Source organism: Meiothermus rufus DSM 22234 (assembly GCF_000423425.1).
Classification (GTDB): Bacteria; Deinococcota; Deinococci; order Deinococcales; family Thermaceae; genus Meiothermus; species Meiothermus rufus.
Window position 1 is genome coordinate 1 of the sequence record NZ_KE384016.1, and the last position, 53,652, is coordinate 53,652.

Consider the following 53,652-nt stretch of genomic DNA (forward strand, 5'->3'; position numbering starts at 1 on the left):
GATGCAGGAGGAGTCGGTTCCCCAGTCTCACATGTGTTGACCGATTACAACACCTTGTCAAAACCAGGGTCATTTTGTACTATACCCATTGCCTGCTTTAGACAGGCGCAGCTCGCTGGGGCATCGTCTAACGGCAGGACTACGGATTCTGGCTCCGTCAATCGTGGTTCGAATCCACGTGCCCCAGCCAGTTTTTTATTGAAGAGGCTCAGGAACCTTCTGGCCCCATCGACTAGCGGTTAGGTCACCGCCCTTTCAAGGCGGCGGCAGGGGTTCGAATCCCCTTGGGGTCACCAGATCGCCCGGCGCAAGCCGGGGTTTTTTATCAAAACGGCGTCGGTAAATTGTGAAGAAACTTGCCAGGGGTTGTGCATGGAAACGAGTGTTCAGGCCCTGCGCCGGCGGCTAACGCTGGGGAGTGCCCTGGGGCTTTTCATGACCGGGGCCGTTGGGGCAGCGGTAGGGGCCGTTGTGTCTGCTTGGCAGGCTGAGTTGGGCCTGGGCCGAGGGTTGGCCTGGTACTTCAACCTGTTCTTCGTAGGGGTTTTGCTGGGCACTTTTTGGAGCAGCCGCATGCGCCGGCGCCACCCCTGGCTTTCCCTAGCTTTGCTGGCCGAGGGCCTGGGGCTACTGCTGGTAGCTGGGGCCGGGAGGGCAGAGGGGATTTACCTGGCGGCGCTCTTTCTAGGCTTTGGCGTTTCTACGGCTAACTTTCACTGCAACGCCCTGCCTTTAGAGCTGTATACCCGGGGGCAGATGCTGGTGCTGGGGCGAGTAAACGCCGCTTTTGGTCTGAGGGCGGTGCTTTCTCCTTTGCTAATGGTCTGGTTGCCCTGGCGCTGGGGGTATGCCATTCTGGCTTTTCTAGCCGTTTTGGCGGCGTTGTTGCTCTGGCAGGCCCCGGCCGTACAGCCCAAGGTTTCGGCCTCGAGCACCCCTTCAAGGCCCCAGCTTTTGCCCTGGGTACTGGCCTCCATCCTGGCCTATGTAGCGGTGGAGCTGGTGATCTCTAGCTTCTCTGGCCTGTATTTGCGCCACCTGGACTACGACGCTAAGGTGGTGGGGGTGTTGCTCTCCCTGTACTGGGTAGGGCTTACCCTAGGGCGCTGGTTGTTGGCGGGTCTGATGGCCGTGCACCCGCTGGCTCGGTTGGCCGGGCTTCACCTAGGGGCCGCCCTGGTGGCGCTGTGTTACCTGCTGCCCCCGGTAGCCTGGTTGTTTCCCCTGGTGGGGTTCTTGCTTGCCCCCACTTTTCCCACCCTCTACGCTTTTACCCAGCGGCACATCGGCTACCCGGCCCTGGCCTACCTGTTCTACGCAGCCGCCGTAGGGGGCAGCCTGGTTCCGGCGGCTTTTGCCCTGGTGCCCAAAGAAAGCCTGGCCCTGGGTATGCTCTGTGTGGTGGGCGGGATGGCGGGCACGACCTACCTGCTCTGGAGAAACAGTGAAGCTCAAAGCGCTGCTCTTCGACCTTGACGGCACCCTGGCCGACACCGACCGGCTGCACGAGCAGGCCTGGCTCGAGGGCCTTGCCCGCTACGGCATCCAGGCCGACCACCACTACTACCAGACCCAGATCAGCGGGGGTCTTAACCCGGAGATTGTGGCGCGGCTGCTGCCCCAGCTCTCGCCTGCCGAGGCTGCAGCCTTCATCGAGCAAAAAGAGGCCCGCTTCCGTGAGCTGGCCGCTGGAGTTACCCCCCTGCCAGGGTTGCAAGAGCTATGGGCCTGGGCCAACGGCCATAGGCTGCGCCTAGCCCTGGTCAGCAACGCCCCCAGGCAAAACGCAGAGCACATGCTGAAGCGGCTGGGCCTGCATTTTGACTGCACGGTGCTCTCCGAGGAACTCCCCGCCGGCAAACCCGACCCGCTGCCCTACCGCACCGCGCTGGCCCAACTGGGCCTGGGCCCCGAGGAGGCGCTGGCCTTCGAGGACTCGCCCTCGGGGGTGCGCTCGGCGGTGGGGGCTGGCCTGCGCACGGTGGCCCTGACCACCGGCCACCCGGCCCACCGGCTGGAGGAAGCCGGGGCCTTCCTCGCAGTGGCCGACTTCACCGATGAGCGCCTGTGGGCCTGGCTGGAGCAACAAAGCCCACCTAGTACACCCAGGGAATGAGCTTGCGCACCCGGCGCCGGTAGCCGGCGTACTCGGGGTAGCGCTCTGCCAGCCAGCGCTCCTCGAGGCTGGCCTTCCGGTCGAGCCACCCAAACAAAAGCCCCCACAACAAGAGGGTCCAAAGGTTTAGATGGGCCAGGCTGCTGCCCAGCGCCCACAGCAAGACCCCGGTATAGATGGGGTGCCGCACCACCCGGTAGAGCCCCTTTTGCACCAGGAACCCCTGGGGCCGGGGCCAAGGCAGCGCGGTCAGGCTGGGCCCTAGCTGCCAGGCTGCCAGCAGCAGCACCCCCAGGCCCACCCCAGCCAGCCCCCGCCCCAGCCAGGGGAGCCAGGGCGGGCTAAAGGAAGGCGTGAGCCACAGCGCCAGCACCAGCAGGCCCAGCAGGGCAAACTGCCCCACCACGTACCCCTCGCCCCGCTGGCCCAAGCGCATGGGTACAGGATACAGGGCTTTGAGGCTTAGGTATCCAGTGGAATAATGGGGCGAAGCGACATAGATACCTCAGCTAAGCATTTCGAGAAGGTGGTTTGTGGAAGAGCTGGATGTCCTGATGGATTTCCTGGAAATTCCGTTGGGAAGCGCGGATGGAGTGTTTGACCGATTCACCCGGCTGCCCGGTGCTCTTCTTTTGGGCACAGGGTTGGAGCGCTTTTTATTCATCGCGGGTGAGCGAGCCAGCAAAGTTTTGTTGGTCGCCCATGCTGACACCTACTGGGATGAGCAGTATGGCCGTCCACATGGGTTCGAACCAAAGGAACTCGAGTGCAAAGATGGTGTCATCCGAAATAAGAAAGGCGGTCTAGGCGCTGACGATCGGGCCGGCTGCGCCATGATCTGGCTGCTCAAGGACATGGGGCACTCCATCCTTATAACCAGCGGTGAGGAAGAAGGCAGCAAAGGTAGCCATTGGCTAAGGCAAGAGCATCCTGATCTCTTCCAACGCATTAACGCGGAGCACCAGTTTGTGATCCAGCTAGACAGATGCGGCGCCAAGGATTTTAAGTGCTACACAGTGGGCACCGAGGCCTTCAGGAGCTACGTTCAGGAGAAAACCGGCTATACCGAGCCAGACCGCAAGAGAAGTACCGATATTGTCACCCTTTGCCAGGACATCTGCGGGGTCAATCTGAGCATCGGGTACTACCACGAGCACACCCCAGAGGAGTATCTGGTAGTGAACGACTGGCTAAACACGCTAGAGCGGTGCCGCCGGTGGCTAGCGGAACCTGAGCTGCCGAAATTCCCCCTCAGCGCAAGTGAAGCCCATCCATAACTCAGTTGCGCCGCAACACCTCGGCATCGGCGGGCCGTTTGCGCAGGGCCTGAGGGGTCAGGTTGGCCCGGCGGAAGTTCTGGAAGCTGAGGTCGGCCAGCACCCGGTTCTGGCTATCGCGCAGGGTGAGGGCGATGGGGCGGGGGTCGGCCTTGAGCACCAGGATTTCCATGCTGGCAAAGCCCAGCGAGGCGTCCTTGGGGGTACCGCCGATGCGCCAGGCTGCGCCGGCAGGGGTGTTTTGTTCGCCCAGTAGCCGCAGGGTAACCCGCTCGGCGAGCTGGTTGAAGTCGCCCAGGTCGGTCAGGTTGACCCCCAGGCCCTCTACTCTGGCCTTGGCTCGAGGCTGAATAATCACCTGGTTGGTCAGGAACAGGTAGTTCCAGACTTCCTTATCGGAGATGACCACAAAGTTGCCTTCCAGGGCTGCGGGTTTTTTGAACTCTACCCGGGCCAGCGGCTCCCGGCCCGGAATGACCTGCAAGCGGAACTCGGCCTCCTGGGTGCTGCCGTCGGGCAGTTGAACCCGGCCGGTGAGGGTCGCTTCCCAGGGGGAGCGATCCAGGTTGGTCTGCACCTGGCGGGTGATCTCGGCGATGGACTGGGCCACGACCAGGCCAAGGGCGAGAACAGCAATGGCTAGTAGCTTCTTCATTCGTTGCCTCCAAGGTTGAGGGTGTAGCGCAGCCATAGGGAAAATCCACCATCGTAGCCGGCGTCGGCGCGGAAGCCATAGGCCTCTATGCCCAGGCTAGCAGCCCAGGGATAGGCCGCGGTTAGGCGCAGCTTAAGATTGTTGAGCGCTTCGTCGTCCAATGGAGCGGTCAGGGCTGCCTCCAGCCGGTTGAGCTGCCCGGCCCGCAGGGTGGCCTCGAGCAGGGTTCCCGCTTCATCTAGCTCCCCCCGCCAGCCCAGCAGGCCGTAGATGCGGGAGTCCTCTATTCCCAGACCAAAGGTGTAGGTCTGGGTCTGGCGCAGGGCATAGCTCAGCTCGGCCATGCCCCTAGCGATGCCGGCCAGGTCGTTTTTGAAGCCCACCTGCCCGCCCAAAGTCTGCCGAGGGTCGAGGCGGTAGCGCCCCAAGAGCCCCACCTTCAATCCACCCTCGGCTTCCTCGCCCACCCACAGATTGTTGCGCAGGGTATTGCTGTAAAGGGCTTCTACACGGGCTGCGACCGGCCCAAAGATTCCGCTGGCCCGTCCTCCCACGCCCCAGCCAGCCAAGCCCAGACTGGCCTCGAGCTGGTAGCTTACCCGCCCTAGGGCGCTAAACTCCAGGGCGCTCCCCAAACCGACCCCCAGGGCGTCTTGCTGAAACCGGGCCTGCAGGTCCAAACCGCCCAGCGGGAGGGTGGCCTCTATGGTAGGGGTCAGATGGTCGGGGGCCAGGCGGCCATAAAGCCCAAAGGTGAGGGACTGCCCCAGGCCAAAGGCCGAGAGCTTCAGGCCCAGCGCGACCATGACCAGGCGCAAAACTCGAGCGATGTAGTGGCAGTGTACCCGTCTGACCTGAAACACGCTAATCTCCATTGGCTTTTGCACCGTGTGCAGCGCTCCCAACCCCTCTAAGCCGCCAGCCGCTTGCCAAAGCGCAGGCTTGCCAAGCCTAGCACGGCCACACTGAAAATGATTAGGGCCAGCAGGTCTATCTAGAGGGTCTCGAGGCCAGCTCCCCGCAGCATCACCCCGCGTGTACCCTCGATCAGGTAGCGGGCCGGGATGATGGCCGACAACCACTTGAAAAAGAGGGGCATGCCCTCTACCGGAAACACAAACCCCGAAAGAAAGATGGTGGGCAGGATGTAGGCAAACGTGCCAAACACCGCCTGGATCTGGCTACGGGCCAGGGTGGAAATCAAAACCCCTACCCCCAGCGAACCCAGCACAAAGAGCACTATCAGCCCGACCAGCAGCAGCAGATGGCCGCGCACCGGAACGCCAAACACCCAGTGCCCAATCGAGAGCACCACCAGGCTGACCAGTGTGGCGATTACGAAATAGGGCAGCACCTTGCCCAGCACCACCTCATAAGACTTGATGGGGCTGGAAATCAGCGATTCCATGGTACGGCTTTCGTTTTCCCGCACAATGGAGAGGGCCGTAAGCAGCACGGTAAAAATGGTCATAATCAGGCCGATAATGCCGGGGATGGTGAACCAGGCGGTCTTACCCTCGGGGTTGTAGAGGGTGTGGAGGGTAGGGGTGAGAGGCGGGGTGGTGGCCGTTCCGGCCAGCACCTTGCCCGCCAGCAGGCGGCTATTGACATCGCCCAGCACTTTGCGCAGGGCGGCCTGGGCCTGAAAGGCAAAGTTGGGGTCGGAGCCGTCCACGTAGACCTCGAGCTGCACTGCTTTGTCCTGCCGCACGGTTTGCAGGGCTCCGGCCGGGATGACCAATCCCACCCGGGCCCGGTTTTCCTGAATGGCCTGTGTAACCTGTTCGGGGCTTTGGGCGGTGTGGGTCAGGGCAAAACGGTTTTCTTTTTGCAGCTCCTGTAGCAGGTACTGGCTGATGCGGTCTTGCGAGCCGTCGTAGACCGAAAGCCGGATGCCGGAGAGGGTGAAGTTGATGGCGTAGCCGAACAGCAGGGTCATGATGATGGGAAGCCCCACAATCAGCCTCGAGAGCACATGGTCGCGCCGAATCTGGGTGAACTCCTTTTGGGCCAGGGCTGCGATGCGGTTCACTCCGGGCCTCCTTTGCTGGCGGGATTATCGGCAGGGGAGGGTTGGCGGGTTAGCACGATGAACACGTCTTCCAGGTTGGGATAGACGGTCTGCAGGGGCAGGCTGGGGGTTGGGCCGTTGTTTTCCAGAATCAGCCGGATACCGTTGCCGCTGGGCCAGCCGTCGAGCACGCCGGGCATGGCCCGAATCTGTTCCAGGGGCAGGCTGGTCTGGCAGTAGACCACCCGGGCGCTTTGCAGCGCCTGCTGCTCGAGTTCGTGGGGGGTGCCCTGGGCAATCACCTTGCCGCCATAGAGCAGGGCCAGCCGGTGGCAGCGCTCGGCCTCGTCCATGTAGTGGGTGGTCACCACCACCGCCGCGCCTCTGGCCGCTTCCTGGTGAATCAGATCCCAGATGGTTCGGCGCGAAACCGGGTCGAGGCCGGTGGTGGGTTCGTCCAGAAACACCACTTTGGGCCCGTGTACCACCGCCTGAGCGATGGCCAGCCGTTGCCGCCACCCTCCCGATAGGGCTCCGGCGAGCTGGTGGGCAAAGTCCTGCAAACCAAAGCGCCGAATGGTCTCCTCGACTGCGTGGGGTACGGCTCTGGCGCCCAGGTAGAGCCGGGCACGAAATTCCAGGTTTTCGCGCACGGTGAGGTCGCGGTAGACGCTGGCTTCCTGGGTGGCATAACCAATGGCCGCCTTGACCCGATCGGGGTAGCGGCGCACATCCAGCCCGGCCACCAGAGCCCTGCCGGCGCTGGGCAGCAGAACCCCGGTCAGGACACGAATCAGGGTGGTTTTGCCCGAACCGTTGGGGCCCAGCAGGCCAAACACCTCACCTGACCGAACCTGCAAGCTCACCCTGTCCAGGGCCGCCAGCTTGCCAAACTGCCTCGAGACCTGTTCAACGCTGACCACGGCGTCTCCCTTCCAAAAAGCCCTTCACATGGGCTTTCAAATCGAACGGTGGGTGAACCCCCATCGCCCCAAAAAGCAGCACCCTGGCAAAGAGCGGTCCCAGCAGCGCAAGGGCGGCCTGAAAGGGGGACTCCTCGCGGAGCAGGCCGGCTTTTTGCAGCCCGGTGATGTACTCGAGCACGCTGGAGATGGCCTGATTGAAACCAGCAGGCCCTTCTGCCCCGCGCAACTCCGGATGACGGGCCAGCTCCGGCAAAAGCCGCACCAGAAGGCCCTGGTTGGCCTCGAGCATCTGCACGTAGCGCTCGGTCAGGTGCAGCAGGTCGGCCTCGAGGTTCCTCGTGCGCAGGGGCAGCACCTGTTCTACCGGAGGCGTAAGCTTCTGCACAGCCTCCTGCAACAGGGCTTCCTTGCTGCCAAAGTGGCGAAATAGCGTAATCTCGGAAACCCCTGCCCTGGCAGCAATTTCGCGGGTGGTGGCTCCTTTGTAGCCCTTTTCGGCCAGGAGTTCCAGCCCCGAGCGCATCAGAGCTGTCCGGGTCGTGTCCGGCTCCGCGAAGTTAGCAAGTAAGTACATACTAACAACCATGCTATCCCGGCCACTTTTCCCCTGCAACCCTGACCCTTCGTTTTTGCCGAAGCCTTTGCTGCTTTTGCGGGAGGATGTCAGAATAGGAGCGCTATGGCGAACCTCAAAAACCTCCCGGCTGGTAAAAAAGCCCCTGAGATCGTGCATATGGTCATTGAAGTACCGCGCGGATCGGCCAATAAGTACGAGTATGACCCCGACCTCGAGGCCATCAAGCTCGACCGGGTGCTGCCTACAGCCCAGTTTTATCCCGGCGATTACGGCTTTATCCCATCCTCCCTGGCCGAGGACGGCGACCCTTTGGATGGCATTATCCTTTCCACCTACCCCTTGTTGCCCGGGGTGGTGGTGGATGTGCGGGTGGTGGGCATGGTGGACATGCAAGACGAGAAGGGGGGCGATGCCAAGATCATCGGCGTGGTGGCCGAAGACCCCCGCTGGGATCACATCCAGGACCTGGCCGACTTGCCCAAGGCCTTCAAGGAGGAGATTCAAAACTTCTTCGAGACCTACAAGGCCCTCGAGGCCCACAAGGGCAAGTGGGTCAAGGTCTCGGGCTGGAAGGATAGGGCCGGGGCCGTGGCCGAGGTCAAGGCCTGCCTCGAGCGCTTCAAATCCCAAAAGGGCAGCTAATGAAACAGCAAATGGGCCCACCGACGGCTTGACCGCCGGGGGCCTTTGTGGTTATGTAGTCAAAACGAGCTTTGTATGGCCCTGCAGCAGCGAATCGAATCCTTACTGAAAGCCCTGGGGGTGCCCGATCTCAACGTGGAAGTACCCCAGGTAAGCGACGAGGAGGCTTTCCTCGAGGCGTTGGAGGCCGCCATCTGCAGCTTCATTGAGGATGGCGAGGACGACCAAAGCCCCCGGAGCCTGATCGAAGCCGACCCTTCGGCCTACGACCTTTCCGATGAGCCTGACAGCGAAGAGCTGCAAAACGCGGTCAAGGATTTCATGAATGCCGGGGATTCGCAGCTTTCCCTCATCACCCCCGAAAGCCCCATCCAGCCCGATGGAGGGGAAGACCCACGGAAGTGCTGGGTGTTTCTCTTGGAGATGCCCAGCCTTTCTGAGCACCGCTGGTGGGCCGTTGTGGACAAAAACGGTCGCAACGAGACCTACAACTACGGGGTTGTCTAGCCCCCAATCCCCACCATGACCCGCTGGCGCAGGGTGGGCAAGGTGTTGCCAAAGGCAGGTTTGCGCTGGGTGGCCAGCAGGATGGCATCTACCAGAGCCTCGACTGGGTTAGGGGCGGCAAAAGCCCAGGCGATGTCCATTTCCAGCTCGGTGAGCAAACAGGGGCGGATCTTCTTGTCGGCGGTCAGGCGCAGGCGGGAACACTTGGAGCAGAAAGGCTCGGCTACCGGGTTGATGAAGCCGATGCGACCAACCGCCCCAGGAATGCGGTAGACCCGGGCAGGGGCGGTGGGGTCGTGGGCTATTTGTTCCAGGGGGCCAAAGTGGGCCTCGATGCGGGCCTTGGTCTCGGCACCGGGGATGAAGCGCTGCTGGTAGAGTTCAGGGTTGGAGTTGTCGAGGTGCATGTACTCCAGAAAGCGCACCTCGAGGGGCTTGTCCAAGGAAAGCGCGGCCAGTGGGATTACCTCGCCATCGTTCATACCGCGGATCATCACCGCGTTGATCTTCACTGGGTGCAGCCCCAGCTCCCAGGCCGTCTCGATAGCCTCCCAGACCTTTTTGACCTCACCACCCCGGGTCATGGCCCGGAACACCTCAGGTGTCACCGCGTCCATCGAGAGGTTGATCCGCCTCAGGCCAGCATCCACCAGCGCCTTGGCCTTGCGCTTGAACAGCAGGCCGTTGGTGGTGATGGCGATGTCGGGGATGCCCAGCTCCTTGGCAGCCGCGATCATCTCGGGGAGTTCCTTGCGCACCAAAGGTTCGCCGCCGGTAAAGCGCACCGACTCGAGGCCCAGCATTTGCATGGCCTGCATGAAGCGGCGCACATCCTCCACCGAGAGCGTGCCGGGGGGCTCGCTTTGCTCCCAGCCCAGAGGGTGGCAGTATAGGCAATGTAGGTTGCAGCGCGGTGTGACCGAGATGCGCAAGTCCTTGATGAGGCGTCCGTAGTTGTCGATGAGTTTCACAGCACTGCCCCCCATGTTGCACATTCTAGCAACACGGGTAGGCCAGGCTCAAGCCGGCTTACAAAGGCCCCTTAATGCGGTAGCCTGGGGCCTATGGTAGTAGTGGGCAGCACCAATCCCGCCAAACTCGAGCCTGTGCGCCTGGTGTTCGCTGAGCTTTTCCCTGGGCTGGAGGTTCGGGGGGTAGCGGTAGCGAGCGGGGTGCGTGACCAGCCGGTGGGCTACGACGAGACCTTTTTGGGCGCGGAAAACCGGGCCAAAGCCGCGCTGGCCCAGCCGGGGGCCACCTGGGGGGTGGGCCTCGAGGCCGGGGTGGAGTTCAACGCCCATGGGAGCTGGCTTTTCAATGTGGCCGTGCTGCTGCGCGCCGATGGCCGTAGGGGTATAGCCCGGGGAGGCTCGGTACTGTTGCCGCCCGTGGTGGGCGAGCGGCTGCGCTTGGGCCAGGAGTTGGGGCTCGTCATGGATGAGCTGGTGGGCAAAAAAGACACCAAGAAGGGCCTTGGCGCAGTGGGTATCCTGACCCTTTCCCGCATCGAGCGCCTTGAGTTCTGGCGCCACACCATAGAGTTGGCCCTGCCCCCCTTTTTGCGCCCGGAACTCTATCCACTAGAGTAGAAAATGGAGTGGCAAAAAGGCCCCTACACCATTAGCACCGATTTTTCCCGCTTCGACCTGGCCCGGGTACACCATTACCTGGCCCACCAAGCCTACTAGTCGCCAGGGATTCCGTTTGAGGTGGTCGCGCGGGCTTTCCAGAACTCGCTGGCCTTTGGCCTTTACCAGGGCAAAGAACAAGTAGGCTGGGTCCGGGTCATCACCGACCGGGCCACCTTTGCCTACCTGGCCGATGTGTACGTGCTGGAGGCCCATCGGGGTGCTGGGCTGGGCCAGTGGCTGATGGAGGTTATCCTGTCCTACCCGGAGCTACAGGGCCTGCGCCGCTGGATGCTGGCTACCCGCGATGCGCACGAGTTCTATGCCCGCTACGGGTTCAGGCCCCTGGCCGCCCCTGAGCGCTTCATGGAACGGCATTTCCCCGACGCCTACAAAAAATCGGTATGATGACTGGCTAGAGGTTGGTCGATGATTGTTGTAAAGGTAGGCGGTTCGGAAGGCATCAACTACGAGGCGGTGGCCAAGGATGCGGCAGCTTTATGGAAAGCGGGCCAGAGACTTGTCCTGGTGCACGGCGGCAGCAGCGAGACCAACAAAATCGCCGAGGCCCTGGGCCACCCGCCGCAATTCCTGACCCACCCCGGCGGCCTGACCAGCCGCCTCACCGACCGCAAGACCCTGGAAATCTTCGAGATGGTCTACTGCGGCCTGGTCAATAAGCGCATCGTGGAGCTTTTGCAAAAGGAGGGTGTGAACGCGGTGGGCTTGAGCGGGCTGGATGGGCGCATCTTCGAGGGCAGGCGCAAAGAGGCGGTCAAGTACCTCGAGAACGGCAAAATCAAAATCCACCGCGGCGACTACACCGGCTCGGTGGAAAAGGTGAATACGGCTTTACTGAGCCTGCTTCTGGAGGCGGGGTATCTACCGGTGCTGACCCCCCCGGCGGTGTCCTACCAGGGCGAGGCCATCAATACCGATGGCGACACCGCTGCCGCCTTGCTAGCCCAGGCCATGCGGGCCGAGGCCTTGTTGCTCCTGTCCAACGTTCCCGGGCTTTTGGCCAACTTCCCCGATGAGTCGAGCCTAATCAAGGAGATTCCCGCTGCCCGGGTCAGCGACCCCCAGTACATGAGCGTGGCCCAGGGCCGGATGAAGAAAAAGGTACTGGGCGCGGTGGAAGCGGTGCAGGGTGGGGTAGGCCGGGTGGTGTTCGGCGACGCGCGGATAGAGCGGCCCATCTCAGCGGCGCTGGCCGGCGCGGGAACGGTGGTGCGCTGAAGCGGGAGTATCTCTATCGGAACCACCTTTTGCCCGATTATTAAGCCCTTTTCCCTAGACATTTGCTACGACATATAGTATTGTTTTACGCGGTGTCCACAATATGTGGACACACAAGCGGGTGACAGGGGAAGTGCGGTGCGAATCCGCGGCTGTCGCGCAACGGTGATGGGGCATTAGGCCCACAAGCCCGAATGCCTGCCCTGGCTTGAATCCCTAGCCCTCGCGTCAAGGGCGGAAAGGATGGTTTCGGTGAAGAAACATTCCCTACAACCAGGTGCCTCCTAAATAAAAGGGCTTTTTGCGAGAACCTGTGGGCCCATAGGGCCGCAGGTACAGAGGCTTTATGTTGATTGCCTACGCTTCCAAAACCGGTAATGTGGCCCGCTTCGTCGCAAAGCTGGGCTACCCTACCCTGCGCATTGAAAGTGGCCGGGAGAGGATCACACATCCTTGCGTCCTGGTGACCTACACCACCGGCTTCGGTCAGGTGCCCCCCGAGGTACGGGCCTTTGCCCAGGCCCACCGGAGGTTTATTCGTGGGGTGGCGGCCAGCGGCAACCGCAGCTGGGGGCCAAACTTTGCCCGCGCCGCCGATACCCTGAGCGAGCTGTTGGGCGTGCCGGTGCTGCTGAAGTTTGAGCTATCCGGCTGGCCCGAGGACACCGAGCGCTTCAGGCAAATTTTGTCGACCCTGGAGGAAAAATGACGACCACAATCCCCAACTATCTAGAACTGAACAGCCAGCTCATCCGGCGCACCCCGGAGGGGTTCTTCGATCTGGGCAAGGACCAGGAAGCCATACGGGCCTTTGCCCAGGAGGTCACGTGCAAAAAGCGGGTCTTTCAGGACCCTATCCAGCGTCTGCGTACCCTCATCGCCGAGGGCTACTACGAGGACTTCTTCCGGCTTTATCGGGAAGAAGACCTGGCCGAAATCGTGGCCCTGGCCCATAGCTACCCCTTCGCCTTCCAGAGCTTCATGGCCATCTCCAAGTTCTACAAGGACTACGCCCTGAAAAGCGACGACAAGAAACACTACCTGGAGGACTACCCCGACCGGGTCGTGGCCGTGGCCCTGTATCTGGCCCAGGGCAATGTGAACCAGGCCAAAGCCTACGTGCGGGCCATGATGGAGCAGCGCTACCAGCCGGCCACGCCCACCTTTCTCAATGCGGGTCGGGCCCGGCGGGGCGAGCTGGTCTCCTGCTTTTTGCTCGAGCTGGACGACTCGCTCAACAGTATCGGCTACGGCCTCAACACCGCCATGCAGCTTTCCAAGATCGGGGGCGGGGTGGCCCTCAACCTTTCCAAGCTGCGGGCCCGGGGCGAACCCATCAAGGGGGTGGCCCACGCCGCCAAGGGCGTGGTGCCGGTGATGAAGCTCTTTGAGGACGCCTTCAACTACGCCGACCAGATGGGCCAGCGCAAGGGAGCCGGGGCAGTCTACCTCAACATCTTCCACTGGGATGTGGAGGAGTTTTTAGACACCAAGAAGATCAACGCCGACGAGAAAAGCCGCATCCAGACCCTGGCTATAGGCCTTATCGTGCCGCAGAAGTTCTTCCAGCTGGCCGAGCGAGGGGAGGACTTCTATGTGTTTGCCCCCTACTCGGTGCGGATGGCCTTCGGCCAGCACTTAGACGATATGGACCTCGACCGGATGTACGAGGCCCTGGTGGCCCACCCCGAGGTCAAGAAGCGGCCCATTAGCGCCCGGGGGATGCTCACCCGGATCGCCCAGACCCAGTTCGAGTCGGGCTACCCTTACCTCATTTACAAGAGCAATGCCAACCGCAGCAATCCCCTCAAAGGGCTGGGCCAGATCAAGATGTCCAACCTGTGTACGGAGATCTTCCAGATTCAGACCACCTCGGTCATCAACGACCACGACGAACCCGACCAGATCGGCTACGACGTAAGCTGCAACCTGGGCTCGCTTAACATCGTCAACGTCATGGCGCAGAAGAACCTGGCGGAGAGTGTCTATACCGCCATGGACGCCCTTACCGCGGTGAGTGATCTCTCCGACATTCGAAACGCCCCTGGGGTTCGGCGGGCCAACCGAGCCTTTCACTCGGTGGGGTTGGGGGCCATGAACCTGCACGGGTATCTGGCCAAGCACTTCATCCGCTACGAGTCGGCGGAGGCCAGGGAGTTCGTCCGGGCTTTCTTCATGGCGGTGAACTACCACAGCCTCGAGCGCTCCATGCAGATCGCCCGCGAGCGGGGGCAGACTTTTGAGGGCTTCGAGAAAAGCGAGTACGCCGATGGGTGCTACTTCGAGAAGTACCTGGAAAACGACTACCGCCCCACCCGCCCTACGGTGCAAGCCCTGTTTGAGGGTATCCCCCTCCCCGGCCCCACCGAGTGGGCCCGGCTCAAGGAGGAGGTGGCCCGGTACGGTCTTTACCACGCCTACCGCCTGGCCATAGCCCCCACCCAGAGCATCAGCTATGTACAGAACGCCACGCCCTCGATAGGGCCCATCGTGGATCTGATCGAGACCCGCACCTACGCCAACAGCACCACGTACTACCCGATGCCCTATCTTTCCCCCGAGACGCTATTCTTCTACAAGTCGGCCTACCACATGGACATGTTCCGGGTCATCGACCTGGTGGCCGAGATTCAAGAACACGTAGACCAGGGCATCAGCACCGTGCTCTACGTGACCAGCGAGACCAGCACCCGCGAGCTGGCCCGGCTCTACGTCTACGCCGCCAAAAAGGGCCTGAAGTCGCTGTACTACACCCGCACCCGGAACCTGGGGGTGGAGGAGTGTCTGAGCTGCGCGGTTTAGGCGAAAGGAGTTAGCGATGCGGATGATCGAGCAAAGCGAGGTTTTGCCCGCAGTCAACTGGAACCAACCCGTCGATGCCTACACCAAGATGTTCTGGGATCAGAACGTGCGGCAGTTCTGGGTGGACGAGGAAATCCCCCTGGCCGACGACAAGCTGCCCTGGATGACCCTCTCGCCGGAGGAAAAGCGCACCTACGAGCACGTCCTGGGCGGGCTGACCCTGCTGGATACCCTGCAGGGTGGGGTGGGGATGCCCCTGCTGTCCCAGCACGTGGAGAACCCCCAGCGCAAAGCGGTGCTGGGCTTCATGGGGGCCATGGAGCATATGCACGCCAAGAGCTATAGCTCCATCTTCACCACGCTGTGCACGAAAGAGCGCATCCAGGAAATCTTTGACTGGGTGAACCGCCACCCCATTCTGCAACAAAAGTTGCGCGTGATTCGGCAGCATTACCTGGGGGTAAAGGACCCCCAAAGCCTCTACCTGGGTCTGGCGGCCAGCGTGCTGTTGGAGTCCTTTCTGTTCTACTCGGGATTTTTCTACCCCCTCCTGCTGGCCGGGGGTGGGCGGATGGTGAACGCAGGGGAGATCATCAACCTGATCATCCGCGATGAGGCCATCCACGGCGTATACGTGGGCCTTCTGGCCCAGGAGGTGGCCGCATCGTTGCCCGAGGGCGCGCAGCAAGCGGTCCGCCGGGAACTCCTCGCCCTGGTGGAAGCGCTGTACCGCCTCGAGGAGGCCTACACCCGGGAGTTATACCGGCCTTTGGGGCTGGAGGAAGCGGTGCTGGCCTTTGTGCGCTATAACGCGGATAAAGCCCTGATGAACCTGGGGGAGTCCCCCTACTTCCGCACCCGGGAAGAGGAGGTGAGCCCGGTGGTTCTGGCCGGGCTCTCCACCAAGACCAAAAACCACGACTTCTTCTCCACCAAGGGCAACGGTTACGTCAAGGCCATCCGGGTAGAACCCCTTTCCGACGAAGACTTCCGCTTCGAGGAAAGGCCCGATTGCCAGCCAGTTATCAAGCGGGAGGGGCGGATCGTACCCTTCGACGAGCTAAGGATCGTGCGGGCCATCGAAAAGGCCGAGGCTGCGGTGGGCCAGCCCATCCCCTATGAGGATATCCAGCGGGCCATCGTAGAACCCATCAAGGCCCTGGCCCGCACCCGCAGCCTGGCTATTGAAGAGATCCAGGATCGGGTAGAGGAGGGCCTGATGCGGCTAGCCCCGGCCGTGGCCAAAGCCTACATCCTTTACCGGGAGGAACGGCGCAAGGAACGGGGGGGCTTGTGAGTGGGCAAACCCATACGGTGCACCTGGTGCGGCCAGGCGACTGCAATCACTACGGCAGCCTGTTTGGTGGAACGGCTATGGCCTGGATGGACGAGGCGGCTTTTGTGGCAGCCACCCGGCACGCCCGGGCCAAGGTGGTGACGGTGCATAGCGACGCCATTGATTTTCGCCACCCGGTGCCGCAAGGCTCGATAGTGGAGCTGGTGGCCTGGGTTAAGCGAACGGGCCGCAGCTCGATGTACCTCGAGGTCGAGATGTGGGTTGAGCCCACCGACCGCGAGGAGCGTACCCTGGCCTGCCGGGCGGGCTTCGTGATGGTGGCTTTGGGGCCGGATGGCCGCCCCATGCCGGTGCCCCCAGTACAATCCGAATGATGGGCCGGTATGTCTTGGTCTGGTTTTGGCTTTTGGCCCTGGCCTGGGCTCAGCCGTGGGTGCCGGCCTCGAGGCTGGGGTTGCAGGTGGAGCGACAGGGGGAGGCCACCACCTTCCGTAAGGAGGGCCTCGAGTTCACCTATGTGGAGGGCCTGGGCTGGGCCCCGCCCCTGGAGGCTGGCCTACCCCCGCCCCAGAACGGACGGCTGCCGGTGGCGGTCATCCGCGCGGTGGGCCTGGTGACCGCGCCAGAGGCCGGGGTGCGCTTTTCTGCTGATGCGCAGCGATTGCGCCTGGTGCTGGACCTGCCCGAGGGAGATGCGGTTCGGCCCAGCCCCAGCGAGCTGGCCCCCTATCCGGGCCGCTTGGAGCTGAGCCTGCCCTACTTCCTGCCGGGCCTCGAGGGGGTGCGCCCACCGGGGGTAGAGGTGGCCGCGCGCTACGAACCCCAGAGCACACTGCTTGTCCTGCAGGCTCCCCCGGGCCGAACCTACCGCTACCGCGGCTTTCTGCTGACCGACCCCAGCCGCTACGTGCTGGACGTGTACTACCTCGAGCCCGAGCGCGAGGAGGAGGTGGCGCCGGGCTTCCGCTACCGCGAGGTGTGGGCCTGGACGCCCGAACCGCTGCGGATGTACTGGCTCGAGGCCCAGGCCGGTCGCTGGCGCATGGAGCCGGTGGGCCGCCCTGGCGAGCGCAGAGTGCTGCCGGAGATGGCCCCGGGGGCCCTGGCCCTGCTCAACGGGGGCTACTTTGATGGGCGCAGCGGCACCCCCATCGGCCTGTGGGTGCGCGGGGGGGTGGCCCTGAGCCTGCCCTACGGGCGCAGCACCTTGTTCTGGCAGGAGGGGAGTGTGTTTGCTGGGCGTCCCCGCTTTGCGGCCTGGGTAGAGACCCAGGAAGGGCGGCGTATCCGGGTGGGTCTCAACCTGGAGCGGGCCCGCTACACGGCACACACCCTGGCCGGCCCGGTGGGGCGAGCCGGGGAACAGGTGCACCTGGTGCAGGGCGACCGGATCGTGGCCACCTACCCAGCCCCCTACGCCCTGCCGGAAGGGCTGTGGGCCCTTAGCTTCCCTCCCCAGGAGCCCATTGCCCGCACCGGTGAAACCCTAAAGCTTTTGGTCAGCCTCGAGCCGCCGGTGGAGTACGCTTTAGAGGCGGGGCCTTTGCTGATTCAAGCTGGCCAGAACGTCTTCGACCCCAACGCGGAGCCTTTCCGCGACCGGGCCCCGGTCAGCGCCACCGCGGCCCAGTCGGTGGTGGCCTGGTCGCAGCAGGGAGACCTCTATTTCATCGTTACTGAGCCCACCCGCCCCGAGCGGCTAGCACAAGCCCTGCACGAGCGGGGTTTATGGGGGGCTATCCGCATGGACGGTGGGGGCTCGGCCCAGCTATGGGTTAGGGGCCAGCTCCGCAGCCCCGCACCTAACCCTTTGGGGATACGCCCGGTGGTGAGCGGGTTGGCCCTGTACCCTCGCTAGCGGGCCAGGGTAAGCAGCGCTTGTTGCACCCGTTTGCTTTGGGTGGCCACGAACAAAAACTCCCGGTTCTCGGTGTGGGAAACCCGCCCCACCTTTTGCCCCTGGGGGTTATAGATGCCAATGCGGGCCCCCACGTACCGCCGGTAGGGCCGCTCGAGGCAGATTACATAGCCCCAGTCCTTCAATAGGGCCTTTAGTTCCGCCATACTGAGGAAGCCCTCGTTGTTGAAGGAGAGGAGCAAGTGTTTGCTCCGTAGACTTCCCAGGAGCTTTTCCATCGCGCCTTTTGCCCTCCGCTTAGAGTTGAAAGGGCTTTTGTGCTCGCGCACATCGGCTCGTTTGCGGGCCACCCCGTAGGTGGCGGGCTTGTCCCAGCGCACCAGGGTCTCCCACAGGTGGTAGTTGCCCAGGTAGGAGTGTTGGTTGTAGGGCGGATCGAGGTAGAACAGGTCGGCCTCGAGTTGGGGGGCTATCTCCAGGGCATCCCCCTGGATCGCCCGCCCGGCCCCGGGCAGAAGCGGGGGATAGGTCAGGGTCAGCCTGTGGTAGGAGCGGGGAGCCCAGCGCTTGAGGTAGGCCATCTGGATGCCGGTGGTGGAGTCCACCCTGTCGGCAGCCAGCAAGAGGCTGCAAAGCAGAATGGCCCGCAAATGCTCGTCACCCGCGGACTCCAGCTCGATGGCCTCGCGGATGGCCTCTATTTTTGCTCCGTTGTGGGGCTGAAAGTAGCGCGACGCCTGGCAGTAGGTGCGGGTAAACCAGCCCGCTCTCCCTTCCAAGGCTTGCAGCCGGGCAAGAATGGGCTCGAGGCGCTCCTTGGGGTAGCTTAGCGCATCGGCCTCCACCAAGGCCCGGGCCAGGGTGACGGCATAGGCGTAGAGGTCGTTGGCGGTCACCCGGAGGCCCATTCTTTTCAAGGCATGCCCTACCCGAGCGCTGCCAGAAAATAAGTCCACCGCCTCGCGCAAGGGGTCTATGGCCGCGATTCGCCCCACTACGTCTTCAATCCAGGGCAGCAGAGCTCGCTTAGAGCCGATGTACTTGACCACTGCGCCCATTCTACCGGCCACAAAGAGAACCTCGCTCACGGTTGGCAAAGCAGCCCACCCCTATTTTCATGAAGGGGGCTTAGGGTTTCTTAGGGAGGTTCTCATCGCGAGGTTTTAGCCTATGAGGCGTTCCGAAGGGCAACCTGAAGCTGGCCTGACCGCTTAGCCCCAGGATGAGGCCAGGCAGGATGGGAAAGGAGGTTTGGATGAACATCGCCATTCTTTGTCATGCCAGTGCGGGGGGGTCGGGGGTGGTGGCCACCGAGCTGGCCCTGGCCCTGGCCGGGTTAGGCCACCAGGTACATGTGGTGGCCTCCGAGAAGCCCTTTCGTCTGACCGAGGAGCGGCTGAACCGGCTGGGCCTTAGCAGCAACCTGCTCGAGGCCGCTCCGGTCTCTACGGGCTCGACGCCTGTGGGGGGGTTGGGCCGTATCTTCCAGGCCTCCCGCAGGAGCGTGGCCCGCTGGCTGGGCCGGCTAAGCAAGCCCCTTGGCCGGGGGCAGCTCCACTTCCACCAGATTCTGAGTGCCGACTACCCCTTGTTCCAGGAGCCGCTTACCCCCCTAACGGCGGCCAACTCCCTGGCCGAGCTCATCGACCGCTACAAAATCGAGCTGGTGCATGCCCACTACGCCATTCCCCATGCCACCAGCGCCATCCTGGCCCGCGATATGGGCCACCCGGTGAAGGTGGTAACCACCCTGCACGGCACCGATGTCACCTTGGTGGGCCTCGAGCCGGCCTTCGCCAAGACCACCCGGCACGCCGTGCGCAGCTCCGATGCGGTAACGGCGGTCTCCCATTCCCTAGCCCAGGACGCCCGGGAAAAGCTAGGGGTGGAGCGCGCGATCGAGGTGATTTACAACTGGGTGGACGCGGAGCGCTTCAAACCCAACCACGACCCGGCTTTCCGCGCCCGTTTTGCCCAGCCGGAAGAGGCCATCGTGTTGCACGTTTCCAACTTCCGTTCGGTCAAGCGGCCTCAGGATGTGCTGCGGGTGTTCGCCGGTGTCTTGGAGCGGATGCCGGCCCGGCTGCTGATGATAGGGGATGGGCCCTTGCGCCAGGACTGCCTCGAGCTGGCCCACGAACTGGACATCGCCGGTCGGGTGCAGTTTTTGGACTCCACCCCCAGCCCGGAGAAGTTCATGAGCGTGGCCGACCTCTTTCTCCTACCCTCAGAGCAAGAATCCTTCGGCCTGGTGGCCCTGGAGGCGATGGCCAGCGGGGTGCCGGTGGTGGCCAGCCGGGTAGGCGGTCTGCCGGAGCTGGTGGAAGACGGAAAGACCGGGTTTTTGTGCCCGGTAGGGGATGTGGCGGGGATGCTCTCGGCGAGTTTGGAAATCCTCACCAGCCGCACCCGGCGGCGCCGCATGGGCCAGGCCGCCCGCGAGCGGGCCATCCGGCATTTTCGCCCCGAGGTGATTGTGCCGCGCTACCTCGAGGTCTATGAAAAGACCTTGGCCCTGGCCTCGGCCTAGGCCAGCTCAGCCTGCCAGGGCGGGTCGGCCCCAGGCCGGGTGCAGGTGAGGGCGGCTACCCGGGCGGCGAAGTGCAGCAGGGCCTCTAGGCTTTCGGCAGAGAGCTGTTCTAAAGCAGGGCGTGACCAAAGACCAGCCCGCCAGAGCCAGCTTAGGGCACCGGACATGAAGGCATCCCCTGCCCCCACGGTATCCACCACCGCCACCGCGGGGGCCGCCACCCGGGCCAGGCCCGCTGGGCCTAGGGCTAAAGCCCCTTGGCCGCCTAGGGTGACCACCACCAAGGCCGGCCCTTGCTTTTGCCACTCCAGGGCGATCTCCTCGGGGCTTTCCCCGGGGTAGAGCCAGGCCAGGTCGGCCTGGCTGACCTTGACCAGGTCGGCCAGCTCGAGCCAGCCCAGCAAGCGCTCGAGGTAAGCCTCCTTATCGGGAATCAAAAAGGGCCGCACATTAGGGTCGAGGGAGATTAGGCGGCGCCGGGCCTCGCGCCGCATCAGAAGCTCGAGGGTGGAGGCCGCCGGCTCCAGCACCAGCGAGTACGAGCCGAAGTGCAAAGCCGCCTCGGGGGGCAGGGTGGGGGGCAGGTCTTGGGGGTAGAGCATGCGGTCGGCGGTGTTTTCGCAGTAAAAGGAGAAAAACTCCCCCGAGGCCGAAGGGCTGACCAAGGCCAGGGTGGTGAGCTGGGGGCGCTCCTGCACATAGGCCAGCCCTACTCCGCTGGCCGCCAAATGCTGGCGCAAAAGCTGCCCGAAGGCGTCTTGGGAAAAGCAGCCCAGGAACTGGGTGGGGGTGCCTAGGCGGCCCGCGCCTATGGCCACGTTGTAGGGTGAACCGCCGGGATGGGGCGCATACACGGTGCGGCCCTGGTAGGTAAGGGGGGTCATGTCGATGAGGGCTTCTCCGGCCACGATGAGCATGCTCCCAGTTTATATCCCTGCGCGGGGGCCTTGAGGTAGACTTTGGCTGGGAGACAAGTATGGGACTGAGCAAGGGAAAGGTAGCGCGCATACAGGCTTGTGCCGACGATAAGGGTGTGATTGCGGCAGCGGCTATGGATCAGCGTGGCTCGCTGCGCAAGGCTATCGCCAAGGCCCGGGGGGGCGAGGTGAAGGACGCCGAGCTGACCGAGTTCAAAAGCGCGGTGGTCAAGGCCCTGACCCCCTACGCCTCGGCCATCCTGATGGATACCGAGTACGGCCTACCGGCGCTACAGCACAAAGCCCCACGCACCGGGGTGCTGCTGGCCTACGAGAAATCGGGCTACGACAATAGTGTGCCAGGCCGCCTACCCGATCTACTGCCCGAGCTGAGCGTGCGGCGCATCCGCGAGCTGGGGGGCGATGCGGTCAAGATTCTGCTGTACTACAACCCCGAGGACGACCCCAAAATCAACGCGGTTAAGCACGCCTTCATCGAGCGGGTAGGCGCGGAGTGCCAGGCTTTAGAGATGCCTTTTTTCCTCGAGCCCATCGCCTACGACGACCGGTTGGGCGAGGGGTTGGAGATGGCCAAGGCCAAACCCCGCTATGTGGCCAAATACATGGAGGAGTTTTCCAAAGAGCGCTATGGCGTAGACGTACTCAAGGTGGAGTTCCCCTTCAACGTGGCCTATACCAGGGGCACCCTGGGTTTCAAGGGGGAGGAGGCCTATACTCGGGCCCAGGCCCTAGAGTTCCTCAAGGACACCGCTAGCGCGGCGGGCAAACCGTTCATCTACCTTTCGGCAGGGGTCAGCGATGCTGTCTTCCGCGAGTCGCTGGAGATGGCCGCCGAGGCCGGGGTGCCCTTCAGCGGGGTGCTGTGTGGCCGGGCCACCTGGCAAGAGGGCATTCCGGTCTATGCCAAAGAGGGGCTGGCGGCCCTCGAGGCCTGGTTGGCCGACCAAGGGGTGAAGAATATCCAGCTCCTCAACCAGGTACTGGCCAAAGGGGCCAAGCCCTGGTGGACCCTCTACGGCAGCCTCGAGGCCGCGCTGGCCTAGGCCTCGCGCTGCACCAAACGCCTAAGCAGCTCCAGCACCATCTGGCCCAGCGCGCCCTCTGGGGCGGCTCCTAGCTCTGGCTCGAGCTGGGCCAGCCCCTCGGCCAGCATCTGCTCGGCCCGTTGCTGCGCATAGGCCACCGCTCCCGAGTGTAAAAGCTGCTGGTGCAGCCAGCGTACCTCGGCCTCTGGCTTCTGCGCCCGGGGGGTGGACAACAGCCGCTCGGCGCGGGCCCGTTGGGCGGGGTCGGCTTGCCGTAGAAAGCGCAAGAGGATCAGGGTGCGCTTGCCCTCCCACAAATCCCCCGCGATCTCCTTGCCGTACTTGGCGGGGTCGCCTTGCAAGTTGAGCACGTCGTCCACGATCTGGAAGCCGATGCCCAGCTTCAGGCCTGCCTCCTCCAGCACCGCTTTGGGTCTTTGCCCCGCGGCTAGCACCCCTAGGTGCAGTGGGGCTACCGCGGTGTAGTAGGCGGCTTTCTGGCCCACCATCTCCAGGTAGTCGCTCTCTTCCAGGTCGAAGCGCCCTTGCACCATCCAGCTGATCTCCAGGTGCTGCCCCTGGGCGGTGCGTTCTACCGTCCGGGCGAACTCCAACAGCACCTCCCGCGAGACCCCGGCCTGGATAAGCAGGGCCCACTGCCGGGCGTGCAGGGCATCGCCCGCGTTCAAGGCCAGGGGCATCCCGTAGAGCTTGTGCAGGGCGGGCCGGCCTCGCCGCTCGTCGGAGGCGTCCTCAATGTCGTCGTGGATCAGGGCCCAGTTTTGGAAGAGCTCGAGGGCCGCAGCAATGGGCAGTAGAGCCTCGAGGCGGGCCCCAAAGGCCAGCCCGGTGTAGACCAGCAAGGTGCCGCGCAGCATCTTGCCGCCTCGCTCGGGGTAGTCCCGCAGCAGCCGGGCGTACTCGGCCAGCTCGGGGCGAGAGGCGGCCTCGGGCTGGGGTAGGGCGTCTAACAGGTATTGCTGGATGGCCTGGCGCACCTGGCCAGGGGTGAGGCGGGTGGTCATGGCTAGATAGTGACGACTCCCCGGACTAAAGTCCAGGGCTTCTCGGGCATGGTATTGCTACCCCCGAAGGCTCCGTCCGAGCCCAGAAGACCTTGACTCCGTATCGGCAGGCGAGCGCCATGCTCAAGCTCTACCACGGGTTTGCGTTTGGAGTTTTACTCATCGGACTGCCCGATGAAACCCCCTACCCCAAGTTTCAAGGTGCACGGGGAGCGCTGTCCCCAGTGGGATTGTACCACACATGCGCCACTCGCTATGCTATGTCCGCCTCCGGTGAACCCAGGAGTCCGTGCATCCCGCGGACGGAAAGTCCGGGGGATTATAGCTCCCCCACGCCCCCTCTTTTCTCTAACCCGCTTTTCACGAGGGCTTAAGCTTCCGGGGTTTGGGGCCGTTTGCGGTTGTGACCCCCGCAGGGGTGCGCTAGACTGAGGTTCGACAGGAGGCAGCAAATATGGGTATTCTAGAACGGCTCTCCCGCCTGATTCGGGCCAACCTCAACGACCTGATCCGCCGGGCCGAGGACCCCGAGAAAATCATCGAGCAGGCCTTGGAAGATATGCGTGCCGCCCTGCGCGAAGCCCGCATGGAGGTGGCCGAGGCCATGGCCGAGCTGCGCAAGCTCGAGCGCGAACAGCAAAGCTACGCCCAGCAGGCCCAGGCCTGGGAAGAGAAGGCCCTCCAGGCCCTCAAGGGCGGGCGTGAAGACCTGGCCCGCGAGGCCCTAAAACGCAAGCAGCAGGCCCAGGCCCTAGCCGAGGGGTTTGCCCAGCAGGTCGCCCAACAGCAAAGCCTGGTGCAGCAACTCACCACCCAACTTAAGGCCCTGGAAGGCAAAATCCAGGAATCCGAGGCCAAAAAGGCTCTACTCATCGCTCGTAAGAAGGGAGTGGAGGCAGCCGAGACGGTGCGCCGTTTCGAGTCCAAAATAGACGCTCACAGCGCGGTGCAGGCCTTCGAGGAGATGGAACGGCGCATCGAGGCGCTGGAGGACAAGCACGCGGCCTTGAGCGAGCTAGACAAAAGCGACATCGAGAAGGAGCTTCAGAACCTAGGCAGTAACCAGGCCATAGAGGACGACCTGGCCCGTCTCAAACGCGAGCTGGGGCTGGCTTAGGAACCTCGAGGGTATAGCAAGCGGGATGGGGGGCATTGCCTTAGCGGAACTCATGCTGCTATTGCTGCTGGTGGGCCTGTTGCTATGGGCTTTTGGGGCGGGTGGCCGTTGGCCGCAAGGGCAAAGCGAGCAGGCCCAGCGCTTGCAAGCAGCCCTGGCCGAGCTCTGGCGGCAAGGGGAGGCGCTGCCCCACCTGCGCGAGTCGCTAAAGCAGGCGGGGCGGTATGGGCGGGCGCTGTACCGGCTTCTGCCTCGCCTAGCCGAGCTCGAGCGCTTCCTAGCTAAGCCGGGCCTGGAGGAGGATACCCGCATCCGCCTTTTGGCCCGCCACAACGACCTGAAGCGCACCTTCCAGCAGGGGGTAGAGTACCTCGAGCGCCTGGGGGCTGAGCTGCTGTTGGTTACGGAGCCCCAAGAGCCGCCGGCCCTGGCCGAGCTGCCCCAGCGGATTGTGGAGCTGCGCGAGGTATTGAACCTACCGCCGGGGTTAACATAGAAGGCGATGAAGCGAGTTTTTCTGTTGCTAGGGCTTTTGCTGTTGGCGGCCTGTGCCCCCCGCACCACCCCCCCCGCCAACACCGCCCTGATCGAGGGACCTGTGGGCTTTTACCCGGCCCAGCCTGGTCTGGACTGGGTCTATCTACCACCCCGAGCCCCTTTAGGCGACCCGCCTATCCGGCTTTCCATCCTAGGCCCGACCACCTTCGAGGGCCAGCCGGCCATCCGCTTTCGCCTTAGCGGACGGGGCCTCGAGCGCTCCTACTACCGCCAGATCGACGCCAGTGGGGTGCGGCTTTTAGGCATCGAGGACTTCGACCGCCTCCAGATAGCCCGCTATACTCCACCTATTCAGGAGTACCCCCCCCCGGCCAGCCTGACCGTGGGGGCCCGTTGGGGGGGGCAGACCCGCGAGGTGATCGAACTGCGTGTGGGTAATCAGGTAACCCGGGTGGTGGATCGTCTGCTGGACTATACCTATACCGTGCTAGGGCGTTCCAACGTCAGCGTGCCGGCGGGGAGCTTCGAGGTCTACCGCATTGGGCTAGAGTACCGCGACCCCCGCAACCCTAGCCTGCGGGAGAACTTCGAGGTATGGTTCTTCCCTGGGGTGGGGGAGGTCTTTACCTCGATGAACTTCACCGACCAAGGCGGGCTTTCGCTGGTGAACCGCAACTTCAGGTAGCTCTCTCGCCAGCCCAAAAGTGAACCCGTAGCACCGATTTGTTCTCTGGCGTACGGCATAGGGCGGGCAAAGCCTTACAGTTAGGGGCAGGTTTGGGAGGCGTCTGGTGATTCTATCTAAAATCAACCAACCGCAAGACCTCAAAGCCCTCTCGCAGGACGAACTTTTGCAGCTGGCCGAGGAGCTGCGCAGCGAGATTATCCGGGTTTGCGCGCAAAACGGCGGCCACCTGGCCTCCTCGCTGGGTGCGGTAGAGCTGATCGTGGCGCTGCACAGGGTTTTCGACTCCCCACGGGATCGCCTCATCTTCGATGTGGGGCACCAGGCCTACGCCCACAAAATCCTCACCGGGCGCAAGGAGGTCTTCCACACTATCCGCCAGGAAGGGGGTATCTCCGGCTTTACCAAAATTTCCGAGAGCGAGCACGACGCCACTACGGTAGGTCACGCCTCGACCTCTTTGGCCAGCGCCTTGGGCATGGCCATCGCCCGCGACACCCTAGGGCAGGACTACCATATCGTTGGCATCATCGGGGATGGGGCCCTTACGGGAGGGATGGCTCTGGCCGCCCTCAACGTTATCGGCGAGCGCAAACCCAAGCTGCTCATTGTGCTCAACGACAACGAGATGAGCATCTCGGAGAATGTGGGGGCCCTGAACCGCTACTTCAAGGAATACCAGGTCAAGAAGTGGGTGCAGGATACCCAGAAGTGGGGCAAACAGGTGCTGGAAGGCATCTCGCCTAGGCTGTTCAACCTGGTGGACCGGGCTAAGGAAGCAGCCAAGTTGATGCTGCATCAGGAAAACCCCTTCTATGCCTGGGGCATCCGCTACGTGGGGCCGGTAGACGGCCACGGTCTACCGGGCCTGATTCACATTCTGGAGCAGATCAAGGCCCTGGATGGCCCCACCATGCTGCACATTGTGACCAAGAAGGGCAAGGGCTATGGGGTGGCCGAGGAAGACCCTATCTACTGGCACGGCCCGCCGGGCTTCAACCCCCAGAACCCACAGAAGGTCAGCAAGGGCTACTCCTGGTCGAGTGCCTTCGGCGACGCGGTGACGGAGCTGGCCTTTCAGGAACCCCGGCTTTACGTGATCACCCCGGCCATGCGGGAGGGCTCGGGCCTGGTGCGCTACTCCCAGACCCACCCCGAGCGCTACCTGGATACCGGCATCTGTGAGGACGTGGCCGCTACGGTGGCGGCGGGCATGGCCTTGCGCGGCCTGAAGCCCGTGCTGGCCATCTACTCCACTTTCATGCAGCGGGCCTTTGACCAGATTGTTCACGACATTGCCATCGAGAACATCCCGGTGGTGTTTGCCGTGGACCGGGCGGGTATCGTCGGGGGGGATGGGGCCACCCACAATGGGGTTTTTGATATCGCTTACCTGCGCACCATCCCCAACGTGCAGATCGCTGCCCCTAAGGATGCCCTCGAGCTGCGGGCCATGCTCAAGTACGCGGTGAATGCCAAAGCCCCCATCGCCATCCGCTACCCCCGCGACAACGTGGAGAAAGCCCCCGAAGGGGCCTGGCCCGAGATCGAGTGGGGCCGCTGGGAGGTGTTGAAGGAGGGCCGCCGGGCCTACATCCTGGCCTTTGGTAAGACCCTGAAGTACGCCCTCGAGGCCGCCCAGAACGATCCTGAGGTAGGCGTCATCAACGCCCGCTTCATCAAGCCTTTAGACCGGAAGATGCTCCGCTGGCTGGCCCAGGAAGGTTACAAGCTGGTGACCAGCGAGGATCACCAGCGCATGGGTGGGTTTGGCAGTGCAGTCCTGGAAGCCCTCAACGAGATGGGCCTGAAACCCGATATCCGCGTGCTGGGCCTGCCCGATGTCTTTTTCGACCATGGCTCCATCCCCCGCATGCATCGCCAGGCTGGCATCGACGCCGAGGGCATCCGAAAAGCCCTGCAGGAGATGGGGGTAGGCGGGCCGGTGGCCCAGCGGTAGCCCTGTATGCGGGTTATTCCCCTGCTGGCCAACACCTATCTTCTGGATACCCTTCAGGGCCCCCTGCTGGTGGATGCGGGGATGCCGCAGGAGTACTCTAGGCTGCTGCGCTACCTAGGCCAGACCAGGCCGGTAGCCCTTTTTTTGACCCACCATCATCTCGACCATGTGGGCGGGGCTCGCCGGCTGTGGGAGCGGTGGGGCCTGCCCATTTACGCCCATCCGCTGGACATCCCCTACATCAGCGGGGTCCGCCGTCGCCCGCCTTTTCCACCCCTGCCCTGGCTGGGGGACTGGCTGGCCAATAGCCCTAGGCCGGTACCCCAGGAAGCTCTGGTTCCGGTGGAGGAGGGGGCCGAGGTGCTGGGCTGGCGGGTGGTGCACCTACCCGGTCACACCCCAGGCCAGGTGGGGTTGCTGCGAGAGGGTGTGCTGATCGCCGCGGACGCACTGCGGGTGGGGCGGCGCGGGCCCTTTGTGCCGCCGCCTTTGGTTAACCACGATACACCCCAGGCCTGGCGCACCCTGGGCCGGATAGCGGCCCTCGAGGTCATGACCATTTACGTAGGCCACGGCCCGCCCACCACCCTAGAGGCGGTGCGGGCCCTGTTGCGGCAAAGGCAGGCTTGGCTAGACTAGCGGGTATGTGGGGATGGTTGAAAAATCGGCTGGGCCTTGGGGTACGGGTACCCCGGATTAGCGCCCGGGAAGCCCAGGAAAAGCTCAAGGCCGGGGCCCTTATGATCGATGTGCGCACTCCCTTGGAGCGCAAGCTGGTCAAGGTGCCGGGTTCACAGGGGTTGCCTCTGGCCGAGCTGCCTAAGCGTTGGGAGAGCCTGCCCAAGGATAGGCCCATCATCTGTCTGTGTGAAAGCGGCAACCGCAGCCAGCAAGCCGCCGAGTTTTTAAAGAGCAAGGGCCTCGAGGTCTACAACCTGGCGGGTGGCATCTCGGCCTGGCAGGCCGCGGGTTTTCCGGTGAAGAAGGGCGATCTGCAGCGTTAGCCGCCCGCCGCCTTGCACAATATATCCCCAGGGGGTATACTGGGGCTAGCGGGTAGGGGTCTGTCCCTTGGCCCGGAGGAGAGGATCATGTTTCTAGACGAAAGAGTGCAAAACCAGGTGCGCGAGATGTTGGCCCCTATCCAAAAACCGGTGGAGATGGTGGTTTTTACCACGGCTGGCCTCGAGCTGCCCGGCCAGGAGGTGGGCCTGCAAGATGAAACCCTGGGCCTGCTCAAAGAGGTGGCGGCACTGAACCCCCACCTGAGCGTGGAGCAGCGCTCGCTTCACTCTGATCCCGAAGCCCAGGCCCTGGGCCTGAGCTATGCGCCCACCATCCTGTTGCGGGAAAAAGGTTCCCAGCGTAGCAACATCCGCTTTTTGGGTCTGCCCGCGGGCTACGAGTTCAGCACCCTGATCGAGACCCTGCGGATGCTGGGCACGGGTGAGAGCAAGCTGGGTGAGCAGTCGCAGGCCGAGCTGCAGAAACTGGCCTCGCCGGTGCGCTTGCAGACCTTTGTGACCCCCACCTGCCCCTACTGCCCCCAGGCTGTACTGGCTGGCTACCGCATGGCCTACCATAACCCCAAGGTGGTGGCCGAAGGGGTGGAGGCCAGCGAGTTTCCCTTGCTCTCGCGGCGCTACAACATCTCGGGGGTGCCCGATACCATCATCAGCGGAACCACCCAGCAGCGCGTGCTGGGCGGGCAGCCCGACCGGGTCTTTGTCGAAGCGGTGCTTAAGGCTGGGGCCGGGGTGGTGGCGTGAGGGGATGGCTCGGCCTAGGCCTCTTTTGGCTGGCCTCGCTGGGGCTGGCTCAGGGCTATACAATCGTGAGCGTGGACGACCTTAAACGGGCCCTGGCCAACCCCAAAAACTTCGTGATCGACGTGCGCACCCCCCAGGAGTTCGCTCAGGGGCATGTGCCAGGTGCGGTCAACTGGCCTCTACAGCAGATCGAGCACTGGTGGTCCCGGGTGCCCAAGGACCGGATGGTCTACGTGTACTGCAACACCCAGAACCGCAGCCGGGTGGCTGTACAGTACCTGCTGGCCAAAGGCTACCGAGACCTGCACCTGGTGACGGGGGGCATCCAGGCCTGGTACGCCCGTGGCTTCAGGGTTGCTCGCTAGGGCCTTTAGAGGGGTGAGTATGACCGCAGCGCTGCAGGACAAAACCAAAATTCTCCACCGTCTGCGGCGCCTGGAGGGGCAGGTGCGGGGCTTGCAGAAGATGGTGGAAGAGGATCGGGAGTGCAAGGAGATACTAACCTTACTGAGTGGCGTGCGCAGTGCGCTCGACTCGGTGGGGGAGGAAATCCTCGAGGCCTACCTAGCCCGCTGCCAGGCTAACCTGGAGCGAACCGACCCAGCCCAGCTGGTTGAGGTGGTGCGCTTGCTGAGGAGATAAAGGCGAGGGCCTGTCCTGCCTGCGCGGTATGTTCAAGGTGGTGCTCTACCAGCCGGAAATTCCCCAGAACGCAGGCAACATTGCCCGAACCTGCGCGGCTACCGGGGCCGAACTGCACCTGGTACGCCCGCTGGGCTTCCAATGGCACAGCGCCAAACTCAAGCGGGCTGGACTGGACTACTGGCCTGAGGTGCACTACTATTTGCACGATTCCTGGTCGGCCTTTTTGGCCCAACTACCCCCCCAAAGTCGGGTCTGGGCTTTTAGCAGCAAGGTTTCCCGGCTCTACACCGAGGTTCGCTACCAGCCCGGCGACTACCTGCTCTTTGGGCCGGAGAGCCGGGGCTTGCCCCAAGAGGTGCTCGAGCGCTTTCCCGCGGTGACCATCCCCATGCCCGGCAGGGGCGGGCGCTCCCTCAACCTGGCGGTGGCCGTAGGGGTGGGTCTTTACGAGGCCCTGCGACAGATGGATTGGGGCCGCATCCCTGGTTAAGGGCCTAGCCTTGCCGGGGTGCTATGGCCTGTTTCGCCAGGTGGGTTAGGGCGTGGCGTAAAGCCTCGATAGCCCTGAGAAACTCGGGGATTTCCAGGTGTTCGTTGGGGGTGTGGTCGAGGGTGGAATCCCCCGGCCCGTAGGCCACCATGGGCACGGGCCAGTGGGGGGCTACTACGTTCATGTCGGAGGTGCCGGTTTTGTACTTGAAGACCGGCTGGCCCCCCGCCTGGCGGATACCCAGGCGGAAAGCCCGGGTGAGAGGGGTGTCCTTGGGGCCCACATAGGGCACCTCCCGCCCGGAGAAGTCGAGGTCCAGGATGGGTGGGGCGTAGGCGGTCAGGTGGCGGATGGCCTCTTCCACCGGGAGGCGAGGAGGCAGGCGCAGGTCGAACTTCATCTCGGCAAACTGGCGGTTGTCGGGGTGTTCGACGCGGAAGTCGCGCAGGTTGTACTGCACCTGGTGAAAAGAGCCCTGGCCCTGGTTCATGGCCTCGGCCCAGGCCTTGATGCTAACAAAATAGCTAATCAGCTCCTCCGCCGCGTTGGGCTCGTGGTGGGCAGAGTGGAAGTTGTCCTTTTCCCGCCGTACCCGCACCAGCAGACGGCCCTTATAGCCCAAGGTGATGCCCTGCCAGCCAGAGGGTTCGCCAATCACTACAAAATCGGGCTTGAGTTTGTCCACTACATACCGGGCCCCTTTGGAGCTGGGCACTTCCTCCTCGGTGGCACCCACCACATGAAGGGTGAGTTTTTGCAGGACCTCCGGGGCCAGGCTGGCCGCGGCCAGCACGAAGGTGACAAAGGGGCCCTTGGCATCCACCGAGCCCCGGCCAAAAAGCCGGTCGCCCTCGAGCCGCACCGGCACCAGCCCGGGCACGGTGTCGATGTGGCCCAGCAGGGCCACCTGTATGGGCCCTGAGCCAATCTGGCCTCGAGCGTTGTCGGCTTCGTCGACCCAGGCCCGGGCATAGCCCAGCCGTTTCATGCCTTCGACCAGGTACTGCGCGACGGCCCGTTCCTGCCCCGAGATCGAGGGAATCTCGAGGGCCCCGCGGAGAAACTCAATGGGGTCTGTGTTCATAGGGTTTCTATGCCGCTTTGCGGCCCCACTACCTGCAAGGATAGCACGCCATGAGTGGACAGGCCCCCTTGACTTTTCCCGGAATTCCCTACAATAGAGAGCAGTTTGGCGGCTTGAGGAGGAAAGCATGCCCCACGTGATCACGGAACCCTGTATCGGTACCAAGGACAAGTCCTGCGTGGAGGTCTGCCCGGTAGAGTGCATCTACGACGGGGGAGACCAGTTTTACATCCACCCCGACGAATGCATCGACTGCGGCGCTTGTGTGCCGGCCTGCCCAGTCTCGGCCATCTACCCTGAGGAAGATGTGCCCGAGCAGTGGCACGACTACATCGCCAAAAACCGCAAGCTGGCGGGCCTCGAGTAAGCCCTACCCCCAAACCTGGCCGCCGCTGCGCGGCCTTCTTTTTTTGGGGCCGGCACCCTTTTCCGCCGAGGCCCTTGCAACCCTGGCGGAGTCAGGGTGGGGGCGGTACCCTTGATAAGCCCATATCCTCTGCTCCAGCGGCCAAGGGTTCAACGAACCCCCCCCGCCGCCCGCCGTTTGTCGCGCTGTATACGCCACCACAGGTAGTACACGGCCCCCATGCGCAGCAGCATTGAGGCCAGGATGGGCAGGTGATAGGGGCTGGGAAAGAGCTTGAGCTGAGCGTGCAGGCTGCCCAGCAGCCCGCCCAGAAGCGAGCCCAGGATGCCCCCTACGGCAAAGGCCATCCAGTACCAGGCCAGGTAGAGGTTGCGTCTTCCCACCGGTGCGCTTTGTAGGGCTACGTTGGTTAGGGCAGTGCCGATACCACCCCAAGCCAGCGCATCACAGACGGCAGAAGCCCAGATGGTCTGTAGCTGCCCAGGCCCCCCTGCCAGCCAAAGAGGGGGCAGCACTAAGGCGGCCACGCTGCTGCTAAAAAGCAATACCTGCCAGTGGCCGATTCGGTCGGCCAGGCGGCCCCATAAGGGGCTGAGCACCAGCCCACATGAGGCGGCGATGACCGTCCAGAGGCCCACCTGGGTAAAGCTCATGCGGGCGTGCTCGAGGAACAAAGGAAACACGAAGGGGCCGCCCACGCTCACCGCACCTAGAAACAGCACCACAAAACCCAGATACCCTCGGAAGCGCCGGTCGGATAGGGGTTGGAGAAACTCTGCTGGGCGGGGAGGTATACTGACGCTTGGGGGCTCGAATTGCCGCCGCAGGATAAAGGTAGCCCCCACTCCTGCGGCCACAGCGATGCCCAGCACCAGCAAAAAGCCCCAGGGCTTACCCAGCAGGTCGATCAGACCTCCGGCGGCCAGATTACCCAGGGTGCCCACCAGGCCCAACACCCCGTTGCGCAGGCCAAAGTAGCGGCCCCGCTCCTCTTCCGCTACCAGGTCGGCCATCCAGCTCGTCCAAAGCACGCTAACTGGGGCGACGATGAGCTGCGAAAGAGCGGCGATAAGCAGCAGGCCGGGAATGCGCCAGGGCTCGGGCAAGAGGGGCAGCAGCAAGGCCAGCCCAAACAGCCCGCGCCCCAGCACGGATAGGGCCACGCTGAGGCGCTTGCGGCTACCGCGAAAAAAAAGCGCCAGGGGAGCGGCCATCTGGCCCACCATGGGCAAAGCACCCAGGATGGCCAGGGCCACGGGGGCAGCGCCCAGCCACAGCGCGTAGCCGGTTGTGACCATGCCGGTGCTCCAGTTGATGAACAGGATGGCCAGCATGCCTTCCCAGATAGCCAGTTTTTGTGAGCGGCGGGGCTCACCCGCAGGCAAGGTAGACACTGCAGGCCATTATTGACCGTCGGGTCAGTTTTGAGAAGGGGCAACCCGAGATGCAAAACGGCCCGCGTTGCTGCGGGCCCACGGGCTATTGGGTGGAAGACGTGTCAGTAGGGCTCGGATAAGCGCCACTGAATAAGCGAAAGGGATAAACCGATGGCGATGACCCCCAAGGGAACCCAGATGTCCTGGGTGGTGCCCATATTGACCACCAGGTAACCCGCTGTGGTCAGGGCAGAGAGGAGGGCAGAGACCTTCAGCAGGACGGAGGTGAGGCGCTGGGTGGGGCTGAGGCGGCGAGGAGCTGCGGTGGTGGGGGGAGGAGGGGTGTCTGGCCGTGTGGGCGGGGGGGTAGGCTGGCTTTCCTCCACTGCCGCAGCGGCCCTGCCGGGCCGGGGGGAACCCTCGTAGGCCCAGAGGGAGTCGGCGGGTTCGTCGGGCAGGGTTTTGGGGGGTTCGGCGATGTGTATCTGGGGCGTGGGGGGCGGTGTTTCCAGCGGGGTGGGGTGGGTTGGTTTTAGGGGTTCCTTGAGCTTGGGGGCAGCGGGGGGCTGCTCGAGGGTCTGGGTAGCCTCGGTTTTGGCTTTGAGCACGTAGCCCCGCAAAGACTCCAAAAACAGCTTTAACTCGTCTTTCTGAAAAGCAACGGGGGCAATGGACATCAAGGTGCCCTGCTCGCCCACCACATCCACAGTACCGCTCTGCTTGTTGACGCCGATGCGCTTGATTTGAGAAAGGCGTGCGCTTTGCGCCCCGTTATCGTCTATGTAAAACAGTTCTCGGTGGGTGAGGGCGAGGAGACCCCCAGGGCCTTCCAACCGAGAGACAACCTCAGCCTGGGTTAAGCTGGAAAGATGCGCATCGTATTTGCCCATATGCCCTAGTCTACACCATTTGCCGCTCAGATTGCCCCATCTAAACGTAAAATTTGGAAAGTGGAAGCGAGGGATAGGATGCTGACCAACACCCCACTGTTGCTGGGCCACCGTGGCGCGCCGTACTGGGCTAGGGAAAACACCCTCGAGTCGTTCCGCCAGGCCCTGGAGGCCGGCCTGGATGGTCTTGAGTTTGACCTACAGCGCACCCGCGATGGGGTGCTGGTAGTTCATCACGACTTCGACCTGATGGGGCAGCCTCTAGCGGAGGCAGACTGGTCGGAACTGAAGCAAAAAGCTCCTTGGATGCCCCGCCTGGAGGAGGTGCTCGAGCTGGCACAGCAGTACCCCCAGGCCTGGCTGAACCTCGAGCTCAAAAGCCAGCCTGGCCCCTCAGATGGGCGGGAAGCCCTGCTGGCCCAGGTACTGCGAGGGTGGCCGGAGGCGGGCCAGCTCTGGATCAGCAGCTTCGACCCCCTGGCCCTGATCCGGTTGGCCCGGCTGGGGGTGGGCCAGCCCCTGGCTCTCTTGTACGCCCAGGCCGAGATGGAGGCCTTGCTGCCCTGCCTGCCGGTGCAGGGGGTACACCCCCACCACACCCTACTCGATGAGGCCAAAGTGGCCCAGCTAAAGGCCCAGGGATGGTTTGTGGTCACCTGGACGGTCAACCAAGCGCCCCAGGTGCGCGCCCTGCTGGCCTGGGGGGTGGATGGGGTGATTGGCGACTGGCCCGAGCAGCTTTTAGCCGGGCGCTGATTTGGGTTCTGGCGGGGCTTTGCGCTAGGCTGAAGCTATGCAGGGCATGCGCGTCAAACTGATTGCCGCAACCGATCCCGATGTGTTTCAGGATCGGCTCAACCGCTTTATCGAGGGCCTATCTGAGGAGACCCTGATTGTGGACATCAAGTTTTCTACTGCCCAAGCGGGAAGCCAGACCACCTACGCTGCTTTAGTGCAGTACAAAGTGGTGGAGGTCTGGCAAGACTGAGGCGGCTAGGCGATTTGCAAGGCCTGTTCGATCCGCTCGAGGGCCAGCGGGATGTCCTCGTCGTGCAGGTCGCGGTGGGTCACGAAGCGCACCCGGTTGTGGGCCATGGGGTTGGCCAGTACCCCCAGCGCGCGTAGGCGTTGGGTGAAGGTGGGGGCCTGGGGAACCTGGGCGTAGACCATATTGGTCTGCACCGCCTGCAGATCGACCTCCAGGTGGAGCTTCAGCAGACCCTCAGCCAGCGCCCGGGCCATCTGGTGATCCCGCTTTAGGTGCTGGGGGCCTTCCTGTAAGGCGATGAGGCCGGCGGCGGCCAGCACCCCGGCCTGCCGCATCCCTCCGCCCAACAGTTTGCGGTAGCGCCAGGCCTCGGCACGGTAGGCCTGGGGCATCAGCAAAAGGGAGCCTACCGGGGCGCCCAGTCCTTTGGAAAGACAGATGGAGACGGTGGTGAACCCCCGGGCCACCTCCTGGGGGCTTCGCTGCAGGGCCACCGCAGCGTTGAACAGGCGGGCGCCGTCTAAGTGGGTGGGCAGGCCGGCCTCCCGGGCCACCCGCTGGATGGCCTGCTGGGCCTCGAGGGGCACCACCGTACCGCCCGCATAGTTGTGGGTGTTTTCCAGGGCAATGAGCCCGGTGGGGGCCTGATGCACTGAGGTATGGATGGCGGCCCGCACCGCCTCGGGGTCGGGTATGCCGTAGGGCGCCTCCACCAGGCGGATCGTCCCGCCCGAGAGCACCGCCAGCGAGCCCGGTTCGTACTCGTAGATGTGGGCTCCCTTGGGGGCGATGACTTCCTGGCCGCGCTTCAGGTGCAGCATCAGGGCTACCTGGTTGGTCATGGTGCCAGAGGGCATGAACAGGCCTGTTTCAAAGCCCAGCATTTCCGCGGCCAGGGCCTCGAGGCGGTTGACCGTGGGGTCTTCGCCGTAGACGTCGTCGCCTACCTCGGCCTCGGCCATGGCCTTGCGCATGGCCGGGGTGGGTTGGGTTACGGTGTCGGAGCGTAGGTCAATCGGGCGCATAGGCCCTATGCTACTCCTCATGGCCCGGATTCCCTACCAACCCCAGGACCTTAGCGAACCCCAAGCCATTGTGGATGCCATCCGCCGGCGGCGCGGTGGTCAGCTGCTTAACCTGGATCGGATGCTTTTGCATAGCCCGGCCTTTGCCATAGGCTGGAACAGCTTTTTGGGCGCGGTACGAAGCGAGCTTAGCCTCTCGCCCAAGTTGCGCGAGCTGGCGATGTGTGGGGTGGCCGTGTTGAATGGAGCCGAGTACGAGTTCCGCCATCACGCCCCTTTGTTCTTGCAAGCCGGCGGCACCCCGGCCCAGCTCGAGGCCCTGCACCGTTTCGAGCAGGAGATCGAAAACGACACCCTCTTTGACCCACAGGAAAGAGCTGTGCTCCGGCTTATTTTTGAGATGACCCGCCACGTTCGAGTGCGCGACGAGACCTTTGCCCGGGTGCAGGCGGCCCTGCCGGATGTCCGCCAGGTGGTGGAGCTGGTGGGGGTGATTGCGGCCTACAACATGGTCTCGAGGTTCCTGGTGGCCCTGGAGGTGGAGCCTGAAGTTTGACCGAGTCTAAAAACAATTCTAGACTGAGGCTGTTCCAAAGGAGCCACTATGCAGCACCAGTCGTACGCTTACGGCAAAAACCACTGGCACCTCGAGGCCGACCTACCCCTGTTGCTGAAGCGCTACTGGAAGGGCTGGGAGGCTCACCAGGCCGAGCTGGAAAGCTTCGGGGCCCTGGCCGGGGGCGAGGCCTACCGCATCGCCGACCACGTGGACAAGGAGGCCCAGCCGGTTCTGGTGATGTACGACCTCGAGGGCAACCGCGTGGATCGGGTTCGGCTTTCGCCGGCCCAGGAAGCCCTTAACCAAAGGCTGGCCGCCATCAACCGCGCCCCCTATCAGGGCGGAAGCTGGCACCACCATTTCGCCCTGGGCTACCTGCTGGCCGACCCCGGCCTCTACTGCATCCAGACCATCACGGGCTGCGTGGTTTACAGCATTCACAAGTATGCGCCGCAGTTTGCCCACTGGAAGGCCCAGCTCCTGAGCGGCCAGGCCTTCGGGGCGACCTGGATGACCGAGGTGCAGGGAGGCTCCGACCTGGGGGCCAACCGGGTGCGGGCGGTGCCCGAGGGGGGCGTGTGGCGCCTTTGGGGCGATAAGTACTTTTCCAGCGGGGCTGGCCTGACCGACTATGCGGTTGTTTCGGCCCGGCCCGAGGGGGCCCCGGCAGGGCCCAAGGGCATCGCCTTGTTCCTGGTGCCCCGCCTGGACAGCCAGGGCCGGCTCAACTACCGCGTGCGGCGACTGAAGGACAAACTAGCCACCCGCGCGGTGCCCTCGGGTGAGGTGGACTTCGACCACAGCGAAGCCCACCTGGTAGGCCGGGCCGAGGAGGGCATCTACTACATCCTGGAGACCCTCACCCTCTCGCGGCTGGCCAACGCCTGCGGGGCCATGGGCCTAGCCCGCAAGGCCCAACTAGAGGCCCTCTTCCGCACTCAGCAGCGAGCGGCCTTTGGCCGGCCTTTGAACCAGCATCCGCTGGTCCGGCGCGACCTGACCGACCTGGCGGTGCGCATTGCCGGTGGCCTGGCTCTCACCTTCCGCGCGGTGGCGGCCTGGGACGAAGCCTGGACCGAGACCCCGCCCTATAGCCCCCGCTACCACTACGCCCGCCTGCTGGCCCACCTGGCCAAGGCCCGTACCGCCGAGCACGGCACGTACTGCACCCAGCTGGCCATGGAACTCTTTGGCGGGGTGGGCTTCGTGGAGGACTTCGCCATTGCCCGCCTGGCCCGCGAGGCCCTGATCACCCCCATCTGGGAAGGCCCGGCCAACGTGCAGGCCCTGGACACCCTGGAGGTGCTCTTCCGCAAGGGGGCCGCCGAGCCCTTCCTGGCCGAGTTCGGCGCCAGGCTGGAGGCTGTCGGCAGCCCGGAGGCCCGGCTGGCCCTGGCCGCCTTGCAAGGCACCCTGGACGGCCTGCAAAGCCTTTCGCTCGAGGAGGCCCAGTGGCAGGCCAAGGAGGCCTTGCGCACCCTGGCCGATGCGGCCACGGTGGCCCTACTCTACGACCTGAATAGCGAGCGCCACGCCAGGCTGGCCGCGCTTTACGCCCGGCACTTCCTGGCCAAAGAGGAGTACCCGGCCTGGGCCCTGCGGGAGCCGGGGCTGTGGTCGGTGGGCCAAAAGGCCCCGGCCTAGTCCAGGGCCTCGAGCCGTACCGGGTTGGCGTGGAAGGTGCTCCCGGCCCCCATGTCGGTGAGCTGCTCGCTGGTGAGCCAGTTGATGCCCTTGCCGTCGGGGGCCGGGGCCTCCCACCAGGTGCCTTCCTGCACCACCGTTCCCGGCATGGGGGCCGGGCTTACCCGCACTTTGCGCACCACCGCTCCCAGAGGCGAGCGGATGCGTACCCGTTTCCCGTCCTGCACGCCGTAGGCAGCGGCGTCCTGGGGGTGCACCAGCAGCACCGGCTCCCCGCCCTCGCCCTGCACCAGCCGCTCGATATGCCCGTAGGTGCTGTTCAGGAAGTGCTTGGCCGGCGGGGTCAGGAGGATCAGGGGGAATTCCGCCTGGGGCTCGGTGAGGATGACCGGTGGGGGCGGGTCGAAGCGCACCTTGCCGCTTGGGGTGTTGGCCCCGTCTTTGAAGGGTAGGAAGGGGCGGGGGGTGTTGAGCCGCAGGAAACCCTCGGCCTTGAGCCGCTCCAGGGTGATGCCCTCGAGCCAGGGGTGGCTCGAGTCCAGTAGGCTTCGGGCCAGTTCCTCGGCGCTCCAGTAGAGGGTGGGTTCCTCTAACCCCAGCCGGCGGGCCAGCTCGGCGAAGACCCAGGTGTTGGGCCGGGCCTGGCCCTGGGGGGGCATGACCGCCTCGTTCCAGGAAAGGTAGAAGTGGCCGTAGGCGGTGTAGAGGTCGGGGTGCTCGAGGAAGGTGGTGGCGGGCAGCAGGTAGTCGGCGTAGAGGGCGGTCTCGGTGGTGGCCTGCTCGAGCACCACCGTGAAGAGGTCCTCCCGCGCCAGGCCCTGGCGCACCCGTTCGGTATGGGGGGCCACCACCAGGGGGTTGGCGTTGAAGACGAACAGGGCCCGGATGGGCGGCTCGAGCCGGGTAAGGGCAGTGCCGAGCTGGGTCATGTTGACGTGGCGCACAGCGGGGTTGGGGCGGAAATAGCCTTTGGGCGGGTGCGCCCCCTTAAGCAGGTGGGCCCCGCCCAGGTAGGTGCGGTTGAGGGGAAAGGCCCCCGAGGTGGTGAGCAGCGCCCCGCCCCCCGGGTACTGCCAGGCCCCGATGAGAGCAGGCAGCAGCAGCACCGCCCGCTGGGCGCTGGCCCCGCCGGGGTGGCGGGTCATGCCGTAGCTGGTGCGGATGAGGCTGGCTTTGGCGCGGGCAAAGGCCAGCGCCAGCCGCTCGATGGTGGCCGCCGGGACGCCCGTAACCGCCTCGGCCCGCTCAGGGGGCCAGGCCTCGGCCACCGCGCGGTACTCCGCGAAGCCCTGGGCCGCGCGCTCCAAGTAGGACTCGTCGTGCAGCCCCTCGCGCAGAATCACGTGGGCCATGGCGTAGGCCAGCGCCCCGTCGCTGCCGGGCCGAAGCCTCACGTGCTCGTCGGCGAAGCGCGAGGTGAGGTTTTCGTAGGGGTCGATGTGGACGATCTGGGCCCCGTTCTGCCGCGCGGCTTTGAGGAAAGGGGTGAGGTGGGTATGGGTGTGCAAGGCGTTGATGCCCCACAGAAAGATGAAGCGGGCTTTGGGCACGTCCTCGGGGTCGATGCCGTAGCGCGGTGCGCCGTAGGTGGCCTCCCAGGCCGCCGCCCCCGCTGTGGCGCAGATGGTCTCGTCGAGCTCGCTGGCCCCGATGGCGCGGAAGAAGGCCAGGGGATGGGCGTACTGGTGCAGGCCCATGGTTCCGGCGTAGTGGTAGGGCAGCACCGCCTCGGGGCCGTGCTGGTCGATCACCTGACGCAGCCGCTGGGCGATATCGTCCAGGGCTTCCTCCCAGCCTACCCGCTCAAAGCGCCCCTCGCCTTTTTTCCCCACCCGCCGCAGGGGATACAGCGGGCGCAGGGGGTGGTGGTGGCGTTCGGGGTAGCGGTAGGTCTTTACGCAGGCGAAGCCCTGGGTGATGGGGTGGCGGGGGTCGCCCTCAATTTTGCGCAGGGTGTGGGTGGCCTCGTCGATGCTGGCGAGGAGCGAACAGGCGTCGGGGCAGTCCAGCGGGCAGGTTACGCGGGCCTGGCGTAGCATGCCCCCCATGCTACGGAAGCTTCCGGCCCGCTGCCCATCTGTGGCTCACAAAGTCCGCTAGACTGGGGCCACGCTGGCTTATCTGCGCCGCTGTGCACCTCTCTTCCGCTGGCCATGTTGCGGGTGCGCACGGTGGTGGCCCCGCGGCTTATCGCTTAACCGGGTTTGTTGCCTCTGGTGGGTTCGCTGGGGCTGTATGGCGCGGGGGCCCTGCTCTACCCGCAGCTCATCGCTGCGCTAAGGCCCTGAACTCGGTTTCTCAGTCCAGTGGGGCCTGGGCCAGGGCCTGCTCGAGCAGCTCGGCAAGCCCCAGTTCTTCCGCCCAGCGGCGCAGGTAGTCCAGCTCGAGCGTGGTCTGCACCCGCAGGATGCCCAGGATGTCGCCCCACTGCCGCTCAGAGCTGCGCCCGCCCATCTCGTACCAGCGCAGTTTGTGCAGCAGGATGTCTTCGGCAGTGCAGAAGGACACGCTGTAAGGAGGGGGGGGCTCTTCCAGCCGGATGCGGTGCTCGCGGGCAAAGGCGCTTTGCTCGAAGGGGGTCGGATTCAGCAGAAAGATATCGACTTTGATGGCCTTGTCCAGATGCAGAAGGTTGAAGCTAGACCGGCGCTGGATGGCCTCCAGGGCGTGGGCCTGGTCGAAGTAGAAGTCCTGGCCCAGCAGATGGGCCAAGGGGGTAACGTGGTGGGGCTTCAGGTCGGCCACAATGTCGATGTCCAGGGTCGCTCGAGGCACGCCCAGGGCCGAGCTGGCCACCGAGCCACCCACCCGATAGGGCACCCCTACCTGCTCGAGGGCCCTGGTGACCTGCTTCAGAACCTCAAGCGTCTCGTACATGGGGCAATGCCTTGGTCATCTCGGCCCCGTAGTGAAGCCGTACCCATGCTATTTTGGCAGCCTGCGCATCGCCAAGCTGCTGCTCGAGGTTTTTGCGTGAGAGCCCAATCACCAAAGCCGACATCGAGCTCATCAGTTGCAGGCGATAGGCCGGGCTCTTCTGCCGCAAGAGCTCGAGCTGCAACCGCGCCACCCTGGGGTCGGTGTCGGAAAGGCTGCCCACGCTCCCAGTTTAGCCCCTCGCCAGCCTATAGTGCTGCACGATTTTTTGGGCAGCGGCCTGGGGCGAGAGCTGGGCTGTGTCCAGCACCAGGCTTTCCACGTAGGGAATGGCCTCCAAGGCCCCCTCCTCGTCCAGCATGCGCAGCAGGCGCTCGGGGCGGGAGAGCTTCTTGAGTGCTTTGCGCTCGGGCTGCACCACCCGCTGCAAGAGCACCTCGCGTGGGGCCTCGAGCTTCACAAACAGCGGCTCGATGCCGGTTTGCGCGCACACCTCCAGTACCTGCCGGACGAACGCGTCGCTAGACGGTGGCGTGTAGATGAAGGTGAAGAGCAGGCCTTCCAGGCCCATCTCAGCCAGTTGCCGGAAGGTGAAGAGCCGCAGCGCCCGCAGGAGCTTGACGTAGTCGGGGCTGCCCCACTCGAGGAGCCGGGCGGCGTAGTCGATAGAAAGGTGGTTGTCGAAGATAGGGTAGCCGATGAGCCGGGCCACTTCCCGGGCTACCGTCAGCTTGCCCACCGCGGCGGGGCCATAGAGAAAAACCAGCTTCATCGGAAGCATGCTAGCGCAGGGCTCTGGGGGCCAGCAAAAAGGCCAGTCCAGAGACTCCCAGGGCCACCTCGAGGCCCCACACTGCGCTTTGCCCAATGAAGGGTGGATACACCAGGCCTGCTACGGTGCCGCCCAGGTAGAAAGCGGCAATATAGGTTCCACTCACCCCACTGCCCCCCCGCCCCGAAACCCCACCCGCAATGGCTTGTGCGGTAAAAAGGCTAGCCATCATCACCACAAACCCCACCAGAATAGCCAGCGGCTGGTTGGGCACCTGGATCAGCAGGCCTAACGCCACCCCCCCAAAGGCCAACCGAAAAGCCCCCACCGTGCCCCATTTTTTGACCAGTGTGCCGGCTAGGGCGCTGCCAGGAATGCCAGCCAGGTAGGCGAAGAAAACCCCGCCGATCTGGCCCTGCGAAAGCCCCAGGGCCTCGAGGCGGTAGGGCATCAGGTTGGCCACGAAGAAGTTGATGAACAGTAGAGCGAAGCCCAGGGCATACAGGGGCCAGGCCGAGAGGGTGTAGCGCGGGGTGGGCAGGGTCAGGCGCTCGTGGGCGCGCAGCACAAAAAGGGCAATGACCGCCACCGGCAGCGCCAGCAGCACCAGGGCCAGCCGCTCGCCGAACCATTCGGCAAACAGCCCCCCTAGCCCACGCCCCAGCCCGCCGCCCAGCACATTGCCAGCCACCCAGAACCCGGCCATCTGGGCCTGCCGGCCCGGGAATAGCCGGGGTAGCAAGGCTAGGGAAAGCCCAGGCACCGCAGCGGCAAAGGCCCCCTGCAGGCCACGGCACAGCGTCCAGACTTCCAGCGTGGGGGCCAGCCCGGCCAGCACCCCAAACAGGCCCACCCCTAAAAGCCCGCCACCGATGACCGTACCTACCGGTAGCGGCAGGCGTGGCACCAAGGGCGAGAGGAGCACCAGCAGCAAAAACGGCAGGCTGATGCCCAGGTGGGTGCTGCCCGCCGGTGTGCCATAGAGGCGCTCGAGGCCCGGAAGCATCGGCACCACGGCGTACAGCGCTACGTAGATCAGAACCCCCGAGGGAATCAAGGCCCAGGCCACGCTAGAAGCATATCCGTAACGTCAGAGGTCCGGGTTACGCCCATTTTGGCCTGGCCTGGGGCCGAAGGGTTTTCTAGCATGGAGCAATGGTGCAGGCCCTCGAGTCCATCTGGCCCTGGTTGCGGCGCTTGTATTGGAACACCGTACTGCTCCTGGGAGCGGCCTTGGCCTTGCCCCTGCTGGGAATGGGAGGCTGGGTGGGCCAGCTTTTAGCGGGGGCCTATCTGTTGCTGGGGGGGGTAGGGTTTACGCTGGCCCAGCGCTATCCCCAGGCAGCCTTGCTGGCCCACCTGGCCGCGGTCATGGGCCTACTGGTCTGGGGTGCGCATCAGCCCTGGGGGGCCTGGCCGGGGTGGGATAGCGAACTGGTTTTGTACCTGCTCTCGAGCCTAAGCACGCTGGCTCTGGTGGTGTTGGCCCTGTTTGGCGGCTTCTGGCCCATGGTGGCGGGGCTGGTGTGGTTGGCGGTTTTGCTGCCCCACCCCACTACAGGGCTGCACTGGCTGGTGCTGCCCCTATGGGGGTTGGCCGGGCTGGTGGGCTTGGCCCTTCATCGGGGGATTAGCCGCCTCGAGGCTGCCTGGCGGGAGCTGTCCCAGATGGCTTTGTGGGATCGCCAGACCGGTCTGAGTACCAGTCTGGCCCTCGAGGCCGATTACGCACGTTACCAAGCCCTGGCCAGCCGGAGCGACCAGCCCCTCTTGCTTTCGCTTTGGGTGCTGCATCTTCAGCAATTCAAGGGCCAGCAGAGCTTGCAGATTGCCCAGCGGCTGGCCCAGCTTGTGGGTGAGGCCATCCGGCAGGGCGACGGGCTGTATCGCCTGGACGACCGGCGGTTTTGTGGCCTGCACATCGGCCTGGTGAGCGGGCATGAGCTGACCGAGCGGCTTAGCCGCAGCCTACCGCAGGTGCAGGTGGTCTGGGTGGTTTGCAATGGGCTACCGCTGGAAGAAGCCTTGCGCCAGGCCCAGAACCTGTTGCACCAGTCTGTGTTGGGCTTGGAGCAGGCCTACCCGGTTCTGCCTAAGGCGTAACGGGCCCGGTGGGTGAAGGCGGTAATCTGGAGAAGATGCTGCTGAAGGTGGCCCTGCCTTTGCCCCTCGAGCCCATGACCTATCTGCCGCCCCATGCCAGCCCCCGGCCCGCGGCCCAGGCCCTGGGCTACCGGGTGGTGGTGCCCTGGCGGGGGGAGTTGCGGGTGGGCCTGGTGGTGGGCCTGGAGGAAGGGTCGCACAAGAGCTTCGCCCTGCGCGAGGCGGTGGCCTACCTCGAGCCTGGCCCTTGGCTGCGCCCAGAGGACATAGGCTTCCTAGCCCAAGCCGCCCGCGACAGCTTCTGCCCGTTGGGCACCCTGCTGGCTGATCTGCTGCCCTTCCTCGAGCCCCCTCTAAAGCACCGGGTGCGCCTTGTACCCCAGGCCGACCCCAGGGTGCTGCCCAAGGGTCTGGAGGCGCTGGCCCAGGGGTGGCAGGAGGCCCGCGGCTTCGACCCCAAGCTCCTGGACTTTTTGCGCGAAGCGGGGGTTTTACAGGAGGAGGTAGCCGAGCAGCGCAGCGCCCCTCAGGCCCTGCGGGTGCTGCAAGAACCCCCCGAGGAACTCGGCGAGAAGGCCAAGGTGGCCTGGTCTGCCCTGCGCGACCTGGGCCAGGCCGAGAGCATGGCGGCCTTGGCCCGGGCAGCGGGGGTGGGGGTGGGGGTGGTGAAGGGGCTGTTGCAGAAGGGCTACATCGGTTGGGTGGAGGGGGCCACTCAGCCCGAGGTGCCCCCGGCTCGTTCCCTCGAGCCCTTACCCCTGCCCTTCCTACCGCTGCGCCTGGAGGGGGGGCGGCTAGGGGAGCGCATCCGGGCCTTGGCCACCCTACTGCAAGAGGGGCCAGCTTTGGTGCTTTTCCCCGAGGTGGCCCTGCTCAAACGCTTTCAGCCCTTTTTCCCCCAGGCCCTGGTTTTCCACGGCGAGATGAAGCCGGAGGAGCGGCGCCGGGTATGGGAGCGCGTGGGGGCCGGAGGGCCAGCCTCGGCGCTATGTACCTACCAGGGCCTGCTTCTGCCGCTTAGGCTGCGGCGCATCGTGGTGGTGGAGGAGGCCGCCGAAGCTTACAAGCTGCCAGGCGGCTCGAGGGCCTTCGTGCCCCGCCTGGCCCGGCTCAGGGCCGAATGCTTGGGGGTATCGCTACACTACTGGTCGGCGGTGAACAGCCTGGAGGCTCGAGCAGAGCCGGCTTTGGCACTGCCCCCGCCCGCGCCACGCCTACACCTGCTGGACTTGCGTCAGGAGCGGGGCTGGCCCCTTTCGGGGGCCGCGTTGGCCCTTTTGCAACAGGTGCAGGCAAAAAACCGCCAAGCCATTGTGCTTTCGCCCCGACGGGGCTACAGCGCAGTGCTGCGCTGCAAGGACTGCGACTGGAAGGCCATGTGTCCCAATTGTGCCTTGCCCTTGCGTTTTCACAAGAGCGGGCGGGTGGGGTTTTTGCAGTGCCACCAGTGCGGCTACGAGCAGAAGGCTCCGGCACTTTGCCCGAGCTGCGGCTCGGATGTTTTCGACCCCAGAGGGCCGGGGGTGGAGTGGCTTTGGGAGGCCCTGGCCCAGCATCTGCCGACTTTGCCGCGCTACCGCTACACCGCCGAGGCCAAAGACGATCTGGCCCCGCTGCTAGCCGGGGCCCCGGGGGTGCTGGTGGGCACCACCGCCATTCTGCGCGGGCCGGTGCTACCCGAGCTGGCATTGGTGCTACTACCCTTTGCCGATGGGTTTATCCTCGAGGCCGACTTTCGCGCTGCGGAGCGCTACCACCGGCTGTTGTGGCAGTTGGCCGACCTACACCCCCGCCGCCGCCCCCTGCTGGCCCTGCAAACCTTCGAGCCGGGCCACCCGGCCCACCAGGCGCTACAAAAGGCCGACCCTAAGGGGTTTTTGTCCCTCGAGCGGGCCCAGCGTCAGGCTTTGGGCTACCCCCCGGCCAGCCGCATGGTCAAGCTCGAGGTAGCCCACCCCAAGGAGCCGGTAGCCCGCGACGCCATCCTTCAGCTAGCCGAGCTTTTGCGGCCCAGAGCCCAGCCAGGCGAGTTACTGGGCCCAGCCCCCGCCCCGGTGGCCCGCCTGCGGGGCCAGTACGTGTTTCACCTGCTGCTCAAGGGCGCAGAAGAGCGCATCCAAGCCCTGATAGCCCACCTTCCCCCGGTGCGCAGCGCCCGCTTGCGCATAGACCCCGACCCCCAGCGCTTTGTGGGGCTGCTTGAGGACTAGCCCCGTTACTTTTCCCGTTACCCCCCTCCCAGGGGCCAAAAATGAGATGGCAAAGCCACGCGATTTTTCAAAAAAGCCCAACAAACCCTGTTCCAAACGGTGTAACGCCGGTTTGTGCAAACCACACATTCTGTTTTGCACAAAATGGTATACTGCCCTTGTCGGTGCTTCCAACAGCGTAGCTTGACAAAGAGTTTTTGCGGTGAATATCGCCAACCCCTGGACGAAAAAATCCAAAAGTGGGGTTTTGTAAGCCACCATCGCAAAAAGCACCTTTTTTTGGGCAGTTATCCACAGGCACCCTGTGGATAACCGGCGGTTCTCATAAAACCCCCCATTGGGAGCGCTGTCCAGGACGGCGATTAACGGGGCATGCTGTCGCAAAACCATAGCCCCGCAAGGGGATTGCAACCTCCAGGGTGAAGAAGATCGTCACCGTGCCCTTCCCGTGTTGCAAAACCATAGCCCCGCAAGGGGATTGCAACCCTAAGCTGCCAAAGAAGGCTTCGAGCAAAGGGGCTACAACGCTTGTGCTAGCCTGTTGGATAGTTTGCTGACTATGGAAGAGAAAAAGCGGTTGCCCTGTCCCCGGTGTGGCGGCACAGGGGAAGAGGTCTGGCAGGAGGCCCACCCCTGTGCGGGCTGTGGGGGTTCGGGCGGGTGGTGGGAGTCGGTTTGGGACGGCGACGACTACCGCGAGGAGTTTGTGCCCTGTGGGGTCTGCGGCGGCCAGGGGAGCACCCTCGAGCCCATCCTCCGCCCCTGCCCCTACTGTAGCGGCCAGGGCTGGGTGTATGCCCGCGAGGGTACCCCGGGCCGGATGGGCTGTTTAGCGCTGCCAATGGGGTTGCTTGGGCTGGCGCTGCTTTGGCGGGTGCTGGGCTAGGTGGGTCTGGTATACGTATAGGCATGGAAGCCAACAGGGTGCTAATCATGGGCGTGGGGCAGACCCTCGAGCCCCTCGAGTTTGCCTTGGCCGAGCATGCCCCCGCAGGGGTGGTCTTCGTGGCCAGCCAGGACAGCCACCCCATGGCGGGGGAGCTGGTGCGGCGCTACGGGGCGGGCCTGCGCCACCACACCCTTCTGCTCAACGATGCCGAAGATCTGGGGGAGGTGTTCCGCAAGGGCCTCGAGGCTCTGCAAAAAGCCCTGGAGTGGGAGGCCCGGGTGGTGGTGGCCGATATTACCGGGGGCACCAAGACCATGGCCGCTGGGCTGGTGCTGGCCCTGACCGGGCAGGGCGTCACCTTCAGCTACGTGGGGGGTGCCCAGCGCGACGCCCAGGGGCGGGTGAAGAGCGGGTTCGAGCGGCTGCGCCTGCTGGAAGACCCCACCTACCGCTACGGCCTGCGCGAGTGGGAAGGGTTTAGGCGGGCCTGGAACCAGGGCGACTTCCCCGCGGCCCTAGACTTCCTGGCCGAACTCCAAGCCCGGCCCCTCACCCCCTCGGAGAACCGATTTTACCGGCAATTGCAGGGCATTACCGAGGGGATGCTAGCCTGGGATTTGTTCCGCCACAAGGAGGCCTGGCGGAAGCTGGAGGAGCACCTCGAGCCAGCTCTGACCATTGCCGAGGCCTGGGGGCATGGGGCCAAGGTGCGGGTGTTGCAGGGCCTAAAGGAGGCCCAGGTGCGCTTGCGGGAGATTCTGGATCAGGAGGGCTGGCCCACCCAGGCGCTGCTGGCCGACCTTTTGGCCAACGCCGAGCGGCGGGCGGCGCGAGGCCGCTACGACGATGCCCTGGCCCGGCTGTACCGGGCCATTGAGCTGGCGGTGGAGGCCGACCTCTACCAGCAGTGGGGGGTGCTGCTGGACAAAATCGAAACCTATCCTGAAGCTGTGCGGGGGCTGCACGCCCGCTACCGGCAGATAGGTGGGCTGCGCGAGCTGTTAGAGCTGGCAGCGGCGCTAGATAGCCAGCTAGGCCGAACCCAGAGCCTCTCCCAGCGCCTTTATGCCGACTATACGGGCAGAGGCATCCTGGGCAACCTGGTCGGGTTGCGTAACCAGAGCATTTTGGCCCACGGCACCAGGCCGGTGGCCCCGGAAGACTACCAGGCCCTGTGCGACTACTTACAGCAAAATGGGCTGCGACCGGCCTCGCCTTGGCCAAAGTGGTAGGGCTTGCCAAGCCGGGTTGGGGGGTGTAGCTTGAAGCCAAGGCCCGCTAGGGGCCCTACAACCCGGCCACAGTTTTGGTGCCTGGGCGCGTAGTCCAGGCTTAAAGTGGGGAAATCCGGTGCAAGTCCGGTACTGTCGCGCAGCGGTGACGGTGCATGGGGGCCTTACGGCCCCTGCCCGAAGTCCGAATACCTGCCAAAACGCCCGTTTAGGGCACCTCTCGCGAGAAGGGGGAGTTTCGGGGAAGTTCTACGTTGGGTAGCGTCCTCGCCCCCGGGGGCGTTTTTTTCGTGCCCTGCTGGCCGGGTTGGGAAAGGACGCTGGATGAAAAGACGGGTTCTGCTTTGGTTTTTGGCCCTAGGCTACCTGGCTTCGGCCCTTGGCCTGGCCCAGGCGTTTCCCCGCACCCTGACCGACGACCTGGGCCGAAGCGTGACCCTCAAGGCTGCCCCTCAGCGCATTGTGGCCATGCTGCCCTCGGTCACCGAGACCCTTTGCGCTATGAATGCCTGCAGCCGGCTGGTGGGAGTAGACGACTTTTCCGACTTTCCCGAGGCGGTGAAGCGGCTGCCCAAGGTGGGGGGGCTGTACAACCCCAATCCCGAGGCCATCGTGGCCCTCAAACCTGACCTGGTGGTGGTCTCGGTGTATGGCCGGCTGCACGAGACCCTCGAGCGGGCTGGGGTAACCACCTTGGCGGTCAAGCCCGAGACCTACGGCGACATCTTCCGTACCACCCGGCTTCTGGGCCGTGCCCTGGGGCTGGAGGCCCAGGCCGAGCGGCTGGTGGCCCGCATCCAGCAGGAGGTCTACGCGGTGGAGAGCAAGGCCGCCCGGGCTCCCCAGCGCCCCACGGTCTACTACGAGATCGACCCCACACCCTATACGGTGGGGCCGGACTCCTTTATCGGGGTGCTGATTGCCAAAGCCCGAGGGCAGAACATCATCCCCAAGGAGCTGGGCCTTTTCCCCCAGATAAGCCCCGAGCTGGTGGTGCAAAAGAACCCTGCGGTGATCGTCCTAACCCACCCTGGGGTGGCCGACCTGCCCAAGCGGCCTGGCTGGAGCAACATCGCGGCCATCCGCAACCAGCGCATCTGCAGCTACACCGGTCCGCAAGACAACCTGCTCTCGCGCCCGGGCCCTCGGGTGGCCCAGGGGCTACAGCTTCTGCTCGAGTGCTTCCATGGCCTTAGGTAGGCCCCTAACCCGGCCTTTGCCCTGGGGCCAGCGCGTGGCTGTGCTGGCCGGGCTGGTGCTCCTGTTGTTCCTGGCCTTGGTGCTGGGCCTAGGGATCGGGGCGGTGGCGGTGCCCCCGGTGGAGGTGGTGCGGGCCTTGCTGGGCCTCGAGGCCAACCCCATCGTTACCGAGCTGCGCCTGCCGCGGGTGCTGGGGGCCATGCTGGTGGGGGCGGCGCTGGCCCTTTCCGGTGCGGCCTACCAGGGCCTATTCCGCAACCCCCTGGCCGACCCCTACCTGATGGGCTCGGCTGCTGGGGCGGCTTTTGGGGTGGTGGTGGCGGTGAGCTGGCTGGGGGGCTTTTCTGGGGCCTTTGCCCAGCATGCCATCTTCGAGCGGCTGCCCTTCTCGGCCACCTGGTTTGGCTTTCTGGGGGCCTTGGCCGCGGTGGCCCTCACGCTGCTGCTGGCCGGGGGGGCTAGCCGCACCCAGGACCTGATCCTGGCCGGGGTGGTGGTGGGGAGTGTGTTGGTCAGCCTGACCAGCTACCTGATGCTCCAGGGGGCCGACCGGGTGCGGGCGGTTTTTGCCTATACCCTGGGTAACCTGTCGTTTATGAGCTGGCCCGGGGTGGGCCTGCTGGGCCTGTACCTCCTCCTCACCTTGCCGCTGTTGTGGCTGCTGAGCCGCACCCTCAACGCCCTCAGCTTAGGGGAAGAAACTGCTCGCAGCCTGGGGCTACCCCTCGAGCGCCTCAAGCTTTTGGCCATTGGCGCGGCCACCCTGCTCACTGCTGCCGCAGTGGCCCAGGCCGGCATCATCGGCTTTGTGGGCCTGGTGGTGCCCCACGCCCTGCGGCGGCTCTTGGGCGGCGACTACCGCTATCTGTTGCCCGCCTCGGTCTTGGGGGGGGCGGTGCTCCTTACCCTGGCCGACCTGCTGGCCCGTACCCTGGTGGCCCCCGGCGAACTGCCGGTGGGGATTCTGACCACCCTGCTGGGGGGGCCGTTTTTCCTGTACCTGTTGTGGCGAGGGCGACGGGTATGAGCCTGGCTGCGCGGGGGCTTACCTTCCACTACCGCCAGCAAGCGGTAGTGCAAGAGGTGAGCCTGGAGCTTCACCCCGGCGAGTGGCTGGCCCTTTTGGGCCCCAACGGGGCCGGCAAAAGCACCCTGTTGCGCTTGATGGCGGGGCTTCTGCTCCCGACGGCCGGCCAGGTCTGGCTGGATGAACAGCCCTTGGCGCGTTGCTCGAGCTGGAGACGGGGGCAGCAGATCGCCTTCCTGCCCCAGGACGGGCCCTACCCGGAAAACCTCACCGTAGAGGAGGTGGTGCTGCTGGGCCGCACACCCCATCTGGGCCTGCTGGGCCGGCCTGGCCCCGCCGACTGGGCGGCGGTGCGCTGGGCTATGCAGGAGACCCAGGTCGCGGCCTTGGCCCAGCGCCTGCTGCCCACCCTCTCGGGAGGCGAGCGGCAGCGGGTGTTGCTGGCCCGGGCTTTGGCCGCCTGCCCGCGCTTTTTGCTGCTGGACGAGCCAACCAGCCACCTTGACCTGCACCACCAGGCTGAGTTCTTGCGCCTGCTCTCGAGCTTGCGCTCGCAGGGCCTAGGCATCCTGACCGTGCTGCACGACCCCAACCTGGCGGCCCAGGCCGACCGGGTGGCTTTTTTGCGCCAGGGGCGTATTATGGCCCTGGGAGCCCCCCTCGAGGTGCTGCAAGAGCCATTGCTCCGAGGGGTCTATGGCCCTGGGGTGCAGGTGCGCCACCTGGAGGGACGGCCGGTAGTACTGCTGGGGGGGTAGGATGCGCCACAGCCTGAAGGTGAACAAAAAGTGCTTGCTGCTGGATTTGGGCGAAATTTGCCTGATAGAAACCCAGTACCACTTCCCCCGTCTGGCCCAGCGGGTGGTGGTGCTGCCGGATCGCCAGGCGGCCTGCTACGACCGCCTGGTATACCCCCCGGCCCTGCAGAAGCGCTTACTAGAGAGCGGTATTCCCCTGGGGGGCAACCTTATCTACACCCTGCCGGTGGATCCCTTCGACTTCGAGCAGGAAGGGGATACCCTCTGCCTGCCCGGCTTGCGGATTTACCTGGCCGGGGCCCCGGAGTTTGTGGAGAGTCCCTGGTATGCCTATGTGCGCCTGCGTTCGGGCAAAGGGAGGGCTGAGTGCGCGTAGCCAGTCTGGTGCCTGCGGCCACGGAAATCCTGCGCTTTTTGCAGGTCGAGCCGGTAGGGGTCTCGCACGCCTGTGGCTGGGTGGGTAAGCCCGTCCTCACCGAGAGCCTGTTGCCTTCTGGGCTGTCCCAGGCCGAGATTGACCGGCGGGTGCGCCAGGCGGTGGCGGCAGGGCAGAGCCTGTACCGGGTGAAGGCCCAGCGCTTGGCCGAACTCGAGCCTGACCTGGTGCTAACCCAGGGCGTCTGCGAGGTCTGCGCCGCCACCTCGGGCGAGGTGGGTCGGGCGGTGGCTTTGCTGCCCCATCCCGTGCCTACCCTGAGCCTGCAGGGTACCCGGCTGGAGCACCTGTGGGACGACCTAAGCCGGGTGGCTGGGGCCCTGGGGCTGGAGGCAACCCCGGCCATCCGGAGGCTGCAAGAACGCCTAGAGCGGGTGCGGCAGAGGGTGGCGGGCCGCCGGCCTCCTAGGGTGGTTTTTCTGGAGTGGCTCGAGCCCCCCTTCCTGGGGGGGCACTGGGTGCCCGACCTCATCGAGGCGGCGGGTGGGGTGGCCCTGGGGGCTAGCCCAGAGGCCCCCAGCCAGCGTAGCGACTGGGCGGCCATGGCCCGCCTTGAGCCCGAGGTGGTGCTCTTCTCCTTTTGCGGCTACGACCTGGCTGGGGCCCTGGAGGTGCTAAAGGGGTGGCGCCCGCCCTGGCCCAGCCTGCAAGCGGCCTGGGCTTTGGACGCGGGGCCCTTCTGCGCCCTCACCCCTAGGGTGGTGCGGGGGGTGGAGATACTGGCCGCGCTGTTTCACGCCTGCCCCGACCTGCCGCCTCCCCGCCCAGCGGAGGCCCAGCGGTTGCTATGAGCGAGCTCTGGCTGGTGCGCCACGGTGAAACCCCTTGGAACCGGGAGGGGCGGCTTACCGGCTGGACCGACCTGCCCCTTACCCCCTTAGGCGAACAGCAGGCCCGGGCCCTGGCTAGCTGGCTGCGGGCCGAGCGCTTTGAGGGGGTGGTGGCCTCCGACCTGCGGCGGGCCTTACAGACCGCCCGGCTGGCCTATGGCGAGCCTAAGGCCACCTCGCCGGCGCTGCGCGAGCTGGACTTCGGCACGCTGGAGGGTCTGCGCTGGGCCGAGCTGGCCGAGGAGCACAGGCGGGCCCTTTTGGCCTTCGAGGGCTTCCAGGCCCCGGGGGGGGAGTCGGTGGCCGATCTGCGTCGGCGGGTTTTCGCCTTTTTCCAGAGCCTGCCCAAAGGCCGCCACCTCATCTTTACCCACGGGGGGGTGCTGCGGCTGGTGCTGCGCGCGTTAGGGCAGGACGGCTTCCCCTCCCCCTGTGCGGTGGTGGGGCTGGACTGGGCCCAGCAGCGGTTGCTCTTCGTGCGGGAGGGGGCTGGTGGCTGAGCTGATTCTGGTAACCGGGGGGGCTCGAGCTGGCAAGAGCGCCTTTGCCCAGGCCTGGGCCCAGGCCCAAGGGGCCTCCGTCAGCGTGATTGCCACGGCCCAGCCCCTGGATGAGGAGATGCGCCAGCGCATCGCCCAGCACCGCTCTGCTCGTCCGGCTACCTGGCAGACCCTGGAAGAGCCCCTCGAGGTGCCCCAGGCCCTGGCCCAGGCCCAGGGCCTGGTGGTGTTGCTGGACTGCCTGACCTTGTGGGTCGCTAACCTGATGCAGGCCGGGCTCGAGGTCTTGCCAGCGGTGGAGCGGCTTTTGGAGGTTCAGGCCGGGCTGGGTAAAACCCTGCTGGTGGTCACCAACGAGGTGGGGATGGGCATCGTGCCGGAAAACGCCCTGGCCCGGCACTACCGCGACCTGCTGGGCGCGGCCAATGCCCACCTGGCCCGCTCAGCCCAGCAGGTTTACCTGCTGGTGGCGGGGATTCCCCTTAGGCTGAAGTAAAGCTATGCTGACCTTTCACATCCAACCCATTGCTCAGGAGTGGCTGGCCCGGGCCTGGGCCTACCAACACACCCTGACCAAGCCCCCCGGCTCGCTGGGTTTTTTGGAGGAGCTGGGGGTGCGCCTGGCAGCCATCCAGCAAACCCTGAAACCCAGCCTGGGCCCTGGGGCG

The 53,652-nt window shown here is 64.7% G+C and carries 60 protein-coding genes, 2 tRNA genes, 1 pseudogene and 2 riboswitches (1 of these 65 only partly in view); of the genes and pseudogenes, 44 read left to right on the forward strand and 19 right to left on the reverse strand.

Annotated features, from left to right (window positions below; genetic code table 11):
• Positions 1-116 precede the first annotated feature (116 nt).
• The 4 genes from G552_RS0113710 to G552_RS15720 all read left to right on the forward strand — a co-directional run bounded on the left by G552_RS0113710 (position 117) and on the right by G552_RS15720 (position 2,116).
• A tRNA-Gln gene (locus G552_RS0113710) sits at positions 117-190 on the forward strand.
• Between the two features lie 31 nt (positions 191-221).
• Positions 222-296 (forward strand) — tRNA-Glu (locus tag G552_RS0113715).
• Between the two features lie 76 nt (positions 297-372).
• The gene (locus tag G552_RS0113720) at positions 373-1,476 is read left to right on the forward strand and encodes an MFS transporter (RefSeq protein ID WP_027883500.1); all 1,104 of its coding nucleotides are present in this window, start codon (positions 373-375) and stop codon (positions 1,474-1,476) included.
• On the forward strand, positions 1,445-2,116 hold the full coding sequence (locus G552_RS15720; protein ID WP_036271046.1) for an HAD family hydrolase: 672 nt from the start codon (positions 1,445-1,447) through the stop codon (positions 2,114-2,116). The genes G552_RS0113720 and G552_RS15720 overlap by 32 nt, the downstream gene beginning before the upstream one ends.
• Here G552_RS15720 and G552_RS0113730 read toward each other — a convergent pair.
• On the reverse strand, positions 2,097-2,552 hold the full coding sequence (locus tag G552_RS0113730) for a methyltransferase family protein (protein WP_027883501.1): 456 nt from the start codon (positions 2,550-2,552) through the stop codon (positions 2,097-2,099). The two genes, G552_RS15720 and G552_RS0113730, sit on opposite strands and share 20 nt — an antisense overlap.
• Positions 2,553-2,649: 97 nt before the next feature.
• On the opposite strand from G552_RS0113730, the gene G552_RS0113735 reads away from it, so the two are divergent.
• Positions 2,650-3,393 carry a zinc-binding metallopeptidase family protein gene (locus G552_RS0113735; RefSeq protein ID WP_027883502.1) on the forward strand — a complete coding sequence of 248 codons (744 nt, stop codon included), beginning with the start codon at positions 2,650-2,652 and terminating at the stop codon, positions 3,391-3,393.
• Position 3,394: 1 nt separating this feature from the next.
• Here G552_RS0113735 and G552_RS0113740 read toward each other — a convergent pair whose 3' ends face one another.
• The 5 genes and pseudogenes from G552_RS0113740 to G552_RS0113760 form a co-directional block, all read right to left on the reverse strand.
• The gene (locus tag G552_RS0113740) at positions 3,395-4,048 is read right to left on the reverse strand and encodes an outer membrane lipoprotein carrier protein LolA (RefSeq protein ID WP_027883503.1); all 654 of its coding nucleotides are present in this window, start codon (positions 4,046-4,048) and stop codon (positions 3,395-3,397) included.
• Positions 4,045-4,911, reverse strand: coding sequence for a hypothetical protein (locus tag G552_RS0113745; protein WP_245575214.1), 867 nt, complete (start codon positions 4,909-4,911; stop codon positions 4,045-4,047). The genes G552_RS0113740 and G552_RS0113745 overlap by 4 nt, the downstream gene beginning before the upstream one ends.
• Positions 4,912-4,958: 47 nt before the next feature.
• Positions 4,959-6,080, reverse strand: a pseudogene (locus G552_RS15725) (ABC transporter permease).
• Positions 6,077-6,982 carry an ABC transporter ATP-binding protein gene (locus G552_RS0113755; RefSeq protein ID WP_027883505.1) on the reverse strand — a complete coding sequence of 302 codons (906 nt, stop codon included), beginning with the start codon at positions 6,980-6,982 and terminating at the stop codon, positions 6,077-6,079. The pseudogene G552_RS15725 and the gene G552_RS0113755 overlap by 4 nt, the downstream one beginning before the upstream one ends.
• Positions 6,969-7,559: a TetR/AcrR family transcriptional regulator gene (locus G552_RS0113760; RefSeq protein WP_027883506.1), complete on the reverse strand. Its 591-nt coding sequence runs from the start codon at positions 7,557-7,559 to the stop codon at positions 6,969-6,971. Before G552_RS0113760 ends, G552_RS0113755 begins: the two co-directional genes overlap by 14 nt.
• 105 nt (positions 7,560-7,664) lie before the next feature.
• Between G552_RS0113760 and G552_RS0113765 the strand changes: the two genes are divergently transcribed.
• On the forward strand, positions 7,665-8,204 hold the full coding sequence (locus G552_RS0113765; RefSeq protein ID WP_027883507.1) for an inorganic diphosphatase: 540 nt from the start codon (positions 7,665-7,667) through the stop codon (positions 8,202-8,204).
• A 75-nt stretch (positions 8,205-8,279) separates the two neighbouring features.
• A complete protein-coding gene (locus tag G552_RS0113770; RefSeq protein ID WP_027883508.1) occupies positions 8,280-8,711 on the forward strand; it encodes a hypothetical protein in 432 nt (143 codons plus the stop codon).
• On the opposite strand, the gene moaA is transcribed toward G552_RS0113770, so the two are convergent.
• Entirely contained in the window at positions 8,708-9,682 is a 975-nt protein-coding gene (gene moaA, locus G552_RS0113775; RefSeq protein WP_027883509.1) for a GTP 3',8-cyclase MoaA, read from the reverse strand. The two genes, G552_RS0113770 and moaA, sit on opposite strands and share 4 nt — an antisense overlap.
• Positions 9,683-9,775: 93 nt before the next feature.
• On the opposite strand from moaA, the gene yjjX reads away from it, so the two are divergent.
• From yjjX to G552_RS0113815, 8 genes are all read left to right on the forward strand, one after another.
• The gene (yjjX, locus tag G552_RS0113780; protein ID WP_027883510.1) at positions 9,776-10,300 is read left to right on the forward strand and encodes an inosine/xanthosine triphosphatase; all 525 of its coding nucleotides are present in this window, start codon (positions 9,776-9,778) and stop codon (positions 10,298-10,300) included.
• Positions 10,301-10,420: 120 nt separating this feature from the next.
• Positions 10,421-10,747: a GNAT family N-acetyltransferase gene (locus tag G552_RS15730; protein ID WP_211224833.1), complete on the forward strand. Its 327-nt coding sequence runs from the start codon at positions 10,421-10,423 to the stop codon at positions 10,745-10,747.
• A gap of 21 nt (positions 10,748-10,768) precedes the next feature.
• Positions 10,769-11,578, forward strand: coding sequence for a [LysW]-aminoadipate kinase (locus tag G552_RS0113790; protein ID WP_027883511.1), 810 nt, complete (start codon positions 10,769-10,771; stop codon positions 11,576-11,578).
• 73 nt (positions 11,579-11,651) lie between these two features.
• Positions 11,652-11,798, forward strand: a riboswitch (cobalamin riboswitch).
• Positions 11,799-11,924: 126 nt separating this feature from the next.
• Positions 11,925-12,287 (forward strand): class Ib ribonucleoside-diphosphate reductase assembly flavoprotein NrdI, encoded by a 363-nt coding sequence (gene nrdI, locus G552_RS0113795; RefSeq protein ID WP_027883512.1) that lies wholly within the window; start codon positions 11,925-11,927, stop codon positions 12,285-12,287.
• Positions 12,284-14,380 (forward strand): class 1b ribonucleoside-diphosphate reductase subunit alpha, encoded by a 2,097-nt coding sequence (nrdE, locus tag G552_RS0113800; RefSeq protein WP_036271049.1) that lies wholly within the window; start codon positions 12,284-12,286, stop codon positions 14,378-14,380. The genes nrdI and nrdE overlap by 4 nt, the downstream gene beginning before the upstream one ends.
• Positions 14,381-14,396: 16 nt before the next feature.
• Positions 14,397-15,677, forward strand: coding sequence for a class 1b ribonucleoside-diphosphate reductase subunit beta (nrdF, locus tag G552_RS0113805; protein ID WP_245575215.1), 1,281 nt, complete (start codon positions 14,397-14,399; stop codon positions 15,675-15,677).
• Entirely contained in the window at positions 15,674-16,051 is a 378-nt protein-coding gene (locus G552_RS0113810) for an acyl-CoA thioesterase (RefSeq protein ID WP_027883515.1), read from the forward strand. Before nrdF ends, G552_RS0113810 begins: the two co-directional genes overlap by 4 nt.
• A complete protein-coding gene (locus tag G552_RS0113815; RefSeq protein WP_027883516.1) occupies positions 16,051-17,535 on the forward strand; it encodes a phosphodiester glycosidase family protein in 1,485 nt (494 codons plus the stop codon). The genes G552_RS0113810 and G552_RS0113815 overlap by 1 nt, the downstream gene beginning before the upstream one ends.
• Here G552_RS0113815 and G552_RS0113820 read toward each other — a convergent pair.
• Positions 17,532-18,623 (reverse strand): DNA adenine methylase, encoded by a 1,092-nt coding sequence (locus G552_RS0113820; protein ID WP_245575216.1) that lies wholly within the window; start codon positions 18,621-18,623, stop codon positions 17,532-17,534. The genes G552_RS0113815 and G552_RS0113820 overlap by 4 nt on opposite strands.
• A 167-nt stretch (positions 18,624-18,790) precedes the next feature.
• Here G552_RS0113820 and bshA point away from each other — a divergent pair, with 167 nt between their 5' ends.
• The gene (bshA, locus tag G552_RS0113825) at positions 18,791-20,065 is read left to right on the forward strand and encodes an N-acetyl-alpha-D-glucosaminyl L-malate synthase BshA (RefSeq protein ID WP_036271052.1); all 1,275 of its coding nucleotides are present in this window, start codon (positions 18,791-18,793) and stop codon (positions 20,063-20,065) included.
• On the opposite strand, the gene G552_RS0113830 is transcribed toward bshA, so the two are convergent.
• Positions 20,062-20,982, reverse strand: a complete 921-nt coding sequence (locus G552_RS0113830) for a carbohydrate kinase family protein (RefSeq protein WP_027883519.1) — start codon at positions 20,980-20,982, stop codon at positions 20,062-20,064. The two genes, bshA and G552_RS0113830, sit on opposite strands and share 4 nt — an antisense overlap.
• Positions 20,983-21,041: 59 nt before the next feature.
• On the opposite strand from G552_RS0113830, the gene G552_RS0113835 reads away from it, so the two are divergent.
• Positions 21,042-22,046: a tagatose 1,6-diphosphate aldolase gene (locus G552_RS0113835; RefSeq protein WP_027883520.1), complete on the forward strand. Its 1,005-nt coding sequence runs from the start codon at positions 21,042-21,044 to the stop codon at positions 22,044-22,046.
• Here G552_RS0113835 and G552_RS0113840 read toward each other — a convergent pair.
• The gene (locus G552_RS0113840; RefSeq protein ID WP_027883521.1) at positions 22,043-23,053 is read right to left on the reverse strand and encodes a polyprenyl synthetase family protein; all 1,011 of its coding nucleotides are present in this window, start codon (positions 23,051-23,053) and stop codon (positions 22,043-22,045) included. The genes G552_RS0113835 and G552_RS0113840 overlap by 4 nt on opposite strands.
• A 454-nt stretch (positions 23,054-23,507) precedes the next feature.
• Here G552_RS0113840 and G552_RS0113845 point away from each other — a divergent pair, with 454 nt between their 5' ends.
• The 10 genes from G552_RS0113845 to G552_RS0113890 all read left to right on the forward strand — a co-directional run bounded on the left by G552_RS0113845 (position 23,508) and on the right by G552_RS0113890 (position 30,217).
• Complete coding sequence (locus G552_RS0113845) at positions 23,508-24,170, forward strand: PspA/IM30 family protein (protein WP_027883522.1); 663 nt, start codon at positions 23,508-23,510, stop codon at positions 24,168-24,170.
• A gap of 25 nt (positions 24,171-24,195) precedes the next feature.
• Complete coding sequence (locus tag G552_RS0113850; protein ID WP_027883523.1) at positions 24,196-24,666, forward strand: hypothetical protein; 471 nt, start codon at positions 24,196-24,198, stop codon at positions 24,664-24,666.
• Between the two features lie 6 nt (positions 24,667-24,672).
• Positions 24,673-25,353 (forward strand): hypothetical protein, encoded by a 681-nt coding sequence (locus G552_RS0113855; protein ID WP_027883524.1) that lies wholly within the window; start codon positions 24,673-24,675, stop codon positions 25,351-25,353.
• A 106-nt stretch (positions 25,354-25,459) separates the two neighbouring features.
• Positions 25,460-27,313, forward strand: a complete 1,854-nt coding sequence (dxs, locus tag G552_RS0113860) for a 1-deoxy-D-xylulose-5-phosphate synthase (protein ID WP_027883525.1) — start codon at positions 25,460-25,462, stop codon at positions 27,311-27,313.
• 6 nt (positions 27,314-27,319) lie between these two features.
• A complete protein-coding gene (locus G552_RS0113865; protein ID WP_027883526.1) occupies positions 27,320-27,952 on the forward strand; it encodes an MBL fold metallo-hydrolase in 633 nt (210 codons plus the stop codon).
• A gap of 5 nt (positions 27,953-27,957) precedes the next feature.
• Positions 27,958-28,317 carry a rhodanese-like domain-containing protein gene (locus G552_RS0113870; protein WP_027883527.1) on the forward strand — a complete coding sequence of 120 codons (360 nt, stop codon included), beginning with the start codon at positions 27,958-27,960 and terminating at the stop codon, positions 28,315-28,317.
• An 87-nt stretch (positions 28,318-28,404) separates the two neighbouring features.
• Positions 28,405-29,082, forward strand: a complete 678-nt coding sequence (pdo, locus tag G552_RS0113875; RefSeq protein WP_051195843.1) for a protein disulfide oxidoreductase — start codon at positions 28,405-28,407, stop codon at positions 29,080-29,082.
• The gene (locus G552_RS0113880; protein ID WP_027883529.1) at positions 29,079-29,447 is read left to right on the forward strand and encodes a rhodanese-like domain-containing protein; all 369 of its coding nucleotides are present in this window, start codon (positions 29,079-29,081) and stop codon (positions 29,445-29,447) included. The genes pdo and G552_RS0113880 overlap by 4 nt, the downstream gene beginning before the upstream one ends.
• A 19-nt stretch (positions 29,448-29,466) precedes the next feature.
• Positions 29,467-29,724, forward strand: a complete 258-nt coding sequence (locus G552_RS0113885) for a metal-sensitive transcriptional regulator (protein WP_027883530.1) — start codon at positions 29,467-29,469, stop codon at positions 29,722-29,724.
• Between the two features lie 28 nt (positions 29,725-29,752).
• Positions 29,753-30,217 carry a tRNA (cytidine(34)-2'-O)-methyltransferase gene (locus G552_RS0113890; protein ID WP_027883531.1) on the forward strand — a complete coding sequence of 155 codons (465 nt, stop codon included), beginning with the start codon at positions 29,753-29,755 and terminating at the stop codon, positions 30,215-30,217.
• Between the two features lie 4 nt (positions 30,218-30,221).
• Here G552_RS0113890 and G552_RS0113895 read toward each other — a convergent pair whose 3' ends face one another.
• The gene (locus G552_RS0113895) at positions 30,222-31,301 is read right to left on the reverse strand and encodes a [LysW]-lysine hydrolase (protein WP_027883532.1); all 1,080 of its coding nucleotides are present in this window, start codon (positions 31,299-31,301) and stop codon (positions 30,222-30,224) included.
• A gap of 127 nt (positions 31,302-31,428) precedes the next feature.
• On the opposite strand from G552_RS0113895, the gene G552_RS0113900 reads away from it, so the two are divergent.
• Positions 31,429-31,668: a ferredoxin gene (locus tag G552_RS0113900; protein ID WP_027883533.1), complete on the forward strand. Its 240-nt coding sequence runs from the start codon at positions 31,429-31,431 to the stop codon at positions 31,666-31,668.
• 149 nt (positions 31,669-31,817) lie between these two features.
• On the opposite strand, the gene G552_RS15735 is transcribed toward G552_RS0113900, so the two are convergent.
• Both G552_RS15735 and G552_RS0113910 read right to left on the reverse strand, forming a co-directional pair.
• Entirely contained in the window at positions 31,818-33,002 is a 1,185-nt protein-coding gene (locus G552_RS15735; protein ID WP_051195845.1) for an MFS transporter, read from the reverse strand.
• Positions 33,003-33,166: 164 nt separating this feature from the next.
• Positions 33,167-33,934, reverse strand: coding sequence for a hypothetical protein (locus G552_RS0113910; protein ID WP_036271057.1), 768 nt, complete (start codon positions 33,932-33,934; stop codon positions 33,167-33,169).
• A 78-nt stretch (positions 33,935-34,012) separates the two neighbouring features.
• Here G552_RS0113910 and G552_RS0113915 point away from each other — a divergent pair, with 78 nt between their 5' ends.
• Both G552_RS0113915 and G552_RS0113920 read left to right on the forward strand, forming a co-directional pair.
• Entirely contained in the window at positions 34,013-34,690 is a 678-nt protein-coding gene (locus tag G552_RS0113915) for a glycerophosphodiester phosphodiesterase (RefSeq protein WP_027883534.1), read from the forward strand.
• A gap of 37 nt (positions 34,691-34,727) precedes the next feature.
• On the forward strand, positions 34,728-34,922 hold the full coding sequence (locus tag G552_RS0113920; RefSeq protein ID WP_027883535.1) for a hypothetical protein: 195 nt from the start codon (positions 34,728-34,730) through the stop codon (positions 34,920-34,922).
• Between the two features lie 5 nt (positions 34,923-34,927).
• On the opposite strand, the gene G552_RS0113925 is transcribed toward G552_RS0113920, so the two are convergent.
• A complete protein-coding gene (locus G552_RS0113925) occupies positions 34,928-35,947 on the reverse strand; it encodes a threonine aldolase family protein (protein ID WP_027883536.1) in 1,020 nt (339 codons plus the stop codon).
• Positions 35,948-35,954: 7 nt separating this feature from the next.
• Here G552_RS0113925 and G552_RS0113930 point away from each other — a divergent pair, with 7 nt between their 5' ends.
• The gene (locus G552_RS0113930) at positions 35,955-36,503 is read left to right on the forward strand and encodes a carboxymuconolactone decarboxylase family protein (RefSeq protein ID WP_211224834.1); all 549 of its coding nucleotides are present in this window, start codon (positions 35,955-35,957) and stop codon (positions 36,501-36,503) included.
• Between the two features lie 48 nt (positions 36,504-36,551).
• Complete coding sequence (locus tag G552_RS0113935; protein WP_027883538.1) at positions 36,552-38,150, forward strand: acyl-CoA dehydrogenase family protein; 1,599 nt, start codon at positions 36,552-36,554, stop codon at positions 38,148-38,150.
• On the opposite strand, the gene G552_RS0113940 is transcribed toward G552_RS0113935, so the two are convergent.
• The 5 genes from G552_RS0113940 to G552_RS0113960 form a co-directional block, all read right to left on the reverse strand.
• Complete coding sequence (locus G552_RS0113940; protein WP_027883539.1) at positions 38,147-40,189, reverse strand: molybdopterin-containing oxidoreductase family protein; 2,043 nt, start codon at positions 40,187-40,189, stop codon at positions 38,147-38,149. The two genes, G552_RS0113935 and G552_RS0113940, sit on opposite strands and share 4 nt — an antisense overlap.
• Before the next feature lie 259 nt (positions 40,190-40,448).
• Positions 40,449-41,027, reverse strand: coding sequence for a hypothetical protein (locus G552_RS15740; RefSeq protein WP_036271058.1), 579 nt, complete (start codon positions 41,025-41,027; stop codon positions 40,449-40,451).
• Complete coding sequence (locus G552_RS0113950; RefSeq protein WP_027883540.1) at positions 41,011-41,250, reverse strand: hypothetical protein; 240 nt, start codon at positions 41,248-41,250, stop codon at positions 41,011-41,013. The genes G552_RS15740 and G552_RS0113950 overlap by 17 nt, the downstream gene beginning before the upstream one ends.
• 9 nt (positions 41,251-41,259) lie before the next feature.
• Complete coding sequence (locus G552_RS0113955) at positions 41,260-41,799, reverse strand: P-loop nucleotide/nucleoside kinase family protein (protein WP_027883541.1); 540 nt, start codon at positions 41,797-41,799, stop codon at positions 41,260-41,262.
• A 10-nt stretch (positions 41,800-41,809) separates the two neighbouring features.
• The gene (locus tag G552_RS0113960; RefSeq protein WP_027883542.1) at positions 41,810-42,868 is read right to left on the reverse strand and encodes an MFS transporter; all 1,059 of its coding nucleotides are present in this window, start codon (positions 42,866-42,868) and stop codon (positions 41,810-41,812) included.
• An 86-nt stretch (positions 42,869-42,954) separates the two neighbouring features.
• Between G552_RS0113960 and G552_RS0113965 the strand changes: the two genes are divergently transcribed.
• The 12 genes from G552_RS0113965 to cobT all read left to right on the forward strand — a co-directional run.
• The gene (locus G552_RS0113965; protein ID WP_027883543.1) at positions 42,955-43,902 is read left to right on the forward strand and encodes a hypothetical protein; all 948 of its coding nucleotides are present in this window, start codon (positions 42,955-42,957) and stop codon (positions 43,900-43,902) included.
• A gap of 35 nt (positions 43,903-43,937) precedes the next feature.
• Entirely contained in the window at positions 43,938-46,112 is a 2,175-nt protein-coding gene (locus G552_RS0113970) for a primosomal protein N' family DNA-binding protein (RefSeq protein ID WP_036271059.1), read from the forward strand.
• 559 nt (positions 46,113-46,671) lie between these two features.
• Positions 46,672-46,998: a zinc finger domain-containing protein gene (locus G552_RS16440; RefSeq protein ID WP_027883545.1), complete on the forward strand. Its 327-nt coding sequence runs from the start codon at positions 46,672-46,674 to the stop codon at positions 46,996-46,998.
• Positions 46,999-47,021: 23 nt separating this feature from the next.
• Positions 47,022-48,233 (forward strand): TIGR02710 family CRISPR-associated CARF protein, encoded by a 1,212-nt coding sequence (locus tag G552_RS0113980; protein WP_036271060.1) that lies wholly within the window; start codon positions 47,022-47,024, stop codon positions 48,231-48,233.
• Positions 48,234-48,291: 58 nt separating this feature from the next.
• Positions 48,292-48,447: riboswitch (cobalamin riboswitch) on the forward strand.
• Positions 48,448-48,557: 110 nt separating this feature from the next.
• Positions 48,558-49,433, forward strand: a complete 876-nt coding sequence (locus G552_RS0113985; RefSeq protein WP_027883547.1) for an ABC transporter substrate-binding protein — start codon at positions 48,558-48,560, stop codon at positions 49,431-49,433.
• Positions 49,420-50,460: a FecCD family ABC transporter permease gene (locus G552_RS0113990; RefSeq protein WP_027883548.1), complete on the forward strand. Its 1,041-nt coding sequence runs from the start codon at positions 49,420-49,422 to the stop codon at positions 50,458-50,460. The genes G552_RS0113985 and G552_RS0113990 overlap by 14 nt, the downstream gene beginning before the upstream one ends.
• Positions 50,457-51,218 carry an ABC transporter ATP-binding protein gene (locus G552_RS0113995; protein ID WP_036271061.1) on the forward strand — a complete coding sequence of 254 codons (762 nt, stop codon included), beginning with the start codon at positions 50,457-50,459 and terminating at the stop codon, positions 51,216-51,218. Before G552_RS0113990 ends, G552_RS0113995 begins: the two co-directional genes overlap by 4 nt.
• Position 51,219: 1 nt before the next feature.
• Entirely contained in the window at positions 51,220-51,594 is a 375-nt protein-coding gene (locus G552_RS0114000) for a hypothetical protein (RefSeq protein ID WP_027883550.1), read from the forward strand.
• A complete protein-coding gene (locus G552_RS0114005; protein WP_027883551.1) occupies positions 51,585-52,445 on the forward strand; it encodes an ABC transporter substrate-binding protein in 861 nt (286 codons plus the stop codon). Before G552_RS0114000 ends, G552_RS0114005 begins: the two co-directional genes overlap by 10 nt.
• Entirely contained in the window at positions 52,442-52,984 is a 543-nt protein-coding gene (locus G552_RS0114010) for a histidine phosphatase family protein (RefSeq protein ID WP_027883552.1), read from the forward strand. The genes G552_RS0114005 and G552_RS0114010 overlap by 4 nt, the downstream gene beginning before the upstream one ends.
• Entirely contained in the window at positions 52,977-53,480 is a 504-nt protein-coding gene (gene cobU / locus G552_RS0114015; RefSeq protein ID WP_027883553.1) for a bifunctional adenosylcobinamide kinase/adenosylcobinamide-phosphate guanylyltransferase, read from the forward strand. Before G552_RS0114010 ends, cobU begins: the two co-directional genes overlap by 8 nt.
• A 4-nt stretch (positions 53,481-53,484) precedes the next feature.
• Positions 53,485-53,652, forward strand: the 5' end (the start) of a protein-coding gene (gene cobT, locus G552_RS0114020) for a nicotinate-nucleotide--dimethylbenzimidazole phosphoribosyltransferase (RefSeq protein WP_027883554.1). It continues 891 nt past the right edge of the window; only the first 168 of its 1,059 coding nucleotides appear in the window; it begins with the start codon at positions 53,485-53,487; its stop codon lies beyond the right edge, outside the window.

Coding starts and splice junctions, on each gene's coding strand:
- G552_RS0113720 (WP_027883500.1), top strand. CDS start 373: ATGGAAACGAGTGTTCAGGCCCTGCGCCGGCGGCTAACGCTGGGGAGT.
- G552_RS0113730 (WP_027883501.1), bottom strand. CDS start 2,552: ATGCGCTTGGGCCAGCGGGGCGAGGGGTACGTGGTGGGGCAGTTTGCC.
- G552_RS0113740 (WP_027883503.1), bottom strand. CDS start 4,048: ATGAAGAAGCTACTAGCCATTGCTGTTCTCGCCCTTGGCCTGGTCGTG.
- G552_RS0113760 (WP_027883506.1), bottom strand. CDS start 7,559: ATGTACTTACTTGCTAACTTCGCGGAGCCGGACACGACCCGGACAGCT.
- G552_RS0113765 (WP_027883507.1), top strand. CDS start 7,665: ATGGCGAACCTCAAAAACCTCCCGGCTGGTAAAAAAGCCCCTGAGATC.
- G552_RS0113770 (WP_027883508.1), top strand. CDS start 8,280: ATGGCCCTGCAGCAGCGAATCGAATCCTTACTGAAAGCCCTGGGGGTG.
- yjjX (WP_027883510.1), top strand. CDS start 9,776: ATGGTAGTAGTGGGCAGCACCAATCCCGCCAAACTCGAGCCTGTGCGC.
- G552_RS0113790 (WP_027883511.1), top strand. CDS start 10,769: ATGATTGTTGTAAAGGTAGGCGGTTCGGAAGGCATCAACTACGAGGCG.
- nrdI (WP_027883512.1), top strand. CDS start 11,925: ATGTTGATTGCCTACGCTTCCAAAACCGGTAATGTGGCCCGCTTCGTC.
- nrdE (WP_036271049.1), top strand. CDS start 12,284: ATGACGACCACAATCCCCAACTATCTAGAACTGAACAGCCAGCTCATC.
- nrdF (WP_245575215.1), top strand. CDS start 14,397: ATGCGGATGATCGAGCAAAGCGAGGTTTTGCCCGCAGTCAACTGGAAC.
- G552_RS0113815 (WP_027883516.1), top strand. CDS start 16,051: ATGGGCCGGTATGTCTTGGTCTGGTTTTGGCTTTTGGCCCTGGCCTGG.
- bshA (WP_036271052.1), top strand. CDS start 18,791: ATGAACATCGCCATTCTTTGTCATGCCAGTGCGGGGGGGTCGGGGGTG.
- G552_RS0113830 (WP_027883519.1), bottom strand. CDS start 20,982: ATGCTCATCGTGGCCGGAGAAGCCCTCATCGACATGACCCCCCTTACC.
- G552_RS0113835 (WP_027883520.1), top strand. CDS start 21,042: ATGGGACTGAGCAAGGGAAAGGTAGCGCGCATACAGGCTTGTGCCGAC.
- G552_RS0113840 (WP_027883521.1), bottom strand. CDS start 23,053: ATGACCACCCGCCTCACCCCTGGCCAGGTGCGCCAGGCCATCCAGCAA.
- G552_RS0113845 (WP_027883522.1), top strand. CDS start 23,508: ATGGGTATTCTAGAACGGCTCTCCCGCCTGATTCGGGCCAACCTCAAC.
- G552_RS0113850 (WP_027883523.1), top strand. CDS start 24,196: ATGGGGGGCATTGCCTTAGCGGAACTCATGCTGCTATTGCTGCTGGTG.
- G552_RS0113855 (WP_027883524.1), top strand. CDS start 24,673: ATGAAGCGAGTTTTTCTGTTGCTAGGGCTTTTGCTGTTGGCGGCCTGT.
- G552_RS0113865 (WP_027883526.1), top strand. CDS start 27,320: ATGCGGGTTATTCCCCTGCTGGCCAACACCTATCTTCTGGATACCCTT.
- G552_RS0113870 (WP_027883527.1), top strand. CDS start 27,958: ATGTGGGGATGGTTGAAAAATCGGCTGGGCCTTGGGGTACGGGTACCC.
- pdo (WP_051195843.1), top strand. CDS start 28,405: ATGTTTCTAGACGAAAGAGTGCAAAACCAGGTGCGCGAGATGTTGGCC.
- G552_RS0113885 (WP_027883530.1), top strand. CDS start 29,467: ATGACCGCAGCGCTGCAGGACAAAACCAAAATTCTCCACCGTCTGCGG.
- G552_RS0113890 (WP_027883531.1), top strand. CDS start 29,753: ATGTTCAAGGTGGTGCTCTACCAGCCGGAAATTCCCCAGAACGCAGGC.
- G552_RS0113895 (WP_027883532.1), bottom strand. CDS start 31,301: ATGAACACAGACCCCATTGAGTTTCTCCGCGGGGCCCTCGAGATTCCC.
- G552_RS0113900 (WP_027883533.1), top strand. CDS start 31,429: ATGCCCCACGTGATCACGGAACCCTGTATCGGTACCAAGGACAAGTCC.
- G552_RS15735 (WP_051195845.1), bottom strand. CDS start 33,002: ATGCTGGCCATCCTGTTCATCAACTGGAGCACCGGCATGGTCACAACC.
- G552_RS0113910 (WP_036271057.1), bottom strand. CDS start 33,934: ATGGGCAAATACGATGCGCATCTTTCCAGCTTAACCCAGGCTGAGGTT.
- G552_RS0113915 (WP_027883534.1), top strand. CDS start 34,013: ATGCTGACCAACACCCCACTGTTGCTGGGCCACCGTGGCGCGCCGTAC.
- G552_RS0113920 (WP_027883535.1), top strand. CDS start 34,728: ATGCAGGGCATGCGCGTCAAACTGATTGCCGCAACCGATCCCGATGTG.
- G552_RS0113925 (WP_027883536.1), bottom strand. CDS start 35,947: ATGCGCCCGATTGACCTACGCTCCGACACCGTAACCCAACCCACCCCG.
- G552_RS0113930 (WP_211224834.1), top strand. CDS start 35,955: ATGCTACTCCTCATGGCCCGGATTCCCTACCAACCCCAGGACCTTAGC.
- G552_RS0113935 (WP_027883538.1), top strand. CDS start 36,552: ATGCAGCACCAGTCGTACGCTTACGGCAAAAACCACTGGCACCTCGAG.
- G552_RS0113940 (WP_027883539.1), bottom strand. CDS start 40,189: ATGCTACGCCAGGCCCGCGTAACCTGCCCGCTGGACTGCCCCGACGCC.
- G552_RS15740 (WP_036271058.1), bottom strand. CDS start 41,027: ATGTACGAGACGCTTGAGGTTCTGAAGCAGGTCACCAGGGCCCTCGAG.
- G552_RS0113955 (WP_027883541.1), bottom strand. CDS start 41,799: ATGAAGCTGGTTTTTCTCTATGGCCCCGCCGCGGTGGGCAAGCTGACG.
- G552_RS0113965 (WP_027883543.1), top strand. CDS start 42,955: ATGGTGCAGGCCCTCGAGTCCATCTGGCCCTGGTTGCGGCGCTTGTAT.
- G552_RS0113970 (WP_036271059.1), top strand. CDS start 43,938: ATGCTGCTGAAGGTGGCCCTGCCTTTGCCCCTCGAGCCCATGACCTAT.
- G552_RS16440 (WP_027883545.1), top strand. CDS start 46,672: ATGGAAGAGAAAAAGCGGTTGCCCTGTCCCCGGTGTGGCGGCACAGGG.
- G552_RS0113980 (WP_036271060.1), top strand. CDS start 47,022: ATGGAAGCCAACAGGGTGCTAATCATGGGCGTGGGGCAGACCCTCGAG.
- G552_RS0113985 (WP_027883547.1), top strand. CDS start 48,558: ATGAAAAGACGGGTTCTGCTTTGGTTTTTGGCCCTAGGCTACCTGGCT.
- G552_RS0113990 (WP_027883548.1), top strand. CDS start 49,420: ATGGCCTTAGGTAGGCCCCTAACCCGGCCTTTGCCCTGGGGCCAGCGC.
- G552_RS0113995 (WP_036271061.1), top strand. CDS start 50,457: ATGAGCCTGGCTGCGCGGGGGCTTACCTTCCACTACCGCCAGCAAGCG.
- G552_RS0114000 (WP_027883550.1), top strand. CDS start 51,220: ATGCGCCACAGCCTGAAGGTGAACAAAAAGTGCTTGCTGCTGGATTTG.
- G552_RS0114010 (WP_027883552.1), top strand. CDS start 52,442: ATGAGCGAGCTCTGGCTGGTGCGCCACGGTGAAACCCCTTGGAACCGG.